This window comes from Rhodopseudomonas sp. BR0G17 (assembly GCF_010907025.1).
GTDB classification, from domain to species: domain Bacteria; phylum Pseudomonadota; class Alphaproteobacteria; order Rhizobiales; family Xanthobacteraceae; genus Rhodopseudomonas; species Rhodopseudomonas palustris_H.
Genome location: NZ_QUML01000002.1, coordinates 285,740 through 341,014 on the forward strand (window position 1 = coordinate 285,740; position 55,275 = coordinate 341,014).

Here is a 55,275-nt window from a genome sequence, read left to right on the forward strand (position 1 = left end):
GTCCTTGATGCTGATCGACACATCGGAGGCCGCTGACGACAGCGTGTAGCCGAAGGTCGCCGAGCCGCCCGTCAGCGTCGCCGTGTCGGTCTTCGCCTCGACGGTGTGGCCGATGTAGTTGACGGAATTCAGCGTGACCAAGCTGGAGAACGAATTCGCCAGCGACGTCATGCTGGAATTGATCTCCTGCTGCTGGCTGAAATTGGCATAGGAGGTGAGCTGATTGATGAAGTCGGTCGTGCTGGTCGCGTTCAGCGGATCTTGGTTCTGCAGTTCGCTGACCAGCAGGCTGAGAAAATCGCTCGAGCTCAGCGACGAAGACGCCGAACTGGTCGAACTCGTCGTGCTGGTCGTGGTGGCGGCCGTCGATACGGCGCTGGAAATCGTGGTCATGGCGCAGCCATCCTGTCTTCGCCGGATGCGGCGGAGGACTCGGGTCGTGTGGTGATCGTCGTGGTGGTGATCGCGAGGTGGTCTGCTGATCAAACGGGCGAGGCGGTCAAATCAGGCGCGCGTTCGCGGCGGCAGAACGATTTGATTGCTCGGCAGAATTTGCCTGTAGCAGGACGTGACGGAGCTGCGCCGGCACGATCAGCATCGTGCCGGGCGGCAGATGACGATACGCGCCGCTGACGAAGCGGCGCAGCATTTGGATCAGTTCAAAGACGTTGGATGAATTGGAGCGCCGGCTTCATCGCCGCGCTGGCTGATTCGGAGGCAGCTCATTGGAATGGCGCGCCAGAATCAGGCGGAGCAACAGGGCGTGCTTAGCCGTGGGGGGTCGCGGGCTCGGAAGGAGCGCGATCGTCGGCAGGCTCGGTCTTGGCGGTTATCTTGGCCGTTTCGCGCATCGCGGCCGCAACGATCCGGTCGGCGAGTCCCGCCGGGGCCCGAACCGGCGGCGCGGACAGTGCCTCTCGGACGGCACGCGCCTGGGCCAGCAGAGCGCGCGCAGCGGCGGACTCCTGCAGCAATCTCTCAGCGGCGAGACGCCGATCATCGGGCCAGCGGGATGGATCTTCCCCCAGCCGATCGATCAGGTCTTCGAGTTCCGCAACGTCCATGCTGTGCTCGCCGAGGGCTACCACCTCCCTCTTAAAGCAATTGCGTGCCGCCGGAAATCCGTTTTCGGTGGAGACGATTACGGGGATCATCGTCATCAACGCCGCGTCGTCACCGCAACATACTCCCAAGCCTCACGCAACTCGGCGATGCTCGCGATGATCCGCCGCAGGTTGGCCGCGGCATGCGGCCTGCCATAGGACCGCAGCGCCGCCAGCACCAGCGCATTGTACGTCTCGTACAGCCGCTCGGCGACGGCGCCTCCACGGCTGCAATCCAGATGATGGCTCAGGCCGCGGAGAATTGCGGTCGCCCGCACTAGGCAATCGTGCCCATGCTCAAATCGGCGCGCCTCCTGCGCCTCGATCGCCTGATGCAGCAGCGTCATGGCGCCGCCGTGCAACATCACCACGGCCTTCAGCGGAGGAACGGTTACGGCGGTGCCGCGATAAGCCTGATTGGCGCGGTGCGCCATTGCATTCTGTGTCATCAATTACTCGAACTGGCGTTGAGCAGGGCCTTGAGATAGGTCATCGTGTTGTCGGCGCTCGCGATCGCCGCCTGGTATTTGGCGTATTGGGTCTGCAGCTGCGCCTTGAACGTGGCAGCCGCGGCCGTGATGTCGTCCACCCTCTGCTGCAGCTCGCTGTCGCGGCTCTGCAGATTGGTGATCAGTGTCTGCAGCGAGCCAGTGCTGGCCGAGGCCGTCTTGGCGATCTGGTACATTTGCGTGGCAATGCCCGATGTCGACGTGACGGTGATCGACTGCGAGGTGGTGCCGGTATAGGTGAATGCCATGCCGGCGTAGATGCTGCCGGACGCGCCGATAATCGTGTTGCCGCTGATCGTGAACAGCGAACTGTCGCCACCGACCGAAGCGCTGCTCAGCGTTCCGCTGGAATCAACTGTCAGATCCAGCGTGAACGACTGGGGCGACGTTCCGGTGTTGACGACGCTGAGCTGGCTGGACGACGTGGAGGTCTGCGCCGACAACAGTTTGGTGACGCCGCTGAGATTGGTCGAGAGGATCGTCGACAGCGTGCTCGTATCGAGTTCGAGCTCGTTCTGATCGTTGAACGACAGGCCGAGGTCGCTCATCGACAACCCGCCCACCGTCGTGTTCAGCGCGGCTTCCAGCCGGGTCGTGATATCGCGCATGGTCCCGTCGCCGAACAGCACCGCGCTGTCTGATGCCGTGCCGTCTGAGTTGGTCGCCTGCTGCGCGATCACCTCGTCCCGATAGGTATTGTAATTGGTGACGAAGGTGGTCAGCGCCGATTGGATCTGGCTGGTGTCGGTGCCGATGCTGATGTTGATGGCCGAGCCGGTCGGCGTCGCCTGCAGCAAGTTGAAGGTGACGCCTGCGAGCACGTCGGTAATGTCGTTGGTGTCTCGCGTCATCGAGATGCCGTCGAGCGAGAACTTCGCCGCCTGAGCGGTTTGCAGCACGTTCGCAAACGCACCGGAGCTGTCGGTGAAGCCGAGCGAATTTAGAATGTCGGTCCCGGAACTGCTGGAATAGGTGATATCGGCCGCATCCTTGGTGCCGGTCAGCACCATTTCGTAGGCACCGGAGGACACCTGGACGATCGAGGCCTCGACGTTCGTTGTCGAGGTCTGCGCGTTGACCGCATCGACGATGTCCTGCAGCGACATCGCGCTGGTGACGGTGATGTCTGCGGTGGATCCGCCCGCAAGCCCGAGCGAAAACACGCCCGAATAGCCGAGATCGTCGGTTTGGCTGGACTGCGTCGTGCCCATCACCTTGTGGGCGGTGGCGATCTGGCTGATCGTCAGCGTATGGTCGCCGGTCGCGGCACCGTTACTGACGCTCATCGACAGCGCCGAGGAGGCGCTGACGTCGCCGGTCGACGACAGCGTTGCGGCGCGCGTGGCGAACACGTTGGTGGCTAGCGAATTGACCACCGCGGTCGCCAGCGAGGACAATCCCGACGACAGCTTGCTGAGATCGGTCTGCAGCGTCTGATAGGCCGAGATCTTCGCCTCGTTGGCGGTGATCTTGGTCGAGATCGAAGTGGCCGCGGCGAGCTTGGCGTTCACCGCCGAGGCGATCAGCGAATCCCAATCGACGCTGGTGGTGGTCGAGCTGCCCGAGGTCGTCACTGAGGCGCCAGATGACGACGTCAACGAACTCGTGCTGCTGGTCGTGGCGGTGCTCGACGTCGTGCTGCTGACCGAGGTCATGACCAAAGTCCGATCACAGGAGGAGGCCGGGCCGGCAGGTGCCGGCCCGGATCAGACGTCATCAGCCGAGCAGCTTCAGCAAATATTGTGGCATCTGGTTCGCCGCGGCTTCGGCCGACACCGCCGCCTGGGTCTTCACCTCGGCGGACGACAGCTTTGCCTGCTCGGCCGCGATATCGACGTCCTTGATGGCGGAATTCGCCGACTGCAGATTCTGCGTCTGGGTCGAGATCGAATCGGCGCTGAAATTGAACCGCGACTCCTGCGCGCCGATGCTGGCGCGAGCCGACGATACGGTGTTGATCGCGGTGTCGAGCGCGCTCAGCGCCGTGGTGGCGCCGGACAGGCTGCTAACGTCCAGCGTCGACACACCCAGCGTCGAAGCCTTCAGGTTCGACAGCGTAATGGTGATCGAGTCGCTGCTCTGCGTGCCGACCAGCACGGCGACGCCGGAGGCGAATACGCTGGTGCCGTCGAGCAGGCTCTGGCTCGAATAACGGGTGCCGCTCGCGATCGAATCGATCTGGCTCGAGAGCTGAGAGAATTCCGAATTGATGTAAGCGCGGCTGGAGTCGGTGGTGGTGCCGGAGGCCGATTCCGAAGCCAGCGACTTCATCCGGGCGAGAATGTCGCTGATGTTCGACGCGCCGCCGTCGGCGGTCTGCAGGATCGCCACCGCCTGCGAGGCGTTGGTGGCCGCCTGCTGCAGCGTGGTGACGTCGGACGAGATCCGCGTCGAGATCGCAAGGCCGGCAGCGTCGTCGGACGCCGAGGTGATGCGCGAGCCGCTCGCCAGTTTCGACAGCGAGCTGGTCTCCTGGGCGGAGTTGATGTTGAGGTAGCGGACCGCGGAGTTGGCCGCCGTGTTGGTCGAGATCGCGGGCATATCAAGGCTCCTGTGCTGAACGGCATAACCCGCCGCATCGCGGCGATGACACCTGACGACGCGGGATCGTCCCCGTCTGAGTGCTCAAACGGAGGGACCGGCCGCGATCAGGCGACCAGCGCGGACGCAGCGAAAGTTATGGTCAAAAATCGGTAAACGCCGCCCGTAGCTCGGACTCGTCGCCGCTGAGCCGCGAGCGCAACTGCTGACGCCCACGCTTGAGCAGCGACTCCACCGCAGCGATGGTGGTGTCCATCACCTCGGCGATCTCGGCGTTACTCATGTTCTCGTGGTACGAGAGAATCACCGCGATCCGCTGCTGCTCGGGCAGCCGCTGCATCGCGGCTTCGAGTAGATTGCTGAGTTCGTTGCGCTCGATCACGCGAACCGCATCCGGCTGAGTATCCGCCACCTCGGGGACCGCTTCGACGTTTTCGGTCCGCGGCTTGCGGCGCAGGTCGATGCAGCGATTACTGACGACGCGATACAGCCAGGTCGAGAACTTGGCGCGGCCGTGCTGCCAGCGCCCGCGATGCGTCCATACCTTCAGCATCGTGTCCTGCACCACGTCTTCGGCGTCGGCCGCATTGCCGAGGATCCGGAGCGCGATCGAATAGGCGCGGTCGATGTGCCGCTCGACCAGCATCCTGAAGGCCGCTTCGTCGTCGGTCGCAAGCCGGTCGAGCAGATCGGCATCCTCGTCGAACACCATCTCGGCACTGACCGGCGGACTATCGAGCACGATCTCAACCGGCTGCATGTCCGACGCTTCGTTATCAGCCGGGGCAGTCGCGGCGACTATGACTTCGGCGGGGGCCAAAACATCGAGCGCGCCATTCATCTCGCATCCTCCAACTCGCAGCCCCGGCAAAACTCCGCCAACGCGGGCTTATCGAGTTGAACGCGCCACCGCTCCAGATCAGGCGCTAGATTTTGCAATTTTTTCAGATACTTAGACGGAATAATTTGCCCACCGCCGGGCAAAATTTGCCGCCCTAGTCGCGACCACGAGCCGCAAACAGCCGCTCTGCGCAACGCGGAACGGGCCGCGCGCGGCCACGACGGCATCAGGACAGCAGGGCTGGTGGTAGGACGGAGAAGCGCAGAAAGTCGAAGTCGCCGCAGGGCGACCTTGGGGCGATCAACTCGCCGAAGAACTGTCGACGAAGGCGGCATCTCCGCCCGCAGAAATGTCCAACTCATCGATCCGACGATCACACATGTTCGAATCTGTCAGTTCTCGGTGAAAGCAATCAACTGATCGCACGACGACTTTCTGTATCGACGCGCCTGATTTGTACCATGCGTCCGTTGAACAAAGGCAAACAATTGAGTTTCGCCTTATGTCTTTTGTTTCTATCGATCACACACCACGCGTTGAGAATCGTTTCGCCTGGTCGTTCGATGTTTTCGATACATTTCTGATCCGCGCCTGCACCACGCCGACCGGTGTGTTCGAGCGGACTTATCAGCTGTCGCGTGTTTCGGATCTGTGTCCGAACATGTCTGAACATTTCGTCCAGCATCGCATCCTGGCCGAGTCGCGTGTCCGCGAGGCCGCGCGTTCGCGCGGACAGGCGACAGAGATCAGCATCGACCAGATCTACGCGCGCTTTCCCTTCCGGCTATTCGGGCTGAAGCGCGAGGATCTCGACCACCTGATCGAAGCCGAGTTCAGCGCCGAGCTCGAACTGTGCCGAATCAATCCGGACATGCTCGAGCAATATCGCGCGCGGCGCCGCACCGGGAATCGCGTCGGGTTTATCTCCGACACCTATTGGAATACGGAGCGGCTGGGCCGGCTGCTGCGCGCCTGCAGTCCGGGGCTGACGTGGGATTTCCTGTACGCGTCTTGCGACCATGGTAGCGGCAAGGCAGAAGACCTATTCGCGACCTATCTGCGCCAACAAGGTATCGACGCAAGCTCCGCATGCCATGTCGGCGACAATGAGCACGCCGACGTCCGCGGCGCGAAGCGGCACGGCATCCGATCACGGCACTATCCCCAAGCCGGGCCGCGGCTCGCAACGCGGCTGCTGCGCGAAGATGCGCTGCAGCAGCTGATGTTCAAAGGACAGCCCACGCGGCTCGACCACGGCGCACGCACGCTGCGGCGGATGGTGGCGGCGCGCAGTGCCGAGAAATCTGCGGCACATCATCTCGGTGCCACGGTGGTCGGGCCGGTGTTGACGGCATTCGACGAATTCGTGGCGACGCGCAGCGCCGACCTTACAGCCGACGGCCGCCGTGTCGCGATCGGCTTTCTCGGCCGCGACGGCTTCCTGTCGCACCGCCTGTGGCAACAGACCCGCGGCGAGCCCGCCGCCTATCTGGAGATCAATCGCCGCGTCAGCCTGATTGCCTCGGCCGATACGATCGGGCCGATCTGCGAATTGATCCGCAAGATCCCAAGGATCGACGCGGCGAAGCTGCAAGACATGCTCAAGATCTTGCCGCCGGCGCTGGCGGACTATTTTGGACGCTGCGAGGACGGAATCGCCACCGGCATCGAGCTGGCCGACGCTCTTCCAAGCTTGGTCGAGCCACACGAGATCGAAACGCTCGCGGCGGGCCTGCGCGGACGCCTGCTCGATTACATCCGGCAGCAGATTCCCGGCCTCGACGATTGCACCGATCTGTTGCTGGTCGATCTCGGCTATTCGGCCAGTGTGCAGAAGGCGCTGAGCCGCGTTTTCAAACTCGCCGGTCTGAAGCTGCGCGTCCACGGCTGCTATTTGCTCGCTCTCGGCGATGCGTGCGACGAGCTCGCCGAGGAGGACACCGTCTCCGGGCTGATCGACGATCTCGTTCTGACGCCACATCTCAATCGGACGCAGATCCGCAACGCGCCGATCTTCGAGCAGATCTGCTGCTCGGCGGAAGGTTCGGTACGCGACTATGCGAACGGTCATGTGCTCCGCGAACCAGATCCGCGGCCGGCCGCGCAGATCGAGGTGACATCCGAGATTCAAGCGGGCGCGCTGACCTACGCGTCGACGGCACGCGGGGTCGCCCGCGAGGTTGGGCTCGATCCCTATCGGGATCTTGACGTCGCTGCGCGCGCGACCGCCACCACGCTCGGCCGCCTGCTGCTGCTGCCGGACGAGGAAGAACTGGCGTTGTTCGGCTCATTTCAGCACGACGTCAATCTCGGCACCGATACGCTCGCACCCATGATCCACAGCGCCGCGATCGGCGACCAGATCGTGCTGCGGGGCCTGCCGACAACCTGTGCGCTGTCGCCGCCGCCGATGTGGATGGCGGGCAGCTTCGCCGCGCACTCTCAGTCGCATGCGTATCTGTATGCATTGTTCGGCGCCGGCCAACTTCCTGGCGAGATGGTCGGCGACCGGCCTCACGGATCGCTCCGGATCGGTCTGTTCGGTGCGGACGGCGCGGGATCGCTGCAGGAGGTGTCGGTGCTGCGGACCGGTTTCGGCGGCCTGCGCCTGCGCATTCCGCTTTCTGGCGCGATGCGGATCGCCATGATCGCCGTGCCGCTGGGCCGGCTCGCGCGTGAGGGCCTGATCGACGGGGTGATGATCCAGCGCGGCGGCACCGCCGCCGAGGCGATGCGCGCCGAAGCGTTCATACCGGTCGCAGCCAACCGCCTCAGCGCGGCCGGTCTGACCCGCAACGGAAGGCACTACCTCGCCCCAGACGACGACGGCTGCCTGCTGATCCCCGTCGAGCCGGCGAACGGCATCACCATCTACACCGTCGCAGTGACCCCGCTCGGCTGTTAGCGGATCCGGCGTCGGCCGCGCCTGATCCGGCGACCTGCTGCGTTGAAGTCATAACCATGCCTTCAACGAGCGCGCCATGATGCCGACCTCCCCCTCCGCCAAGCTCACCGAACTGCTGCAAACAACCGGGCTGCGGCTCGGGACGTCGCAGCGGCGACGGCTGGGCTGGCTGGCGGATCGCGCAGGTCCCGCACAGGTGCAACGTCCGGGCGAAGCGCCGGACCCCGACGCCGCGTTGGTGATCGTGACCGAGCCGATGAGCGGCGCCGGCGCCGAGCTGTTCTGCAGCGCGCTGCCGCGAGATTGCGTGGTGGTGCTGCCGTTCGGGGAAAATCCCGACTTCGATTTCCTCAAGTCCAAACTGACTGAGTTCGGCACCGTCGGCCCGTGCGGTGCCGACGGCCCGCATGAAATGTGGTGGGGCGGAGCGGGCGACGCCGAGACGCTCGCGGCCGATGCGGCCCAGACAGCCCGGCCTAGGATCGTGTCCTGCTATCAGCACGGCTGCGACGATCTGATCTGGCCGCTGCAGCAGGCCGCTCAGTCGCTCGGCCTCGCCGCGCATATCAGCCCGCTGATGAGCGAATGCGACGACCGTCTGCTCGCTTACGAGAAGGCCGAATTCATCCTGCAGGCCTGGGAGCAGTTTCCCGAACCGCTGCTCTATATCGAGGCCGGCGCGTTGTTACAGGCGCCGCCGCTCCTGCCGGCGCAGCTCGAATGCGACGTTGCCCTGCACCGATGGAATCGCTGGGAGCTCTCGGCCCGGACCTTGTATTTCGGACGTTCAGAGGCCGCGAAAGCGCTGCTACTCGGCTGGCAGCGACTGGCAAAAGCCCACCCCACCATCTGGGACGGCTATCTGCTCGACCAGGCTTGGAGCCTCGCGCTGTCGCGCAGCGCGCTCGACACGGTGTGGCTGCCGCGCAGCTATCACACGCTGCACGGCGATCCGGCGCAGCCCTCTGCGACGATCGTTCACGACCTGCCCGGCACCTCGGCCGATCTCGGCCCCGATCCCGGCTTCGCATCGCTGGTGCGTACCGCACGCCGCGCCGGCCGCACCGGCGGACGTGACGCACTGGTGGTGATGACGTCACATCAAGCCTCCGGCGACGGCGTTGCGGTGATCCTGCGGGACATCGCGGCCGCGGACAGCCGGGTGGTGGCCACGACGGTCGAGACCACGACGAGCGCCTTCGCAGCCGACAATGGCGGATTCGGTCGGCTCGAACTGATGCTGTGCGCCTGGCGGGATGAGGTCGACTTCGCACGTGAAGCGGCAACGTCGGCGCGGCTGCGCGTCGCGGAGATCGTGCCCGGCCAGCCGATCCCGCACGACTTCTTCGCCAAGCTCGATCGGCAAGACGCCGGTCCCGCTTCCCTGATCGCCCGCGGTCGCTAGGTCGCCTTCACCTCCAGGAGCTCGTCATGCTGAAAAACCTGATCCTGTTCGCCGCCAATGCCGAACACCGGCCGGCGCTCGCCGCGCTGCTGCGCGAGCACAATCCCGGACTGACCGTCAGTGATGATCTCGAACTCTGCGATCTGGAGCAGCTCGAACCGGAGGAATTGCAGGAGTCGCGACTGATCTGTTTCGGCGGCCCGCTGACGCTGCAGAGCGATGTGGTGAAGCAGATCGGCCACGGCGCCTATCAGTTTTACTACGCGCCGCTGCAATACCCGGGGCTGGCGCCGACCACCGCCCAGGAAGCGAAAGATGACGGCCCGTGCGTTTCGGTGATCGCGCAATCGATCGGCGACGCCGCGCCGTTCGATCAGATCCTCGACATCGAGACCGTCACGCTGCCGGCGAACATCGAGGCCCCACAGCGCGATCTGATTGCCTTCACCCGCCTCGCCCGGATGTTCTGGCGCCTATCGCACGCCATCGCTTGCGAAAGCATGCCCGCCGAACCGCTCAGCACCCGTCTCAACTGAGACCTATCCTGACGTTCGGACGCAGCTCGGCGCGCTAGGCCGGCACGACCCGCGCTGCGCTGGACCGCGCGAGCGCGATTGCACTGCGTGTCGCCGCCTGAACGAATATCGAGTTCGGAAAAATTCGAAATGGCGCGCCCGAAAGGATTCGAACCTCTGACCCCCAGATTCGTAGTCTGGTGCTCTATCCAGCTGAGCTACGGGCGCGTCTGCCGCGGGCTCGCTGGGCGTTAAGGCCTGGAGCCGCTGGCGTTCCGCAGCGGCGAAGCGCTGCGAAGGCCGCCATAGCTAGCGGCTCCGGTTCGGATTGGCAAGCGCCCCGGCTGCTCTTTTCTTACGGATTGACGACGCTGCGGCCGTCCTGGGGATTCTCGGTGGCACAGCCCGCCTGTAACCATGTCGACGCGCGCCCGTGCGGCCGGCGACCGGCTTCGAAAAATCTTTAGCTGCAAGAAGTTAGGCGCGTGCGCGTTCGCTGCGCAGGCTGTGCAGATCGACCGGGCGGTCGGGGATCGAGATCCGGAAGGTGGCGCCGATCGTGCCTTCCACCAGCTTGATCTCGCCGCCATGGGCCCGCACCAGCTCGGCCGCGATGGCGAGGCCGAGGCCCGAACCGCCGGCGCGAACCGAGCCGTGGAACGCCTCGAACAGGTGATCGCGCGCCTTCTGCGGCACACCGGGGCCGGTATCCGACACTTCGAGCACCGTCACCGAGCCTTCCCGGCGGCCGGTGATGCGGATCTGCTGCAGGTTGGCGTCGTTGCGCGGCTGGCCTTCCAGCGCCTGGGCGGCGTTGCGCACCAGATTGAGCAGCACGCGGAACAGCTGGTCCGGGTCGGCATCGATGGTCAGGCCGCGCTCGATCGCGCTGACCCAGGTGACCGACGCATCGTCGGCGAGGCCCGCGGTTTCGCGGACGTCGTTGACCAGCGGCTCGATCAGGATGCTGCGGCGGTCCGGCGCCGCTTCCTGGGCGCGGCCGTACGACAGCGTCGACTGGCAGAACGCGATCGCACGCTCCAGCGAGCGCACCAGTTTCGGCGCAAACCGCTGCACCCGCGGGTCAGGCACGCTGGAGAGCTGATCGGACAGGAGCTGCGACGACGCCAGCAGGTTGCGCAGATCGTGGTTGATCTTCGACACCGCCAAGCCGAGCGCAGCGAGACGACTCTTCTGATGCAGCATCGACACCAGGTCGCGCTGCATGTCCGATAACTCGCGCTCAGCAAGACCGATTTCGTCGCCGCGCGGGCCGGGCACCACGATCGAGGCCGGGCTTTCCGGATCGCGGCGGAAATTGACCATGTTGGCGGTCAGGCGCCGCATCGGCCGCACGAACAGGAAATGCAGCGCCAGATAGATCAGCGCCGTGGTCAGGCTGGTGATGGTCAGCGACACCAGCAGCAGATTGCTGGAGAACCGGTACATCGCGTTGCGCAGCGGCGCGGCGTCGATCACCACTTCGATGAATTCGGCATTGCCCTCGGCCGGGCCGACCACGCGGATCGTCGGGTTTCCGCTTTCCAGCATCACCACGAAGGAATCCAGGATCGCGCCCCACGGCGTGACGTTGCGCATGTCGACGACGTGGTCGATCTTGGTCGGCAGGTTCGAGCTGGCGAGCAGTCGGCGCTGCTGGCCCATCTTGATCGCCACCGCCCGCGCTTCGATCGAGTCGAGAATCTGCTGCGCGAGGGAATCGGGCACCCGCCCGGACGGCGACGCATCCAGCACCAGCGCCGCGGTGTTGGCGGCGGCGAGGCGGTCGTTCAGCCGGTTCAGCCGATAGTTGGCGATCGACGGCACGTAGATCAGGATTTCGGCGATCAGAACCAGCGGAATCGTCAACAGCAGCAGCTTGCCGGACAGCCCAATTTTAGGCTCCAGGCCGCGCCGCCACGCGTGCGTCTCCGGCTGTTTGTCCGCTGCCTGCACCGATTGTCGCCCTCGGCCCGCTCCTCACCGCCCTGTCGGGCCGGAATCGTGACAATATTTAATGTCAAGATGCTCCTTTGCCAGAAGCAGGTCAAATTACCGTTTCCTCATTCGTGAAGATGAGCGCGCGGTTTCGACACGTCCAAAGCAGTGCGGGGTGCAATTGACGAGAACAGGACGCTCCCGTATAAGCCGCGCCAACTGTCCGCGATGGCCCGGCTCTGCCCGGGGCGGTTCATTATTGGGCTGCATCCGGCTCATTCGTGAGCCGACATCTTCGGGCTTACCCACCACTTATGAATAACTGACCCGGCGACGGAGAACGACCCGTGAAGCGGACTTATCAACCCAGCAAACTGGTGCGCAAGCGCCGTCACGGCTTTCGTGCCCGTCTCGCCACCACCGGTGGCCGCAAGGTGCTGGCGGCGCGCCGCGCCCGCGGACGCAAGCGTCTGAGCGCCTGATCGGGCTTGCCCGGGACCTGTTGATGGAGCGGTTACGGCAGCGGGCGGATTTCATCGCCGTTGCCGGCGGGCTGCGGATCAACGGACCTGCCTTCGTGCTGCAGAGCCTGCGCCGCGAAGACCAGGGCCCGATCCGGGTTGGCTTTACCGTCACCAAGAAAATCGGCACCGCGACCGAACGCAATCGAATTCGACGCAGACTGCGCGAATTGGTGAAGCGGACGGATCGCGGTTTTCTGCTGCCGCACAGCGACTATGTGCTGGTCGGACGCCGTGCGGCGCTGAGCCGCGACTTTGCCGTCATGCTCGGCGATCTGCGCACCGCGCTCGAGCGGGTGGCGCGGCGCTCTCCCAAACCCGCGTGAGTGACGAGACCCGACGATGTCCGACAATCGCAACACCATCCTCGCCGTCGTTCTGTCGGGCCTCGTGCTGCTCGGCTGGCAATACTTCTTCAACATCCCGCAGATGGAAAAGCAGCGCGCCGCCCAGCAGGCGCAGCAGCAGGCCGCCAAGCAGCAGGCAGAAACCCAGACGCCGGGTGCCGCGCAGCCGAGCACGACGCCGGCTTCGCCCGGTGCGCCGGGCGCCGCTCCGGCCAGCCCGCAGCCGGCCGCCGCCCCGACCGTCAGCCGCGAAGCCGCACTCGCTGCCGGGCCGCGCATCAAGGTCGAAACGCCCCGTCTGTCCGGTTCGATCGCGCTGAAGGGCGCCCGGATCGATGATCTGTCGCTGACGCAATATCGCGAGACGGTCGATCCGAAGTCGCCGCCGATCGAGCTGTTCTCGCCGTCGGGCAGCGCCCGTCCGTATTATGCCGAGTTCGGCTGGGTCGGCGCCGCCGGCGCCAGCGTCAAGCTGCCGGACCACAACACGGTGTGGGAGCAGGAAGGCACCGGCGCCCTGACCCCGGCCACTCCGATCACGCTGAAATGGGACAACGGTGAGGGCCTCACCTTCCGCCGCCAGATCACCGTCGACGACCGTTTTCTGTTCACCGTCAAGGACGACGTCACCAACACCGGTGGCGCTCCGGTGACGCTGTATCCGTTCGCGCTGATCTCGCGCCACGGCACCCCGCATGTCGAAGGCTATTACATCCTGCACGAAGGCCTGATCGGCTATCTCGGCGACCAGGGCCTGCAGGAATACAGCTACAGCAAGATCGACGAAGCCAAGTCGGTCGGCTTCAAGGCGACCAACGGCTGGCTCGGCATCACCGACAAGTACTGGGCCTCGGCGCTGCTGCCCGACACCAGCGCTCAACTCCAGGCGCGGTTCTCGGCCAACAAGGTCGGCAACGTCACCACCTACCAGACCGACTATCTCGAAGACGCCCGCACCGTTCCGATCGGCGGCACCGTCACCGCGAACGCCCGGCTGTTCGCCGGCGCCAAAGAAGCGCGGGTGGTCGGCATCAACTTCCCGTTCGCCGGTCTTGGCGGCTACGACCGCCAGCTCGGACTGAACCACTTCGACCTGCTGATCGACTGGGGCTGGTTCTACTTCATCACCAAGCCGATGTTCCTGGCGCTGGACTTCTTCTTCCACCTGGTCGGGAATTTCGGCGTCGCCATTCTGCTGGTGACGGTGCTGGTCAAGCTGCTGTTCCTGCCGCTCGCCAACAAGTCCTACGCCTCGATGGCGAAGATGAAGGCGATCCAGCCGCAGCTTGCCGCGCTCAAGGAGCGCCACCCCGACGACAAGGTGAAGCAGCAGCAGGAAATGATGGAGATCTACCGCAAGGAGAAGATCAATCCGGTCGCCGGATGTCTTCCGATCCTGCTGCAGATCCCGGTGTTCTTCTCGCTGTACAAGGTGCTGTTCGTCACCATCGAAATGCGGCACGCGCCGTTCTTCGGCTGGATTCACGACCTGTCGGCCCCGGATCCGACCAACATCTTCAACCTGTTCGGCCTGATCCCCTACGATCCGACCGCGATCCCGGTGCTCGGTCACTATCCCGTGCTCGGCGCCTGGCCGCTGGTGATGGGCTTCACGATGTGGTTCCAGATGAAGCTGAACCCGCAGCCGCCGGATCCGACCCAGCAGATGATCTTCGCCTGGATGCCGGTGATCTTCACCTTCATGCTGGCGCACTTCCCGGCCGGTCTGGTGATCTACTGGGCCTGGAACAACACTCTGTCGGTGGCGCAGCAGGCCTTCATCATGCAGCGCAACGGCGTGAAGGTAGAGCTCTTGGACAATCTGAGATCGACCTTCAGCAAGAAAAAGAAGACGACCTGACCTTCACGTCATTCCGGGGCACCCGCCCCGGAATGACGACCCTGCCGGGCGCACATTTGCGCCGCTCCTGGACTCTCGCCGCATGACCGACGCCATCGATCCCGACTTGATCGAACGCGGCCGCAAGATGTTTGCCGGCGACTGGCATTTCATCTGGGCGTCGCCGTCGATCGAAACGCTGCCCCCGATGGGCAGTGTCGAGGTCGCCTTCGCGGGCCGCTCCAATGTCGGCAAGTCGAGCCTGATCAACGCGCTCACCGGCCGCAACGCACTGGCCCGAACCTCCCACACCCCGGGCCGGACTCAGGAGCTGATCTTCTTCGAAGGCCCGCCGAATGCCGGGCTGCGGCTGGTCGACATGCCGGGCTACGGCTACGCCGCCGCCTCGAAGGCCAAGGTCGCGTCCTGGACCTCGCTGATCCACCACTTCCTGCAGGGCCGCGCCACGCTGGCGCGGGTCTATGTGCTGATCGACGGCCGCCACGGGCTGAAGGACGTCGACCTCGACATCCTGAAGACGCTCGATAAGGCCGCGGTCAGCTACCAGATCGTGCTGACCAAGGCCGATCAGGTCAAAGCCGCCGAGCTTGCCGAGCGGGTGACCGCAACCCTCGCGGCGCTGGCGAAGCACCCTGCGGCGTTCCCGGAAGTGCTCACCACCTCCTCGCGCACCGGCGCCGGAATGCCGGAGCTGCGGGCGGCGATGATCCGCCTGCTCGACGAGCGGCGGTGATGAACGCCCTGCTCCGCCTGCCGATCGTGATCGCCGGGCTGTACGGCGCTGCCGGTGTCGCCCTGGCGGCGGCGAGCGCGCATCTGCCGGATGCCAGCCGGCTCGGTCCGGCCTCTTCGATGCTGCTGTTTCATGCCTGCGCGATTTCGGCGGCCGTGCTGCTGGTCGAGCGCGGCATCGCCCACCGGATTGCCGGGCTGGCGGCGACGTTCGGCTTTGTGCTCGGCACCGCGCTGTTCGCCGGAGCGCTGACGCTGCTGCAGTTCACCGGCCACGGCCTGTTTCCGATGGCGGCGCCGACTGGTGGCTCGGTGTTGATCGGAAGCTGGCTCCTGCTCGCGGTCGCCGCGCTGTGGCCACGACGCTAGCGCGAGCCCGGGCGGCGGATTCCGCCCCTAGGATCGGCCGCGCCGAAGTGCTAGCGATCTGTCCCGCCGCAACGGCCCCGGAATAGCTTCGTTCAGATCGTCCCTTCAGCTCGAAAGACCGCTTCATGACCGACGTGCCCGTCATCAGCCCGCTCGATCAGGCCCGGATTCTGTCCGAAGCGCTGCCGCACATGCAGCGCTACGACGAAGAAACCATCGTCATCAAATACGGCGGTCACGCCATGGGCGCCGAGGACACCGCCAAGGCATTCGCGCGCGACATCGTGCTGCTCGAGCAGACCGCGGTGAACCCGGTGGTGGTGCATGGCGGCGGCCCGCAGATCGCGCAGATGCTCAAGCGCCTCGGCATCAAGTCGGAATTCGCTGCGGGGCTGCGCATCACCGATGCCGCCACCATCGAGATCGTCGAGATGGTGCTGGCCGGCTCGATCAACAAGCAGCTCGTTGGCTACATCAACGAGGCGGGCGGCAAGGCCGTCGGCTTGTGCGGCAAGGACGGCAACATGGTGTCGGCCACCAAGGCCACGCGGACCATGGTCGATCCGGATTCGCGGATCGAAGAGGTGATCGACCTCGGTTTCGTCGGCGAGCCGGAAAAGGTCGACCTGACCCTGCTCAATCAGCTGATCGGCCACGAGTTGATCCCGGTGCTGGCGCCGCTTGCGACCTCCGCGTCGGGCCAGACCTTCAACGTCAACGCCGACACCTTTGCCGGTGCGGTTGCCGGTGCGCTGCGGGCCAAGCGCCTGCTGCTGCTGACCGACGTGCCGGGCGTGCTCGACCAGAACAAGAAGCTGATCCCCGAACTGTCGATCAAGGATGCCCGCAAGCTGATCGCGGACGGCACCATCTCGGGCGGCATGATCCCCAAGGTCGAGACCTGCATCTACGCACTCGAACAGGGCGTCGAAGGCGTCGTCATCCTCGACGGCAAGGTCCCGCACGCGGTGCTGCTCGAACTGTTCACCAACCAGGGCACCGGCACGCTGATCCACAAGTGATGCGGGGCGCGCGCTTTAATGGCGTTATGCCCGGCCACGCGTTCGAGCCTCATCCTGAGGAGCCCGACGCGCCCCGCAGGGCGGCGTGGGGCGTCTCGAAGGATGGCCGCGGGTCCGCATGGTTCGAGACGGCGCGCAGAGCGCGCCTCCTCACCATGAGGTCGTGCAGGTGGCAGGCGATCTTCGCGGCTGGCTTTTTCGCCTTGATTGGTAGCACGACCGCACACGCCGACCTCAAGCTCTGCAACCGCATGAGCTACGTGGTCGAGACGGCGATCGGAGTCGATTCCAACGGCACCACTGCGTCGCGCGGTTGGCTGCGGATCGATCCGGCGCAATGCCGGGTCGTGGTGCAAGGCGCGCTCAATGCCGACCGCATCATGCTGAATGCCCGCGCGCTGCCGGTGTACGGCGTGTCGCCGTTGCCGCAGAACGGCACTGACCGGCTATGCATCGCCGAGGACAATTTCGTCATCGCCGCCGCGCGGCAATGCCGCGGCGGCCAGACGCTCGCCGCCTTCACCGAGATCAAGCCGACCGACACCGAGGACGGCAACAAGATCGCGTATCTGGCGGAAGACTCCGGCTACGACGACGAACAGGCCAAGCTCGCCGCGATCCAGCGGCTGCTGGTGATCGCCGGCTACGACGCCTCGCCGATCGATGGCGTCGACGGCCCGAAGACACAGGCCGCGCTGTCCGCCTTCCTCAAGAGCCGCGGCCTAAAGCCCGAGATCGTCGATGCGCCGGATTTCTTCGACGTGATGATCAAGGCAGTGCAGCAGCCGTCCGGCAGCGGGCTGACCTGGTGCAACGACACCAAGTACAAGATCATGGCGGCAGTCGGCGAAGACGACGGCAAGACCATCACCAGCCGCGGCTGGTACGGCGTCGCGCCCGGCCAATGCCTGCGTCCCGACCTCAGCGCTCAGCCGAAGCGGGTGTTCAGCTTCGCCGAAGCGGTCGACGGCAGCGGCCGGCCGGTCACCATCAAGGGCCGAGCGCTGAACTGGGGCGGTGGCATGACGCTGTGCACGCGGGACAGCAAGTTCGAGATCGGCGAGCAAGGCGATTGCGCAGCGCGCGGCCTCGCCGCCACCGGCTTCGCGGCCGTCGATCTGAGTAGCGGTAAGACATTGAGGTTGTCCGCCCCATGATGCAGCTCGGCAAACGCGGCTTCGATCACGTCGAGACCTGGGTGTTCGATCTCGACAACACGCTGTACCCGCATCACCTCAACCTATGGCAGCAGGTCGATGCGCGGATTCGCGACTTCGTCGCCAACTGGCTGAAGGTTTCGCCGGAAGAGGCCTTCCGTATCCAGAAGGATTACTACAAGCGCCACGGCACCACGATGCGCGGGATGATGACCGAGCACGGCGTCCACGCCGACGACTACCTGGCTTACGTCCACGCCATCGACCATTCGCCGCTGCAGCCGAATCCGGCGATGGGCGATGCGATCGAGCGACTGCCGGGCCGCAAGCTGATCCTGACTAACGGCTCGACCTCCCATGCCGGCAAGGTGCTGGAGCGGCTCGGCATCGGCCATCATTTTGAGGCGGTGTTCGACATCATTGCGGCCGACCTCGAGCCGAAGCCGGCGCCGCAGACCTACCGCCGTTTTCTCGACCGCCATGGTGTCGACCCGGCCCGCGCCGCGATGTTCGAAGACCTCGCCCGCAACCTCACCGTGCCGCACCAGCTCGGCATGACCACCGTGCTGGTGGTGCCTGACGATAGCCAGGACGTGGTCCGCGAAGACTGGGAGCTCGAAGGCCGCGACGCCGCCCACGTCGATCACGTGACCGATGATTTGACCGGATTCCTGGGAAAGCTGAGTTCGCTGTAGGCCGGGGCGCCTCCACAGCCTCAATCGTCATCGCCGCCGGATGCAAGGCGGCCAGGTATTGCAGAGCGCTTGCGATCTTCCGTCCAATGCCCTGGGATACTGGATCGCCCGGACAAGCCGGGCGACGACGTGGAAGAGAGATGACGTGGCATCGCCACATCCCCCACCGTCATCGCCCGCGCAGGCGGGCGATCCAGTATTCCAGAGCGCCGGTCAGGGCGGACCGGCGATCTCCGGGTACAGATCATTCCAATCCGGATTGTGCTGTTCGATCAGTCTGACCTTCCAGTCGCGCGGCCATTTCTTCAACCGCTTCTCGCGCCGGATGGCATTCTCGACATCGTCGAACACTTCGAAATACACCAGCCGATCGACGCCGTAGCGCAGCGTGAAACCCTCGACCTCTTTGGATTTGTGCTCGGCTATGCGACGAACGAGGTCATTGGTGACGCCGACGTAGATCGTCCCGCCGATTCGACTGGCCAAGATGTAGACGTAAAACTGACGCAACATCGGAGACCTCCCAGACGGCCCGATGCTCTGGGATACTAGATCGCCCGGACAAGCCGGGCGATGGCTTGGGGGTCGCGGCGGCGCCTTGACTCCGACCCGGCGAATCCGGACAACACTCCGCAAAACTCTCCCTGAAATCAGCCTCCCAAGGACCCGTCGATGCCGCTCACCGCCCTGGAATCTACCATCAACGCCGCTTTCGACGCGCGCGACACCGTTACCGCGGCAACGCAGGGCGAGATTCGTCAGGCCGTCGAGGATGCGCTCGATCTGCTCGACCAGGGCAAGGTGCGGGTAGCGCAGCGCGAGGCCTCCGGCACCTGGACGGTCAATCAGTGGCTGAAGAAGGCAGTGCTGCTGTCGTTCCGGCTCAACGATATGGGCGTGATCGCCGGCGGCCCGGGCGGTGCAAACTGGTGGGACAAGGTGCCGTCGAAGTTCGAAGGCTGGGGTGAGAACCGCTTCCGCGAAGCCGGCTTCCGCGCCGTGCCGGGGGCGATCGTGCGCCGCTCCGCCTTTATCGCCAAGAACGCGGTACTGATGCCGTCCTTCGTCAATCTCGGCGCTTACGTCGATGAAAGCACCATGGTCGACACCTGGGCGACGGTCGGCTCCTGCGCCCAGATCGGCAAGCGCGTGCACATCTCCGGCGGCGCCGGCATTGGCGGCGTGCTCGAGCCGCTGCAGGCCGGCCCGGTGATTATCGAGGACGACTGCTTTATCGGCGCCCGTTCCGAAGTCGCCGAGGGCGTGATCGTGCGCAAGGGTGCGGTGCTGGCGATGGGGGTTTTCCTCGGTGCCTCGACCAAGATCGTCGACCGCGAGACCGGCGAAATCTTCGTCGGCGAAGTGCCGGAATATGCCGTGCTGGTGCCCGGTACCCTGCCCGGCAAGCCGATGAAGAACGGCGCCCCCGGCCCGGCCACCGCCTGTGCGGTGATCGTCAAGCGCGTCGACGAGCGCACCCGTTCCAAGACCTCGATCAACGAATTGCTGCGGGACTGAAACCTGTAGGAGGCGCGGATGGACTGGACCACGCTGTTCTTCAGCTTTCGAGGTCGGATCAATCGCGCCAAATACTGGCTGGTCGGACTGATCTACGTCGCCGCCTGGATGGTGTTCACCGTGCTGGCCATCGCCTGGCTCGGCGGCGTCGATCCCGAGCAGCTGTTCCGCTTCGCTGGCGGTGCGCTCCTGATCTGGTTGATCGCGATCGCGCTCGGCCTTGCCGGCACTTGGTCGGGCCTGGCCACCGGCATCAAACGGCTGCACGACCGCGACAAGAGCGGCTGGTGGATCCTGCTGTTCTGGTTCGGCCCGAGCCTGCTTGGCGGCTCCAACCAGACCATGGAAGACAGCCCCGTCAGCCTGGTGCTGGCACTGATCGGGCTCGGCATCGCGATCTGGGGCTTCGTCGAACTCGGCTGCCTGCGCGGCACCCGCGGTCCTAACCAATACGGCCCCGATCCTCTGGAGCCGCAAGGCACGCTGACCTGATGACCTCGACTCCGACTGCGCTTTCGATCGCCCAGAACCTGCTGCGCTGCCCCTCGGTAACTCCGGCGGACGCCGGCGCACTCGATGTTTTGGAGACGCTGCTCAAGGGCGCAGGCTTCGCCGTGCATCGCGTCACCTTCTCGGAGCCGGGCACCGCCGACATCGACAATCTGTATGCGCGGATCGGCGACGGCGCGCCGCATCTTTGCTTTGCCGGCCACACCGATGTGGTGCCGCCAGGTGAAGCCAGCGCCTGGACTCACGGCGCATTCACCGGCGACGTTGCGGACGGTCTGCTGTACGGCCGCGGTGCGGTCGACATGAAGGGCGGCATCGCCTGCGCGGTGGCGGCGACGCTGGACTATCTGGCGGCGACCGGCGGCAAGCCAAAGGGCTCGATCTCGTTCCTGATCACCGGCGACGAGGAAGACGTCGCCGTCAACGGCACCGTCAAGCTGCTGCAATGGGCCGCCGAGCGCGGCGAGCGATTCGATCACTGCATCGTCGGCGAGCCGAGCAATGTCGAGGCGATCGGCGATACCATCAAGATCGGCCGGCGCGGCTCGCAATCCGGCGTGCTGATCGTCGATGGCGTCCAGGGCCACGTCGCCTATCCGCATCGCGCCGCCAATCCGGTGCCGGATATCGCCAGGCTGATTACCGCGCTGAACGACGAGCCGCTCGATGCTGGCTCGGCGCAATTCCAGCCATCGAACCTGGAATTCACCTCTGTCGATGTCGGGAACACCGCCACTAACGTGATCCCGGCACAGGCGCGCGCCAAGTTCAACATCCGCTTCAACGATCACCACACCCAGGAGACGCTGAAGGCGCTGGTCGAACAGCGGCTGGCGGTCGCGTGCGGCAATCGCATCCGCGCCCGGATCGAGTGGCTGCCGTCGAATGCCGACGTGTTCGTCACCAAGCCCGGCGCCTTCACCGATCTGGTCGGCGCCGCGATCGCCGAAGTGACCGGCCGCACGCCCGATCTCAACACCGGCGGCGGCACCTCCGACGCGCGCTTCATCGCCAAATACTGCCCGGTGGTCGAATTCGGGCTGGTCGGCCAGACCATGCACCAGATCGACGAACGCACGCCGGTCAGCGACCTCGACAAGCTGACCGCCATCTACCGCGGCGTGCTGGAGAGATATTTCAAGTAACAACGACCTCTCTTTTGTCATTCCGGGGCGCGAGCACAGCTCGCGAACCCGGAATCCCGAGATTCAGGGCACCGTTACGTTCGCAACAACATCGGGATTCCGGGTTCGCGCTTTTCACGCGCGCCCCGGAATGACGACCATGTGGCTTAGTAATCCACCTGCATCAGATACAACCCCTCCGGCGGCGCAACCGGGCCGCAGGCAGCACGCTTCCGCGCAGCGAGCGCCGCGGCGAGGTCGTCTGCGGTCCAGCGGCCTTCGCCGACCCAGACCAGCGAACCGACCATCGAGCGGACCTGGCTGTGCAGGTAGGAGCGGGCATTGGTAACGATATCGACCGCATCGCCATTGCGGATCACGTCGAGCACGTCGAGCGTCTTCTCGGGCGACGCCGCCTGACACTCGGTGTCGCGGAAGGTGGTGAAGTCGTGCTTGCCGATCAGCACCTGCGCGGCGCGGTGCATCGCATCGGTATCGAGCGGCTTCGGCACTCGCCACAGTTTGCCGATGTCGAGCGCCAGGTTGGAGCGGCGGTTGGCGATGCGATAGCGATAGTGCCGCCGCACGGCCGAGAACCGCGCTTCGAATGTGTCCGGCACAATTTCGGCCGCCAGCACAGCAACCGGGTTGGGACGCAGATGGGCGTTCAGCGCGTCGCGGAGCTTGTCGGCTCGGAACGGCTTCGGAATATCGACATGCGCGACTTGCCCCAGCGCATGGACACCGGCATCGGTACGACCAGCGCCATGCACCCGCACGGCCTCGCCGCAGGTCGCCAGTGCCGCGGTTTCCAGCGCGCCCTGCACCGACGGCAGCGCCGGCTGCAACTGCCAGCCACAAAACGGCGCGCCGTCATATTCGATGGTGAGTTTGTAGCGGGGCATGCGACTCATCTTTTGGGCGCGGCGTGGCCCCGAATTCTGTCGTCATCGCCCGGCTTGACCGGGCGACCCAGTATTGCAGAGCGTCAGTAACAGATCGCGAATGCTCTAGGATACTGGGCCATCCGCTTTCGCGGGTGGTGACGGCCGAAGGTGGGGTGGCGCTCAGGCTCCGCCTCAGCCAACCACCCGCACACCCTTCGCGATCGGCGTGCCGCGCAGAAATTCTTCAGCGGTCATCGGCTGCTTGCCGGCGCGCTGCAGCTGCGACACTCGGATCGCGCCGTCAGCGCAAGCAATCGTGAGATCATCGCCGATCACTTCGCCCGGCGTGCCACGCCCCTCGGCGAGCGCGCAGCGTAGCACCTTGATCCGAACCGGCTGACCTTCGATCGGCAATTCGCACCACGCACCCGGAAACGGCGACAGGCCGTGGATGTGGCGCAGCACCGCGCGCGCCGACTTGGCGAAGTCGATCTTGGCTTCGGCTTTGTCGATCTTGGCCGCGTAAGTGACGCCGTCTTCGCCTTGTTTGGTGAGTTGCAGCCCGCCGCGCTCCAGCGCCGCGATCGCCCGCACCATCAGATCGGCACCGAGCCGGGCGAGCTGATCGTGCACGTCGGTGACCGTCATGGCGTCGGTAATGGCGATCCGCTCGGCCATCGCGACATCGCCGGTGTCTAGCCCGGCGTCCATTTTCATCACCATCACGCCGGTCTCGGCGTCGCCGGCCATGATGGCACGATTGAGCGGTGCGGCGCCGCGCCAGCGCGGCAGCAGCGAACCGTGCAAGTTGTAGCAACCGAGCTCGGGCGCATCGAGAATCGCCTGAGGCAGGATCATGCCATAAGCGACGACGACGGCCGCATCCGCCTCGTGGGCGCGGAAGTTCGCCAGCGCCTCATCGGTGCGCAGCGTCTTGGGCGTCAGCACGGGCGCCTGCAGCCGATGCGCGGCGAGCGCCACCGGCGTCTCCTGCAGCTTCATGCCCCGACCGGCCGGCTTCGGCTCGCGCGTATAAACCGCAGCGATGTCGTGGCCATGGGCCGCCAGCGCCAGCAGCGTCGGTACCGCGAACTCGGGCGTTCCCATGAAGACGAGGCGAAGCGGCATAGCGTCAGAGTCCCGGACAGGTCTGGGCGACGGAGGGCCGAGCGTCTGCACGCGCCGGCCGATCACCTGCGCGAGCGCTCAGACGTATTTGATGCCGCGCTTGGCAGCCTTCTCGAACTTGCGGATCACCATCGCTCGCTTCAGCTTCGACAGGTGATCGACGAACAGCACACCGTTGAGATGGTCGATCTCGTGCTGGATGCAGGTCGCGAACAGACCGTCGGCGTCCTCTTCCTTCACGTTACCGTCGAGGTCGGTGTAGCGGATCCGGACCGTCTTCGGCCGTTCGACCTCGGCGTAGTATTCCGGGATCGACAGGCAGCCCTCCTCGTAGACGTTCATGTCCGACGAGGCGCCGATGATCTCCGGATTGATGAAGGCGCGCGGATCGCTTTTGCCGTCGCCTTCCTTGCGGACGATATCCATCGTGATCAGCCGCACCGGCTCGGCGATCTGGATCGCCGCCAGCCCGATTCCGGGGGCCTCGTACATGCTCTCGAACATGTCGTCGGCGAGCTTGCGGATCTCGGTCGTCACCTCGGTGACGGGCTTGGAGATCTCGCGCAGCCGTTTGTCGGGCAGAATGATGATTTCGCGTAGGGCCATGGCGGCGATTTAAGCGGCGCCGACGTTGCGGTCAATCCGGGACCGACCGGAGCTTCTGCCACTTTCGGCGCGACCTGCCTTAAAGGTCTGTTCAGCGTCATGTTCTATCTTCGTTCTTGATGGCTGTGCAATCTGCTACACCGGCGGCGATGGACCAGATTCTGTTCAGGCTCGGCGAAGTGCCGGTCAGCCTCGGCATGGCCGCCGTAGCTTTCGCCGCGCTCGCGCTGGCCCTGCTCGCGATCATCGCCGTCCTTGTGGCCCGCGGCAGCGCCGCGCGGCGGACCGCGGAGATCGACCAACGGCTGGCGGTGTTGATGCGGGCCCAGCACGAGGCCAACGGCCGGGTCGATGCAATGGGCCGGGCGCTTGCCGGCCGTCAGGCCGAGATGGCGCGGGCGATGAGCGAACGGCTCGACAGCGTCACCCACCGGTTCGGCCAGTCGCTGACCCAATCGACCCGCTACACCATGCAGAGCCTGCAAGCGCTGCACGAGCGGCTCGGCATCATCGACCGCGCCCATGACAACCTCACCGAACTGACCGACCAGGTGACGACCCTGCGCGACGTGCTCGCCAACAAGCAGGCACGCGGCGCGTTCGGCCAGGCGCGGATGGAAACGATCGTGCAAGATGGGCTGCCGAAGGGCTCGTTCGCGTTCCAATACACGCTGTCGACCGGCAAGCGGCCGGACTGCGTGGTGCTGCTGCCGGATCAGCGGCCACTGTGCATCGACGCCAAGTTTCCGCTGGAAGCGGTGACGGCGCTACGCGAGGCGACCACCGAAGAAGCCAAGAAGGCCGCCGCGCAGCGGCTGCGCACCGACGTGATGCGCCATGTCGACGACATCGCGTCCAAATACCTGATCCCGGGCGAGACCCAGGACACCGCGTTGATGTTCGTGCCGTCGGAGTCGGTCTATGCGGAGATCCACGACGGTTTCGACGACGTGATCCAGAAGGCCTACCGAGCCCGCGTCGTGCTGGTGTCGCCGTCGCTGCTGATGCTGGCGATCCAGGTGATGCAGCAGATCCTCAAAGACGCACGGATGCGCGACGCCGCCGACCAGATACGCACCGAGGTGCTCAGCCTCGGCGACGATCTGGCGCGCTTGCGCGAGCGCGTCACCAAGCTGCAGACCCATTTCGGTCAAGTCACCGACGACGTCCGCCAGATCCTGATCTCCGCCGACAAGATCGAGCGCCGCGCCGCTCGGATCGAGGAGCTCGACTTCAGCGACTCGGCCGCCGCCCCTTCAGCGGCTCCCACACCCGAAGCGCCCCTTGCCCCGGACCGCGCCGATCTGTTCGCCTCGCGCGCCTTCAAGATTGACGAAGTCGCGCCGAGCTGAGGCAGCGCCACGCAACCCGCCGTCATCGCCCGCAAAAGCGGGCGCCCCAGTATCCCAGAGCCTTCGTGGCTCAGCGGCGACATGGTCCAGCATGGCCTCGTGCTTCAGACAAATCACGGTGAGTACTGGTTCGCCCGGACAAGCCGGGCGATGACGGACTTTGATGCCCGGCTTCCGTCGAATCTGCTACCAACCACACATGAATGCTCCCGATCCCGCGTCGAATCCCGAGGCGCCGTCGCAAGTAGCCGTCACCAAGCCGAGCTGGCGCGAGGCGATGGCGGTGTATTTGCAGCCGCGAGTGTTGGTGGTGCTGTTTCTCGGCTTCTCCTCCGGCCTGCCGTTGGCGCTGTCCGGTTCGACGCTGCTGGTGTGGATGCGCGAATCCGGCGTCGATCTCGGCACTATCGGGCTGTTCGCGCTGGTCGGCACACCCTACACGCTGAAATTCATCTGGGCTCCGCTGGTCGACGCGCTGCACGTGCCGCTGCTCACCCGGACGTTCGGCCGGCGCCGCGGCTGGCTGGTGTTCGCCCAGCTGTTGCTGATCGCCGCCATCCTGGTGCTGGCATTCGCGGACCCGGCGAAGTCGCCGCTCTACGTCGCGATCGGTGCGCTGCTGGTTGCCACCACCTCGGCCACCCAGGACATCGTGGTCGATGCCTTCAGGGTGGAAAGCCTGCCGGAACAAGAACAGGCCGCCGGCATGGCCGCCTATGTGGCGGCGTATCGCATCGGCATGCTGGTCTCGACCGCCGGCGCGCTGTTCCTGGTCAGCGCCTACGAATCCACCGGGCGGACCCGGCTGGAGTCCTGGATGTGGGGCTATGTGACGATGGCCGCGATGGTGCTGATCGGCACCGTCACAGCGCTGCTCGCCACCGAGCCGGAGCAATCGGCGCGGGCCGAAGCTGCAACCAGCGGCGAGAGCGCGTTCCGCCGCGTCACCCAGGCGGCGATCGGCGCATTCTCCGAATTCCTCGGCCGCAAGGATGCATTCGCGGCACTGGCTTTCGTGGTGCTGTTCAAATTCACCGACGCGTTCTCCGGCACCATGACGGCGCCGTTCGTGATCGACCTCGGCTTCACCCGCAACGACTATGCGGCGATCGTCAAAGGCGTCGGACTCGCCGCAACGCTGATCGGCGGCTTTGCCGGCGGCTTCGTGGCGCGGCGTTATTCACTCGCCGCCAGCCTGTGGATCGGCGGCCTGCTGCAGGCTGTCGCCAACCTGTCGTTCTCGTGGCTCGCCGTGGTCGGTGTCGATCAATGGGCGCTGGCGCTGGCGATCAGCGCCGAGAACTTCACCAGCGCGATCGGCACGGTGATCTTCGTCGCGTATCTGTCGGCGCTGTGCAAGAACCCGCTGCACACCGCCACCCAATACGCCCTGCTGACCGCGCTCGCTGCGGTCGGGCGGACCTATCTGTCGTCGGGGGCCGGCTATGTGGCCAAGGCCACCGGGTGGCCGGCGTTCTTTGCGATCTGTGTCGCGGTCGCGATCCCGAGCCTGTTGCTGCTGGCGTGGCTGCAGCGCCGCGGCCATTTCGCGGCGCTCGGACCGGTGAAGGTCTGACGGATCGTCCCGCCGATTACTTCAGCAGGCTCCACTTGGTCACCACGGCTTCGCTCATCTGACCGGGCTCGTTGGCGCAACTGACCGACTCGATCTTCAGCGCAACCTGCTTGCCGCGGTGCGTCTTCAGTTGCGACGCCTGGGCATCGTCGGCCGGCACGATCTGGAAGGTCTCCGGCCCGTTCTCGAGATTGCACAGGCCTGCCGGCGCCGGCAGCCGGCGCGGCTCGCTGACGAGCTGATACACCGGACCGTTCTTGCCCTTGGCCCGGGTCTTCAGCGCATTGAGCTCACCGCTGAGCACATCGCCGACGCGAAGCGCGGTCGGCTTCGGCAGCGCCGCCTGCGTCCCGCCCTGCTGCGCATCTTGCGCGGACACCCCGGAGGCAACGAGCGTCAGGGCGAGCGCGGCAATCGTCGGGAGCGTGAAGCGTGGCTGAGTCATCAGGTCCAATCCGGTTGGGTCAGAACAAAGTGCGCTGTCGCATCGCCGCCGACAGCGTTCCTTCGTCGAGATAGTCGAGTTCGCCACCGACCGGCACGCCGTGGGCGAGCCGGGTCACCTTAACGTTGGCGTCCTGCAAGAGGTCGGTGACGTAATGTGCGGTGGTCTGGCCATCGACGGTGGCGTTGAGCGCCAGAATGATCTCGGCGACGCCGGGATCATGCGCACGCTTCACCAACGCATCGATCGTCAGATCCTCGGGGCCGACGCCGTCGAGCGGCGAGAGCGTGGCCCCCAGAACGTGGTACCGGCCGTTTGTGGCAGAGGCGCGTTCGAGCGCCCACAAATCCGCAACGTCGGCCACCACCACGATGATCGAGGAATCGCGGCGGGGATCGGTGCAAACCGTGCACGGGTTCTGCGAGTCGATGTTGCCGCAGGTGCTGCAGACTTCGATCTTGTCGATCGCGACCTGCAAGGCCGAGGCGAGCGGCGCCATCAGCGCGTCGCGCTTCTTGATCAGATGCAGCGCGGCGCGCCGCGCCGAGCGCGGTCCCAATCCGGGCAGCCGCGCCAGCAACTGGATCAGACGTTCGATCTCGGGGCCTGCGGCACCGGCCATCGGGACTCCGTCTCCGTGGGTTGATAAGACGCGACGACGCAACGCTTCGCCACTCTCATTGCCGAGACGGGCGTCTAAGGCGCGAATCGAAAGGCGAGAAAGACTAGCCCAGGCCGAGCCCGGGCGGCAGGCCGAGGCCGCCGGTCAGCGCCTGCATCTTCTCCTGCATCGCGGCTTCCGCCTTGCGATGGGCGTCGCCATGCGCCGCCACCAGCAGATCTTCGAGCACTTCGCGCTCGTCGGGCTTGATCAGCGACGGATCGATCGAGATGCCACGTACCTCCATCTTGGCGCTCATCCGTACCTTGACGAGGCCGCCGCCCGACAGGCCCTCGACCTCGATCTGGTCGAGCTCGGCCTGCATCGCCTTCATCTTCGACTGCAGCTGGGCAGCCTGTTTCATCATGCCGAGAAAGTCAGCCATGATCGGATTCCTTTCAGATCGCTAATCGTCGTCGTCAATTCGCTCGGAGGGATCGTCCATATCAGACTCGATCTCCACCGGCTCGGGGGCGAGGCGCCGCACGGTCAGCTTGGCGCCGGGAAATCGCGCCAACACTTCCTGGACGCGCGGATCGTTCTCCGCCGCACGCTCGCGTTCGTTCTGCTGCGCCTCGTTCTGCTTGCGCAGCGTCGGCTGGCCGGGCTCGTTGGACACGATCACGGTCCAGCGCCGACCGGTCCATTGCTCGAGCTTGCGGCCGAGATCGTTGATCAGGCTGCGCGATGCGCTGGGCTCCAGCGCCAGTTCGAGCCGTCCGTCCTCGATCCGCACCAGCCGCACGTCGGCTTCGAGCGCCAGACGGGTCATCACGTCGCGCTTCTCGGAAGCCAGTGCGACGAGCTGCGGAAACGTCGTGATCTTCAGCGCCGATGATTCGGGCTCTGGAGCCGGCGCGCTGACCGGCGAGCGCGCCGTGCTGTCGAGGCCGCCGCGCAACATGGTCGGCGCGGGCGCGGCACTCATGGTCGGTGCGCTGCGTGGCATCGCCGCGCTGGGAGCGGACAGAGCTGGGGCTGACGCCAACGCAGCGGACGCACCGCCGCGACCGCCGCTGCCACCACCGCCGGAGATCGCGGGCGCATCACCGCCACCGCTCTGCTCCAACATCCGCAATGCTTCATCGGGCGTCGGTAGATCGGCCGCATAGGCGATCCGCACCAGCACCATCTCGGCCGCCGCGGCCGGACGGGTCGCGCCCTGCACCTCGGCGATGCCCTTGAGCAGCATCTGCCACATCCGCGACAGCACCCGCATCGACAGCTTGGTGGCGAACTCACGCCCGCGCACCCGCTCGGTCTCGCCGAACGCGACATTGTCGGCGATCGCCGGCACGATCTTCACGCGGGTGACGAAATTGACGAACTCGGCGAGATCGGAAAGCACCACCACCGGGTCAGCGCCGGTGTCGTACTGGTCGCGGAATTCGGCGAACGCGGCGGCGATATCCCCGCGCGCCAGTGCATCGAACAGTTCGATCACGCGGGTGCGGTCGGCGAGGCCAAGCATCTGCCGCACCGCGTCGGCGCGCACCAGGCCGGCCGCGTGTGCGATCGCCTGGTCGAACAGCGACAGCGAATCGCGCACCGAGCCTTCGGCCGCACGGGCGATGATGCCGAGCGCTTCCGGCTCGACCTCGACGCCTTCCTTCTGGGCGATATTCGACAGGTGATTCATCAGCACGTCGGCTTCGACCCGGCGCAGGTCGAAGCGCTGGCAGCGCGACAACACCGTCACCGGCACCTTGCGGATCTCGGTGGTGGCGAACACGAATTTGGCGTGCTCCGGCGGCTCCTCCAGCGTCTTCAGGAAGGCGTTGAACGCCGCCGTCGACAGCATGTGGACTTCGTCGATGATGTAGACTTTGTAGCGCGCGCTCGCCGGCGCATAGCGCACGCTGTCGTTGATCTGGCGGACATCGTCGACACCGGTGTGCGAGGCGGCGTCCATCTCCAGCACATCCATGTGCCGGCTTTCCATGATCGCCTTGCAGTGCACGCCGTGCACCGGCATGTGGATGGTCGGTCCCTTCACCGAACCGTCCGGCAATTCGTAGTTCAGCGCCCGGGCTAGGATACGCGCGGTGGTGGTCTTGCCGACACCACGGACGCCGGTGAGAATCCAGGCTTGCGGAATCCGGCCCGTATCGAACGCGTTGGAGACGGTGCGAACCACCGCTTCCTGGCCGATCAGATCATCGAAGCTGTTGGGGCGATATTTCCGCGCCAGCACCCGATAGGCGCCGGCCGGCGCGCTCGCGCTGCCCGGCTGCTCGGGAGCAGCGGACGGCGTCGCGGAAAGGCCAGAGTCACTCATCGGTCGGTCCGCAATGCTGCGTTGGTGGGGCCGGATTGCGGAAGGGAGCGGGGCGGTCGCGACGGGGCAGGATCATGCGGCTGGCCCGGAACACCCCTTACACCGGACCGGCATCCGCCGGTCCTGATCCACCTTCGTCCGGCCGTGGCGCCCCGAATGCCAGGGCAGCACGGCCGAAAAATGAGGTAGGAGACTGACGAGCGACCCGATCCAGACCTCGTTAGGGCTGCTTCCTTCCGGACCTGACCCGGTTGGCGAGAGGCTCGTCCACCGCCAATCTCCCGGTCCCTATTTGGCGCCAAACCGACCCGAATGCAAGTCGCTGGTCCCGCCCTTGGACCTTCGACTAGGTGGCGCTTCCGCCGGTCCGGACGGCTTGGTATGACTGCGAGGCGGCCTCGCGGCCGTCCCCGCCACAGACAAGAGCCCACGCTCCGCTAACGGGCCGATGGAACCGCAATGTCCCCCTCCGACTGGTCGCTGAGCTCCCGGCTCGAACAAGACACCATCAATATCGGCGATCTGCCGCTCAGCCGCGTGCTGGTGATCAAGGACGCGCATTACCCCTGGCTGCTGCTGGTGCCGCGCCGGCCCGACGTCAGCGAGATCATCGACCTCGACGAGGTGGCCCAGGCGCAGTTGATGACCGAGATCGCCCGCGTGAGCCGGGCGCTCAAGGAGGTCACCAAATGCGACAAGCTCAATGTCGCAGCGCTCGGCAATCTGGTGCCACAGCTTCACATCCACATCATCGCGCGGCGCTCCAGCGACGTGGCTTGGCCGCGGCCGGTGTGGGGCGTGATGCCGCCGCTGGCGCACGATCCCGAAGAGGTGCAGCAGTTCATCAATCTGCTCCGCCGCAAGATCTGGCTGAGCTGAGCCGATGAGTACGCCCTTCCCGCTCGGCCAGCCCGCTTTCGTCACCCACGTCCTCGACCGCGCCGCGCATCTGCGCGGCAACGACGCCAAGCTGATGGCGATGGAGGAACGTGGCGACACCCGCGCCTTCGTGGTGCATCGCGATTCGCTGTTGGTGAAGCACGAACCCGATGGCCCACGGGCCGAGCTGACGATCAAAGAGGCGCTGGCACTCGGCGCCAATCCCGGCACGATCTTCCTCGGCTTGCGCAACGGCGCTGCCGTGTTCGGGATGGGGATCGGCGCCCCGGCTGCGGACAAGCTCGCCGGCCGGCCCGACGCCGGCCTCGTCGAGCTGCGCGGCCTTGCCATGCAGGGCGTGTTGCCGGTCGAGCAGCTCTCGGCGATCGCAATGGCGAAGTCGCTGGTGAACTGGCATCAGCGCCACGGCTATTGCGCCAATTGCGGCACTCGAACCGCGATGGCGCAGGGCGGCTGGAAGCGCGACTGCCCGTCCTGCAAGGCCGAGCACTTTCCGCGCACCGATCCGGTGGTGATCATGCTGGTGACGCATGGCGACCGCTGCCTGCTCGGCCGGCAGAAGCAATTCCCGGCCGGGATGTATTCGTGCCTCGCCGGCTTCGTCGAGGCGGCCGAGACCATCGAAGACGCGGTGCGCCGCGAGATCGTCGAGGAGTCCGGCATCCTGTGCACCGACGTGCGTTACTACATGACGCAGCCGTGGCCGTATCCGTCGTCGCTGATGATCGCCTGCACGGCGACCGCCACCACCGACGACATCACCGTCGATCGGACGGAACTTGAAGACGCGCGGTGGTTTTCCCGTGACGAGGCGGCGCAGATGCTGAAGCGCGAACATCCGGACGGACTGTTCGGGCCGCACCCGTTCGCGATCGCGCACCATCTGCTCGGCCGCTGGCTGGAGGGACAATCATGAGCGAGACTGCCAAACGCGCGCCGCGCGTGCTGTGCATCGGCATTCCGGTGCGTGACCTCACGTTCCGAATCGAGGCGGTGCCCGGCCGTGGCAACAAGGTGCCGGCGAGCTCGTTCGGCGAGATCTGCGGCGGCAATGCGCTCAATGCCGCGATCGGGATCGGGCGGCTCGGCGGCCGGGCGGAAATGTGCGGCCCGATGGGCCACGCCGACGAAGCCGCGGCCCGCTTCATCTTCGACAAGCTGGCCGAGGAAGGCATTGGCTCCAGCGGCCTCATTCACATGCCGGGCCTGGTAACGCCGATCTCGGCGGTGCTGGTCGATCCGACCGGCGAACGCACCATCGTGACGTTCCGTGACCCCGGCCTATGGAAGGTCGCGCTGCCCGATGCCGACACGCTGCTGAAGGATTGCGACGCCATCCTCACCGAAAGCCGCTGCTCCAGCTTCGTCACGCCGCTGTGCGCCGAAGCGACGCGGCGCGGCATTCCGGTGGTCGTCGATGTCGACAACGCGATGTCGATGAACGACGGACTGCTGACCGCCGCCTCGCATCTGATCTGCTCGGCGGAAGCGCTGCACGGCACCGCGGGCATCGACGACGATGCCGAGGCACTGAAGAAGCTGGCGACACTGACTCATGCCTTCGTGGCAGTGACCCGCGGCCCGAAGGGCACACTGTGGCTCGACGACAAGCACGAGTTTCGCGAGACGCCGGCGTTCCCGGTGCATTCGGTCGACACCCTCGGCGCTGGCGATATTTTCCACGGCGGCTTCACCGTGGCATTCGGTGAGGGCCAGGACATCGCCCACGCGCTGCGATTTGCCTCTGCGGCCGCGGCATTGAAATGCACCCGTCCGGGGGGCGCGTTCGCGTGCCCGAGCCGCGCGGAGGTCGACGAACTGCTGGCAAAATCGCCGGTCGGCGCGCTGTAAGTCATTCAGACTCGAATGATGGGTTAGGGCGGAGGCGACTAACCCATCATTCTGTTCGATCATTTGTTGCGATAGGTTACGCGTAGCGCGAGCCTATCGTTCAGCCGGTCCTCGCGATGGACTTCATCGTGCCGGCTCCCAACCGGGCGACGCCAGTTCGAAGCCGGCGAAGTCGAAACCCGGCGCCACGGTGCAGCCGACCAGCGTCCATTCCCCGGTCGACGTTGCCGCCTGCCAAGCGCGCGGCGGCACGATGACTTGCGGCAGATGCCCGGCGCCGAGATCGGGGCCGAGCGTGGTGGCGCGGCGGCCGTCGTCATCGGCAACCTCCAGCATCAGGGCTGCGCCCGCGTAGTAGTGCCAGACTTCGACCGCGTCGATCCGGTGCCAGTGCGAACGCTCGCCTGCACGGAGCAGGAAGTGGATCGCGGTCGAGTAGCTGCGGCCGCTCGGGTCGCAGCGAGGATCGCGAAACGTTTCGCGATAATGGCCGCCTTCCGGGTGCGGCTGCAGACCGAGCCGCGCGATCACTTCGGCGGCGCTGAGAGTCACCGCGCTCACCCGTTGTTCTTGCGCTCGCGGATCTCGCCGAACACGTCGGCGGCGGGCGCGCCGGACAGGCCCACGGCGGCGGCGACCGACGGCACATCGGCACGCAGGAACACGTTGGCCTGCTTCTCCTCGCCGAGCGTCACCGGAATTGTCGGCTTGCCTTCGGCGCGCAGTGCTTCGACGTGCTTGGCACGGGCCTGGAGCGCCGCGTTGTCGGGCTCGATGCCGAGCGCGAATTTGACGTTGGAGGCGGTGTATTCGTGGCCGCAATACAGCTTGAAGTCGTCCGGCAGCGCCCGCAGCTTCAGCAGCGACTCCCACATCATCGGATAGGTGCCTTCGAACACGCGACCGCACCCGATTGAGAACAGCGTGTCGGCCGCGAACAGCGCGCGGTCATCGTCGAACACATAAGAAATGTGATCGAGGGTGTGGCCGGGGGTTTCCAGCACGCGCGCAGTGAGATCTCCGATGCGGACGAAATCACCTTCCTGCAGGCGGACATCGACGTCAGCGATCTTGGCGTTGGCGTCGTGCGGCGCATAGACGCGGCACTGATACTTCTTCTTCAGCTCGGCGATTCCGCCGACGTGATCGCCGTGATGATGGGTGACCAGGATGTCGGTCAGCTTCCAGCCTGCTTTGTCGAGTGCAGCGATCAGCGGGGCAGCTTCCGGCGCGTCGATCGATGCGGTCGCTCCGGTGGCCGGATCGTGGACCAGATAGCCGAAATTGTCGGTGAGACACGGAACGATACGGATGTCGGCGGGCATGAGATCTCCGGAACTTGAAGGCGGCAGGAGCGTGCCCGGCGCCGTTTCTGTCGCCGGCGTCACGCAGTGTCGAATCCTAACATGGGGGCAGACCGGGACGAAATGAAGCGGTCACAGCCTCGTAAACCAAGCAGGGTGCGGCTTTGCCGGACGGTACGACGCCGTGGTAAATGGTGGGCATGACCATGGACGTCGTGGATCTGCGGGAGTTCTACAGCAGCCGTCTCGGCATCGTCGCACGGCGGCTGATCAACCGCGGCATCCAGTCGCGATGGCCGGATGCGCGTGGCGATCGCGTGCTCGGCCTCGGCTATCCGACGCCTTATCTCGGCCTGTTCCGAGACAGATGCGAGCGCTGCATCGCCTTCATGCCGGCGGCTCAGGGCGTGTTGAAATGGCCGACCGCGCGATCGACGCTGTCGTCGCTGGTCGACGAGCACGCGCTGCCGCTGCCGGATGCGGCGGTCGACCGTATCCTGCTGGTGCATGCGCTGGAGATGTCGGACGACCCCGAGCGGCTGCTGCGCGAGGTATGGCGGGTGATGGCGCCGGCCGGACGGCTGTTGGCAATCGTCCCGAATCGCCGCGGCGTCTGGGCACGCCTCGACAACACCCCGTTCGGCCACGGCCGTCCCTATTCGCGCTCGCAGATCGCCGATCTCTTACGACGAACCTGGTTCACCCCCACCGCCTGGAGCGAAGCGCTGTTCGTGCCGCCGCTGGGGCACGGCTGGCTGTTGCGATCGGCCCCAGCGTGGGAGCGGATCGGCGCATCGACCTCGCTGCCCTTCGCCGGCGTGCATGTGGTGGAAGCCACCAAGCAGGTGGTGCGGGCACAGCCGGTGAAGCGCGAGCGCATCCGACTGATTCCATCGCTGGAGCCTTCTCTGGTGCCCTCACCGACCCCGCTGCAGGGCGACGAGCCGAACGCGCCGCCGCTGCTGCGCTGAAACGACATGCGCTGAAACGAAAAAGGCCGCACCAACCGGCGCGGCCTTATCTGATCCTGGGATCAATCGAATCAAACGCAGCGATTAATCGCCGGCGCCGGCATCCTCACCCGACGGAGCCGGGGCGACGGCCTGTGCGGCGGCCGGCTCGCCGCGCGGACGACGCCGACGACGCGGCGGGAAGCGCTCACCGCCCCCGTTGCTCTCGAACGCGTTCGGGCCGAGCTGCGGCTGCGGGCCGGTGATGAAGGACGGCAGGCGATCGACGCCCTCGGCCGCCGGCTGCGGCTGCTCGCGCGGCACGAACTGCGGCTGCGGGCGATGCTCGCGCGGCTGCGGCTGTTCACGCGGCTGATAAGGCTGCGGCTGCTCGCGCTGCTGGTACGGCTGGGGCTGCTGTACAGGGACGAGGCCCGGCTCGGCGCCGAAATTGGAGAAATCGCCCTCGCTGTCGTCGTCGTTGTCGAGGGTGTCGTTGTCGATTCGCGGCTGCGGCTGATTCTGCCGGAACTGCTCCTGGGCAGCCGCGATCAGACGAAAGTAGTGCTCGGCGTGCTGGTAATAGTTCTCTGCCGCCACCGGGTCACCCGAAGAGCGGGCATCGCGGGCGAGCTGAACGTATTTCTCGGCGATGTGCGAAGCGGTACCACGGATCTTGATATCGGGGCCGTTCGATTCAAACACCCGGGTCATCGGGTTTTGGCCGCGCCGATTGTTATTATTGCCGCCGTTATTCCGGTTACGCAGCCGCTTATTGTTCTGCCCGTTTCTCATGTCCTACCTTCTTACCGAACCTCTTTTTGCAAGGCATGGCTGCGCCTGACGCAGGTCGCACTACGCCTCTCCGAACAGCCCTTCAGTCTCTGGTCGCTTAGTGCCGTATGTCGCGTTCAACAAAGACGCGTTCCCCAACTCCGGCGGGCGGTCGTGCTGCGCCAGCCGGACCAAATCAACGAGCCTGTGCAACGAGGCTCAGCTTCTCGCGCGTGAGTTCTTCAAGCGTGAATCGTTTAGGCTTTCGTTCGCTTCGCGGTCGAAAGCTGCGCGGCTGCCCCAGCCTATCGCGCTTGATCGAAACCGCAGTATGGAACCCTTCGGTCAGGGGCTCTCGTAGAGAAGAACATGCCCCACACCGCACCGCGGGGCCAGCCGCTCTGACCGATATCTGGAGCGGAACGTAGTCGCTCTCGGTCGATATTCCAAGCGGTTTTTTGCAATTTGTTCCGATATCAGGGGCCCGCCAGCCGCCCGGTCACCGCCCGGAAAATCCCTGACAAATCAGGCCGGAAGGGGTCAGAGACGGTTAACCCCGAGGCCTGCATCAGGGCGCTTACATCGCGTTCCTGACCTTGTCCGATTTCAACCACCAACGCGCCTCGTGGTTGCAACAGGCGGACCGATTCGGGGATGATTTTCCGGTAGGCATCGAGCCCGTCGGCTCCGCCGTCGAGCGCCCGGCGCGGATCATGCTCCCGCACCTCGCGATCAAGCCCCGCAATCTCGTTAGCTGGAATATAGGGCGGGTTGGAGACGATCAGGTCGAACCGCCCTTGCAGCGCCGAGGCGTAGTCGCAGGCGACGAAGCCGGCGCGATCAGCAAGTCCAAGACGCTGCGCATTCCGTCGTGCGGTGCCTAGAGCGTCGAAGCTGATATCGGTGGCAACGCCGATGGCATCCGGCCGCTCGTGTAGTAGCGCGAGCAGGATCGCGCCGCTCCCGGTCCCGATGTCGAGTATCCGCGGCGCAGGTAAGTCTCGCTCCTGCAGGATCGCAAGCGCGGCCTCCACGATTGTCTCAGTATCGGGGCGGGGCACCAGCGTGTCGGCGGAGAGTTCGAACGGCAGCCCCCAGAACTCCCGCATGCCGAGGATCCGCGCCACCGGCTCGCCGCCGAGCCGCCGCGCCGCAAGCGACTGCAGCCGCTCGTTCTCCTCAGCAGTCAGAATACGCTCGGCCTGAACCAGCAGTCCGGTGAGATCGAGCCCGGTGACCTCGCCGACCAGCAGCCGGGCGTCGAGTGCGGCCGACTCGATCGCCGCATCCTGGAATTGCCTGGCGAGACGACGACGCGCGGACGCGATCGTCGGAGCGTCGCTCACGCCGCGTTGCCCTGCTCGGCGAGCTGCGCCGCCTGGTACTCGGTGGTTAGCGCATCGATCAGTTCACCCAAGCCTTCGCCGGCCATCACTTGCGGTAGCTTGTACAGCGTTAGATTGATGCGATGGTCTGTGACGCGCCCTTGCGGGAAGTTGTAGGTGCGGATCCGCTCCGAGCGGTCGCCGGAGCCGACCTTGGCCTTGCGCTCGGCGGAGCGTTCGGCATCGACCCGCTGCCGCTCGGCATCGTAGATCCGCGAGCGCAGGATGTTCATCGCCGAGGCGCGGTTCTTATGCTGCGAGCGGCTGTCCTGCATCATCACCACGATGCCGGTCGGCAGATGGGTGATACGGATCGCCGACTCGGTCTTGTTGACGTGCTGACCACCGGCACCCTGCGCCCGCATCGTCTCGATCCGCAGGTCTTCCTGCTTGATATCGACGTCGACGTCCTCGACCTCGGGCAGCACCGCGACGGTCGCGGCCGAGGTGTGGATGCGCCCCTGGGTTTCGGTGTCGGGCACGCGCTGGACACGGTGCACGCCGGATTCGAATTTCAGCTTGGCGAAGGCGCCGCGGCCCTTCACTTCGGCGATGATTTCCTTGAAACCACCGACGGTGCCTTCGCTCGCGGAAATTACTTCGACGCTCCAGCCCTGCAGTGCGGCGAATTTCTCGTACATCCGGAACAGGTCGCCGGCGAACAACGAGGCCTCGTCGCCGCCGGTGCCGGCGCGGATTTCCAGCATCACGTTGCGCTCGTCCATCGCGTCCTTCGGCAACAGCGCGATGCGGATCTGCTGGATCAGTTCGTCGCGGTGAGCGTCGAGCGCATCGCGCTCGGCTTCGGCCATCGCCCGCATCTCCGGCTCGGTAGCCGGATCTTCGAGCAGCTCGTCCATCTCACCGAGTTCGTCGCGGACCTGGCGATAGCTCTTCACCGCCTCGACCAGCGAATTGAGCTCCGACAATTCGCGGGTGATGCGGACGTAGTCCTCGGCGCCGACCTGGGCCATCAGCTGCGCTTCGAGCGCGGCATGATGCGCGAGGAGGACGTCGAGCTTGGCTTCGGGCAGTGTGGACATGAACGATCTCGGATGAACGCGAAAAAACGACAAGCGGCGGCGGGCAGCCGCGTCGCTACAAGGCGAGCTGATGCGCTTCGGCGAATTCGATCAGCTTGTCGCGAATCGAGACGCTGCCGGCCGGCGCGTCGAGCAGCGGTCCGATCATCGCCTCAGCCTTGGCGAGGTCGAGGCCGAGGATCATCGCCTTCACCGGACCGTGCGCCAGTGCCGACACCGACAGCGAGCGGTAGCCGATCGCGATCAGCGCCAGCGCCGCCAGCGGTTGCGACGCCATCTCGCCGCACAGCGACAGCGACCGCTTCGCCGCCCGGGCTTTGCGGACGATGTCGCGCAGCGCCCGCAGGATCGGCGCCGACAGCGTGTCGAACCGCTCCGACACTTTCGAGTTGCCGCGATCGACCGCGAACAAGAACTGGAACAGGTCGTTGGAGCCGACCGAGACGAAGTCGGCGCGCTTGAACAGCTCGTCGAGCTGATACAACAGCGCCGGCACTTCCAGCATGGTGCCGACGTCGACGCGCTCCGGCAAAGTGTGGCCGTGCTGGCGCAGATAGGTCAGTTCGCGCTCGATGATGCTCTTGGCGGCATCGAACTCGGCCACCTCCGAGATCATCGGGAACATCACCCGCAGATAACGACCGGCGGCGGCGCGCAGCATCGCCCGGATCTGGCTGCGCAGCAGGCCGGGCCGGTCGAGTCCGAGCCGGATCGCGCGCCAGCCCAGCGCCGGATTTTCCTCGACCACCGTCTCCATGTAGGGCAGCGCCTTGTCGCCGCCGATGTCGAGGGTGCGGAAGGTCACCGGCTTGGTGCCGGCGGCGTCGAGCACGGCGCGATACAGCGCGAGCTGATCGGACGAGCGCGGCAGGCTCTGGCCGACCATGAACTGCAGCTCGGTGCGGAACAGGCCGATGCCCGACGAGCCGGTGTCTTCGATGTGCGGCAGATCGATGGTCAGGCCCGCGTTGATCATCAGATCGATCGGCTGGCCGTCCTTGGTGGCGCACGGCAGATCGCGCAGCGCCGAATACTGCGCCTGCCGCCGGGCGCGGAAGCGCACCCGCTCCGCATAGGCGGCTTCGATTTCGGCCGACGGGCGGACATAGATCGAGCCAGAGGTGGCATCGACGATGATCGCGTCGCCCGGATCGGCGATGCCCGGCGCGTTCGGCACCTCGCCGATCGCCGCAATGCCGAGGGCGCGCGCCACGATCGAGACGTGCGAGTTGGCAGTGCCTTCTTCCAGAACCAGACCGCGCAGCCGCTTGCGGTCGTAATCGAGCAGCGCCGCCGGGCCCATCGACCGCGCGATCAGGATGGCGTTGTCGGGCAATTGCTCGCGCGACGGCGCGTGGTCCTGCCCGACGAGCTGGCGCATCAGACGGTGGCCGAGGTCTTCCAGATCATGCAGCCGGTCGCGCAAGTAAGGATCGGTCGAGCGCAGCATCCGCGCCCGGGTGTCCGACTGCACGCGTTCGACGGCTGCTTCGGCGGTGAGGCCGGTGGCGACCGCCTCGTGCAGCTTGTGCGACCAGCCATGGTCGTTGGCGAACATCCGGTAGGCTTCGAGCACGTCGCGATGCTCGCCGCCCTCGGCGAAATCCCCCCGCTCCAGCATCCGGTCGAGATCGGAGCGCAGCTTGGCGAGCGCCGCGTCGAGCCGCTTGATTTCCTTCGGCAGGTCTTCGGCGATGTAATTGGTGATGACGACGCGCGGCTCGTGCAGCACCACATGGCCGAGCGCGATGCCGTCCGACAGCACCGCGCCGGTCTTGTGGATCGAGTGCCGCGCCGCCGGCTCCGCACCGGGCTGGGCCAGCGCCGACAATTCGCCGGAGGCGATCATCTCGGCCAGCACCATCGCGGTGGTCTGCAGCGCCTCGACCTCTTCCTCGACATAGGTGCGCTTGGCGCGGTTCTGCACCACCAGCACGCCGAGGGTGTTGCCCGCGCGCAGGATCGGCACGCCGAGGAACGAGTGGTAGATTTCTTCGCCGGTTTCCGGGCGGAACGAGAACGCCGGATGGCTCTGCGCATCCGACAGGTTCAGCGGGGTCGCTTCGGAGGCGACGAGACCAACCAGACCTTCGTGGGCGTTCAGCACGGTCTGGTGCACCGCCTCGCGGTTCAGACCTTCGGTGGCGTACAGCTCGAGGGTGTTGTCGATCCGCAGCACATAGACCGAGCACACTTCGGCGACCATGTTGGCCGCGATCAGCACCACGATCTTGTCGAGGCGTTCCTGCGCGGAGACTTGCTCCGCCATGGTTTCGCGGAGCCGTCTCAGCAAGACGCGGGGGCCACCCGACGTGCTCCGCATGTGCCGCAATCTCCTCTGCGAGCCTTGCCTGCCCGCGCGACGCCGCGCCAGCAGAAAAGCTCCAAAAACAATCCTCGTCCGGCGTTCTCCCGGCCCCGCGCGTGTGTCCACAGCGCGTGTCCGAACTCGAACACGAACCCGCAGCTGGTTCGGTTGCGGACACCGCCGCCGAACCTTCGCAACGCAACAAAACCGGCTTAGCCAGCCGACCTGTCAGCGCGCCGCGCCGCTCAGGCCGTATAGCGAATTGACGCTTGATTTGCCAAGCAAAACGCCTGCCAGCGGACGCAACATCGGGCCCGGCGGCTCTCTCAAATCACCGAAAAATTGTTCTAAACTTGATCCAGACCATAGAGCGTATGCAGCGTCCGCACCGCCAGCTCGGTGTAGGCGGCGTCGATCAGCACCGAGAACTTGATCTCGGAGGTGGTGATGGCGCGGATGTTGATGTTGCGGGCCGCGAGCGCAGCGAACGCCTGGGCCGCGACGCCGGCATGGCTGCGCATGCCCGAGCCGATCACCGACACCTTGGCGACGTCGGTCTCGCTGTCGAAGCGGGCGTAACCGATCTTGTCCTGCGCCGAGGTGATGGTCTGCTTGGCACGGGCGAAGTCGGCGGCCGGCACCGTGAAGGTCAGATCGGTGGTCTTGCCGTCCTCGGAGACGTTCTGGACGATCATGTCGACGTTGATATTGGCGTCGGCCAGGGGACCGAAGATCGACGCCGCCACGCCCGGCTTGTCCTCGATCCGGCGCACAGAGATCTGCGCCTCGTCCTTGGAAAAGGCGATGCCGGTGACGACGTGGTTCTCCATGGAATTCTCCTCGCTGCTGATCAGCGTGCCCGGCGGCGTGCCGTGCGGATCGATATCTTCGGGCTTGTCGAAACTGGAGCGGACGAAGATCGGCATGTTGTGGACCATGCCGAGCTCGACCGAGCGGACCTGCAGCACCTTGGCGCCGAGCGAGGCCAATTCCAGCATCTCTTCGAACGACACCTTGTCGAGCCGGCGCGCCTTCGGCACCACCCGCGGGTCGGTTGTGTAGACGCCGTCGACGTCGGTGTAGATGTCGCAGCGGTCCGCCTTCAGCGCCGCCGCGATTGCCACCGCCGAGGTGTCGGAGCCGCCGCGGCCGAGCGTGGTGATCCGGCCGGTTTCGGCATGGATGCCCTGGAAACCGGCGATCACCGCCACTTCCTTGCGCTCGGAAAAGCGCTTGATGATTTCGCTGCCGTCGATCCCGACGATCCGCGCCGAAGCGTGGGCGTCGCTGGTCAAGATCGGGATCTGCCAGCCCTGCCAGGACCGCGCCTGAATGCCGAGCGACTGCAGGGCAATCGCAAGAAGACCTGACGTCACCTGCTCGCCGGACGCCACCACCGCGTCGTATTCACGCGCGTCGTGCAACGGCGAGGCTTCGGTGCACCAGGCCACCAGCTCGTTGGTCTTGCCGGACATCGCCGACACCACCACGGCGACCTCATGGCCAGCGTCGACCTCGCGTTTGACATGGCGCGCGACGTTCTGGATGCGCTCGATATTGGCGACGGACGTGCCGCCGAATTTCATCACCAGCCGGCCCATGACGAATAGTGCAATCCTTGGAGACAACGAGTATTGATGGCGCGGAATCCGCCAGGCGGGAGCCGCGTGGCGCGTATACACAGCGTCGCGGTTTCGGGCAAGCAAGGGCATTGCGGCCGCGGAACAGGCGCAACCCGCTCCGGCCGCGTGCCGGGCGACAGGTACGGACATTGAGGAGCATCGCGCACCCCATGGCACTGCAACCCGAGTCCCCCGGCCAGCCGGCCTCGACCGTCGATCCGGCCGAGATCGCGAAATTCTCCAAATTGTCGGCCGAGTGGTGGGACCCCACGGGGCGGATGGCGCCGCTGCACCGGATTAACCCGCTGCGGATCAGCTTCATCCGCGATGCCGCCTGCCGGAAATTCGAGCGCAATGCCAAGAGCCTGAGCTGCCTAGAGGGCTTGCGGATGCTGGACATCGGCTGCGGCGCCGGCCTGTTGTGCGAGCCGTTCACCCGGCTGGGCGCCCAGGTGATCGGAATCGACCCCTCCGCCACCAATATCGCGGCCGCCAAGCTGCACGCCGACAAGTCGCATCTGGCGATCGACTACCGCAACGTCATGGTCGAGGAAATCGACCCGCGTGAACGGTTCGACATCGTGCTGGCGATGGAAGTGATCGAGCACGTCACCGACGTCGGCGCGTTCCTGTCGCGCTGCGCCGCGCTGATGAAGCCGACCGGCATCATGGTGGTGGCAACGCTCAACCGGAACTGGAAGAGCTTTGCGCTCGCCATCGTCGGCGCCGAATATGTGATGCGCTGGCTGCCGCGCGGCACCCATCAGTGGGACAAGTTTGTTACCCCCGCCGAACTCGAGAAGCACCTCAACCGGCTGAAGCTCACCGTCACCGAGCAGTCCGGCCTGGTGTTCAATCCGCTCGCCGACCGCTGGAAGCTGTCGCCCGACATGGACGTGAACTACATGATGGTGGCCGAAGCGGCGCCGTAGTTCTGGACGACCGCGCGCTGCCCCCTCCGGCGCGCGAAAGTCCTCGCAATGCAGGCATGATCCGGGTCCGGTTGACCGCTGCGGACCGGATCGCCGAGGCTGCAGCGTCCCTCCTGCCGCCAACGCCATGTTCACCGTCGCTTCGCTCTGGATCCCCTTCACGCTCGTCGCTGCGCTCGGCCAGGTCGCGCGCAACGCGATGCAGCGCTCGCTGACCGGGCCGCTCGGCACCTGGGGCGCCACCAATATCCGGTTCCTGTTCGGCTTCCCGTTCTCGCTGCTGTTCTTTGCCGGCGTGATCTGGGCGACCGGCGACGCGATACCGTGGCCCGGCCTCGATTTCTGGCCATGGCTGCTGCTCGGCGCGCTGTCGCAGATCGCAGCCACCGGCATGATGCTGGCCGCAATGAACGAGCGCTCGTTCGTGGTCACCACCGCATATCTGAAGACCGAAGCGATCCAGACCGCGATTTTCGGCTTCGTGTTTCTCGGCGATCACCTGAACCTGTGGAAGGTGGTGGCGATCCTGATCGCGACGGTCGGCGTCGTGGTTACGGCGCTGCGACCGGGCGCGGCCCGCGGCCTCGTCAGCCTGCGGCCGACCTTGCTCGGGCTGAGCGCCGCCGCCGCCTTTGCGCTGTCGGCGGTCGGGTTTCGCGGCGCGATCATCGTGGTGCCGGACGTGACTTTCGTCACCGCCGCGACCTTCACCCTGGTGTTCGGCCTCGGGGTGCAGACGCTGGTGCTGACCATCTACCTGCTGGCGCGGGCGCCGCAGGTGCTGCGCGACATCCTGCGGCTGTGGCGGCCGTCGATGCTGGCCGGCTTCGTCGGCGCCGCGGCCTCGCAGTTCTGGTTCCTGGCATTTGCGCTCACCGCCGCCGCCAATGTCCGCACCCTGGCGCTGATCGAGGTGCTGTTCGCGCAAGCCGTGGCCTACTACTCGTTCAAGCAGCCGGTGGCGCTACGGGAGATTCTCGGCATCATCCTGATCGTGCTCGGCGTCGGGCTGCTGGTCGCGGTGTGATTACTTCAGCGCGATGATTACGGCGCCGGCGGCGATCAGCGCGATCCCGATCCACTCGGTGCCGGACGGCCGCTCCCCGAGAAACAGCACGCTGAACAGCACCACCAGCACCACGCTGAGCTTGTCGATCGGCGCCACCAGGCTGGCCGGGCCGAGCTTGAGCGCCCGGAAGTAGCACAGCCATGACGCGCCGGTGCACAGCCCTGACAGGATCAGGAACGTCCAGGTCTTGGCGCTGATCGGCCCATCCGCGACGAGCTTGCCGGTCGCTGCCAGCAGCCCGCCGAGCGCCACCAGCACCACCACGGTACGGATGAAAGTGGCGAGATCCGAGTTGATGTCGGCCACGCCGACCTTAGCGAAGATCGCCGTCAACGCCGCAAACACCGCCGACAGCACCGCCCAGAATTGCCAGGAGAGCAGGGTATCGGGGTTCACAGCGGCGTCTCCAGCGAACTACTTGGCGTCCAAGTCTCTCATTCGTCGTTCCGGGGCGCGCGAAGCGCGAGCCAGAATGCAAAAGAGAACATTCGGCTCGCTAAAGCCTAGACATCAATTCCGGTCGTCCGGCAGCACCGGCAGCGGCGCCACCTCGATGCCTTCGTCGATCAGCGCCTTGGCCTCGGCCGGCGAAGCCTCGCCGTAGATCGGGCGGTGTTCGATATCGCCGTAATGCATCGCGCGCGCCTGCTCGGGGAAGCGCTCGCCGACATTGTCGGCGGTCTTGACGATGTGGTCGCGCAACTCCTTCAGCTTGGCGCGCAGCTCGCGCTCCTGCGCCATCAACAACGGCGTCGGCGCATCAGCAGAAGTCGTCTCGGCCGGAAGATTGCTCGCGGCGGGTTCGGCGGCGGCCGGCTCAGGCGCGCGGCCGCGACCTTTCTTGCCGACGATCTGCGGCGCCATGATCGCCTTTTCGACCTTGACCGAATCGCATTGCGGGCAGCTCACCAGCTTGCGCCGAACCTGGGACTCATAGGCCGACGAGCTCTGAAACCAGCTCTCGAACACGTGGCCTTTGTCGCAGCGCAGGCTGTAGCGGATCATGACTGCCGGACCAGATGCAGGTGGCCGGGGCCGGCGTTCGCGTCGGCGACGGTGAAGCGCCGGCCGTGCTGCAGCGACGGAATCTTGCCGCGTGCTTTGGTCACCTCGGCCGGATCGATCCGCGTCATGATGAAGCCGGGCTCGATGCCGCCTTCGGCCAGCACCTTGCCCCACGGATCGATGATCAGCGAGTGGCCGAACGTCTCGCGCTTGTTCTCGTGCAAACCGCCTTGCGCCGCGGCAAAGACGAAGCAGCCGTTCTCGATGGCGCGGGCGCGCAGCAGCACGTGCCAATGCGCCTCCCCGGTCGGCTTGGTGAACGCCGCCGGCACCGCCAGGAACGATGCGCCGGATTCGGCCAGCGCGCGGTACAACGCTGGGAAACGCACGTCGTAGCAGATCGTCAGGCCGATCCGGCCCCAGGGCAGGTCCGAGATCACCGCGGTCTCGCCGGGCTGGTAGTTCGCCGACTCCCGGTAACTCTCGCCATTGCCGAGATCGATGTCGAACATATGGATCTTGTCATAGCTTGCCAGGATCGCACCGTCCGGGCCGATCAGGAACGAGCGGTTGACCGCACGCTCCGGCGAGGCCCGCAGCGCCAGCGAGCCGATGTGCAGATGGATGTTCAGTTCGCGCGCCAGGTCGCGATACGCCTTCAGCGAGAGATCGTCGTCCTGCTCGGCAAGCTGGGCGAACAGCGCTTCGCGGTTGAGCTGCATCATGTTGCTCACCTCGGGGGTGAGCACGTAGTCGGCGCCGGCCTTCACCGCCTCGCGGATCAGCCGGATGCCCTGCTCGAGATTGGGCTCGGGGGTGAGGCCGCTGCGCATCTGCACCAGGGCGGCATTGAACGGCACCGCGTCGGTCATGACGCCGCCTTCTCGCCGGCGAGCAGCGCGTCGAGCTTGCCCTCACGGTCGAGCGCATAGAGGTCATCACAGCCGCCGACGTGAAGGTCGCCGATGAAGATCTGCGGATAGGTGGCGCCGGGGCCGGCGCGCTCGTCCATCTTCACCCGGAAGCCCGGATCGACCGCAACGTCATACTCGGTGAAGGCCGCCTTCTTGCGGTTGAGGAGCGACTTGGCGGCGCTGCAATAGCCGCAGCCGGGGCGGGTGAAGATCTCGATCGCTGCGGGCATTCAGGCTCCGTTGGGTTGCCGAGGATGGGCGCAAGGAGCGGATTATATGGGGGATTTCAGCGTATCGACAACCCGCGCGAAGACCAGCACGTCGACCGAGGCCGCCCTCGCCCGGAGCAGCGCGCGGGCGCAAGCGTCAACGGTGGCACCGGAGGTGAGCACATCGTCGACCAGCACGATCCGCCGCCCCTGGATCTCGGGCTTGCGATGCTTCGGAACCTTGAAGGCGCCCTGCACATTGGCGGCGCGCTCGCTGCGCGACAGCCCGATCTGGTGCGCGGTCGGCCGAACCCGCTGCAGCGCCTCGACGGCGACCGGGAGCTTGGCCTGCCGGCCGATCACCTGCGCCAGCGCGCCGGACTGATTGTAGCGACGCGAGAAACCGCGGCGCCAATGCAGCGGCACCGGCACCAGCAGATCGGCGTCGGACAGCAGCGGCTGCCCGGCGCGGGCCATCCATCGTCCCATGGTCGGCGCCAGATCGGTGCGGTCATGGAACTTCAAGCCATGGACCAGCGCCTTGGCGACTTCGTCGTAACGGACGGCGGCGCGGGCACGACTATAGGCCGGCGGAGCGGCGATCGCCTGCATCGACAGCATGCCGGGGCCGGGATCATAGACGAACGGGATGCCCAGCTTTTCGCAATACGGCGGGGCAATGAAGGACAGCTGCGACCAGCACTGCGCACAGACGCCCTCGCCTGCGACTGGCTCGCGGCAAGCGACGCACAGCGTCGGCAGCGCCAGATCGAGCGCCGCCTGCGCCGCACGAGTCCAGATCCGCCGCAAACTGCTGGCAGCGGCTGCAAAGCCGCCCAGCCCCCGCACGCCAGCCCGATTGATGGCGCCCACACGCATGACGCGAGGCTAACGCCACCCACGCAACCGTCAAGCGGCAGAACCTTGTAGTGCCGGGCCGGAAAAAAGCGCACAACACCGCCAGTCCTTCTCCGGGAGATCGCCGTGTCCGAGCCCACCGACAAGCCTGCCGACGTCACCTATCTGGATATTCCGACCGCGCCGCATGTGTATTTCGACATCGCCCCGGCGCACGGGGTGATCGCCAATGGCGTCGAGGTCGAGCTTGCGGCACGCACCCTGAACCCGCTCGCCGACGGGACGGTCGAGGTGAAGTTCGTCACCACCGCCCGGCTGCGCTGCAGCCAGGCCGGCGCGCAGCATTTGCGCAACGCACTGGATGCGGTGCTGAAAATGTTCGAGGCCTCACAGCAGAGCCCGGCCGCGGCCTCCAAGCTGAACTGATCGCAGCGCGAACGATTTGACCTGCGATGTCTGATTCCACGCCGATCCTGTTCGATCGCCGGCTGCTCGCGGCGCGGCTGCAGCGTGCCGCCGCGCTCGGCCCGGTGCCTTTCCTACTCGACCGCGTCGCCGACGAGATGGACGAGCGGCTGCACGCCGTGCTGCGCGACTTCACCAACGTCGCCGACCTCTGGACGCCCGGCTGGCTGAAGCTGCAGCGATTTCCCACGCTCGCGCATCTGGCAGTCGACCCGTCCGGCACCGAAGCCCTGCCGTTCGCGCCGGGATCGCTCGACCTGGTGGTCTCGGCGCTGGCGCTGCAATTCGCCAACGACCTGCCCGGGGTGCTGGCGCAGCTCCGCCGCGCGCTCAAGCCGGACGGCCTGCTGCTCGCGGCGCTGACCGGCGGCGATACGCTGACCGAACTGCGCCAGGCCTTCGCGGCCGCCGAGGCCGAGATCGAAGGCGGGGTGTCGCCGCGCGTCGCGCCGGCCGCAGACCTGCGCGACCTCGGCGCACTCTTACAACGCGCCGGCTTCGCACTGCCGGTGACCGACGTCGACCGCGTCGTGGTGCGCTACGACCACGCCTTCGCGTTGATGCAAGATCTGCGGCGGATGGGTGCCACCAACGTGCTGATCGAGCGCCGCCGGACGCCGCTGCGCCGCGCCACGCTGGGACGGATGGCCCAGATCTACGCCGACCGCTTCAGCGACCCCGACGGCCGCATCCGCGCCACCTTCGAGATCGTCTGGCTGTCCGGCTGGTCCCCGCACGAAAGCCAACAGCAGCCGCTGAAGCCGGGCTCGGCGAAGGTGAGTTTGGAAGAGGCGGTGAAGGGCAGTCAGCCGAAGTAGTTCCACCGTCATTGCGAGGAGCGCCGCGACGAAGCAATCCAGCTCCGTGCACTGTGCTGGATTGCTTCGCTTCGCTCGCAATGACGAGAGCCGGCGGCTTACATCAGCAATTCGATCAGCGGCGGGATCAGCGGCAGGTCCGCCGGCGGCATCGGGTAGTCGCGGAGTTTATTGGCCCGAACCCAGGCGAGCTCCTGGCCCTCGCGCGGCATCGCCAGGCCTTCCCAGCGCCGGCAGACATACAGCGGCATCAGCAGGTGAAAGTCCTCGTAGGCGTGGCTGGCGAAGGTCAGCGGCGCCAGGCAGGCTTCCTTCACGGTGATGCCGAGCTCCTCGTCGAGCTCGCGGATCAGCGCCGCCTCCGGCCGCTCGCCGGGATCGAGCTTGCCGCCGGGAAACTCCCACAGACCGCCGAGCTGCTTGTGCTTCGGCCGCTGCGCGATCAGCACGCGATTATCGGCATCGATCAGCGCGACGGCGACGACGAGGAGGAGGTTCATGCGGCGCCCCCGATGCAGGGCACATCGCCCGCAACACCACCGCCGTCATGCCCCGCGAAGGCGGGGCACCCAGTATCCCAGAGCGCCGCGGGTAAGTAACGAGCGGCACGGCGTACTGGATCGCCCGCCTGCGCGGGCGATGACGGCCTACAAAGAAATAGGGCCGTGCTACTCACAACCAAACTCACGACCGATAGTCGCCGTTGATCGCGACGTATTCCTTGGTGAGGTCGCAGGTCAGGACGCGGTCGCGGCCTTTGCCGAGGCCGAGGGCGACCTTGATCTGAATGACCGGCTTCTTCATCTCGGCCGAGACTTCCTTCTCGTTGTAGGACGGATCACGCGCGCCGGCTTTCGCCACACGGATGCCGTTGAACGAGATCGACAGCTTGTCGCGATCGGCCGGCTCGCCGGCCTTGCCGACTGCCATCACCACCCGACCCCAATTGGCGTCTTCGCCGGCGATCGCGGTCTTCACCAGCGGCGAATTGGCGATCGACAGCGCGATCTTGCGGGCCGAGACCTTGGTCTTGGCGCCTTCGACGATGATCTCGACCAGCTTGCGGGCGCCTTCACCGTCGCGCGCCACCTGTTCGGCGAGATCGGCCAGCACAGCGTTGAACGCCTTGACGAACGCCTTCAGCCGCGGGTCCGAGGCGCGCGAAATCTTCGGCGCGCCATTCTCGGCGGCCGCACCGGTGGCGAAAGCCAGCAGCGTATCGGAGGTCGAGGTATCGCCGTCGATCGTCACCGCGTTGAAGGTGTCGGTGACGCCGGCCTTGAGCAGCGCCTGCAGGCAGGACGCCGACAGCGGCGCATCGGTGAAGATGAACGACAGCATCGTCGCCATGTCGGGCGCGATCATGCCGGCGCCCTTGGCCATGCCGTTGATCGTCACCTTGGCCTTGCCGAGCTTGACGGTGGCGGTCGCCACCTTCGGGAAGGTGTCGGTGGTCATGATCGCCTTGGCGGCGTCCATCCAGCCGTCGGGGCCGGCGTCGAGCGCCATCGCGTCGAGCACGCCGTCGAACTTAGTGGCGTCGAGCGGCTCGCCGATCACGCCGGTCGAGGCCAGGAACACTTCAGCCGGCTTGCAGCCGATCGCCTTAGCGGCAAGCTGCGCGGTCAGCGCGGTCGCCTTTTTGCCGGTCTTGCCGGTGAAGGCGTTGGCGTTGCCGGAATTGACCACCAGCGCCCGGGCGCCGCCGCCCTTCAGCCTATCGCGGCACCATTCGACCGGCGCGGAGGCGCATTTTGAGGTGGTGAACACGCCGGCGACCGTGGTGCCCTTCTCCATCTCGACCAGCAGCACGTCGGTGCGGCCCTTGTAGCGGATGCCGGCCGCGGCAGTCGCGAGGCGCACGCCGGCGATCATCGGCATGGCGGGGACATCGGTGGGGGCGAGCGGGGAGACTTTGCTGGACATCGTGCGCTTTCGGCAGGTTGTACCCCCGCCGGCGCGGGAGCGGCGTTCCCCTCTCTCACAAGCTCGCGACGATGAGAAGGAGAATTCGCGAAAACTGACGAAAATCCCATCGTCACAATCCGTTGCGGGCGCCTATGCTGGCTGGGCCGAGCTCGCCTCCGCAGTTACCCTCGGGCGGAATTCCGTGACAGCAGCGTTGCCGTCCGATATCCGGAAATAGCCATGGACAAAGTCGTTTCACCTGCCCGCCCCGCCGCCGACGAGCGCTTCGACAGCGCCCGGGTCGCCGCCGAGATCGCCACGCTCGCCGAGAAGCACGCCGGCAACGACGGCATGTTCCGCACCGCGCTGGCGATGCTGATGAAGGCCGAGCTGGCCAAAGCCCGCTCCGAAGCCGAGGCGCAATTGCTGCGCGACCGTCATGGCCGGCGCTGCGCCGAGCGGCTGTGCTACGTCCAGGACGCGATTATCCGGCTGCTATTCAACGCCGCAACTGAATACCTCTACAATACCCCGACGCCGTCGAGTTCTGAGCGGATGACGGTGGTGGCGACCGGCGGCTACGGCCGCGGCCTGATGGCGCCGGAGAGCGACATCGATCTGCTGTTCATCCTGCCCTACAAGCAGACCGCCTGGGGCGAGCAGGTCGCCGAAGTCATCCTGTACTGCCTGTGGGACATCGGCCTGAAGGTCGGCCACGCCACCCGCTCGGTCGACGAGTGCATCCGCCAGGCGCGCGCCGACATGACGATCCGCACCGCCATACTGGAGACGCGATTTCTGGCCGGCGACGAGGCGCTATATGCCGAGCTGGTCGAGCGTTTCGACAAGGACGTGGTCGAGGGCACCGCGGCCGAATTCGTCGCCGCCAAGCTCGCCGAGCGCGAGGAGCGCCACCGCCGCTCCGGCCAGTCGCGCTATTTGGTCGAGCCCAACGTCAAGGACGGCAAGGGCGGCCTGCGCGATCTGCACACGCTGTTCTGGATCGCCAAATACGTCTACCGGGTGCGCGAGCCCAGCGAACTGTCCGAACGCGGCGTGTTCGATCCGGCCGAGCTCCGGACCTTCCGCCGCTGCGAAGACTTCCTGTGGTCGGTCCGCTGCAACATTCACTTCGTGACCAAGCGCGCCGAAGACCGGCTGTCGTTCGATCTGCAGCGCGAGATCGGCGTGCGGCTCGGCTACACCTCGCATCCGGGGATGCAGGACGTCGAGCGCTTCATGAAGCACTACTTCCTGATCGCCAAGGAAGTCGGCAACCTCACCGCAATCCTGTGCGCCAAGCTGGAGGATCAGCAGGCCAAGGCAGCGCCGGCGCTGACCCGGATGATGGCGCGGCTGCGGCCTGCCGCCAAGCGCCGCCGGGTGCCGGAGAGCGACGACTTCGTCATCGACAACAACCGTATCAATCTGGCGGTGCCGGACGTGTTCAAGCACGATCCGGTCAATCTGATCCGGATCTTCCGGCTGGCGCAGAAGAACAATCTCGCGTTCCACCCGGACGCGATGCGCACGGTGACGCGGTCGCTGTCGCTGATCACCCCGCAGCTGCGCGACAATCCCGAAGCCAACCAGCTGTTCGTCGAGATCCTGACCTCCGACAACGCCGAGCCGGTACTGCGGCGGATGAACGAGACCGGCGTGCTCGGGCGTTTCATCCGCGCCTTTGGCCGCATCGTGTCGATGATGCAGTTCAACATGTATCACAGCTACACTGTGGACGAGCATCTGATCCGCTGCGTCGGCAATCTGCAGGAGATCGAGCGCGGCGGGAACGATGAGTTCGCGCTGTCGTCCGAACTGATGCGCAAGATCCGACCGGATCATCGCGCCGTGCTTTACGTCGCCGTGCTACTGCACGACATCGCCAAGGGCCAGCCCGAGGATCACTCCACCGCGGGCGCCAAGGTGGCGCGGCGGCTGTGCCCGCGGTTCGGCTTCAGCGCCGCCGACACCGAACTGGTGGCGTGGCTGATCGAGCAGCATCTGGTGATGTCCACGGTGGCGCAGTCGCGCGACCTGTCGGACCGCAAGACCATCGAGAACTTCGCCGCGGTGGTCGAGACCGTCGAGCAGATGAAGATGCTCACCATCCTGACCACCGCCGACATCCGCGGCGTCGGTCCTGGGGTGTGGAACGGTTGGAAAGCGCAGCTGATCCGGACCTTGTACTACGAGACCGAGCCGGTGCTGACCGGCGGCTTCTCGGAAGTGAACCGCGCGGAGCGCATCCGCGCCGCACAGGCCGAATTCCGCGCCGCCTTCACCGAATGGCCGGAGGCCGACCTCAACGCCTATGTGGCGCGGCACTATCCGGCCTACTGGCTCAAGGTCGATCTGCAGCGCAAGATCCGCCACGCTCGCTTCCTGCGCGCCTCCGAACAGGCCGGCCACAAGCTGGCGATCAATGTCGGCTTCGACGAAGCCCGCGCCGTCACCGAGCTGACGATCCTGGCGGTCGACCATCCGTGGCTGCTGTCGGTGATCGCCGGTGCCTGCGCCAGCGCCGGCGCCAACATCGTCGACGCCCAGATCTACACCACCACCGACGGCCGCGCGCTCGACACCATCTCGATCAGCCGCGAATACGACCGCGACGAGGACGAGGGCCGCCGCGCCACCCGTATCGGCGAGACCATCGAAGAGGTGCTGGAAGGCAAGCTGCGGCTGCCCGAAGCGGTCGCCCGCCGCGCGACCAGCGGCAGCAAGGCCAAGCTGCGCGCCTTCGTGGTCGAGCCCGAGGTCGAGATCAACAACAACTGGTCGGACCGCTACACCGTGATCGAGGTCAGCGGCCTCGACCGCCCCGGCCTGCTGTACCAGCTCACCACGGCCATCTCGAAGCTCAACCTCAACATCGCCTCGGCGCATGTCGCCACTTTCGGCGAGCGCGCCCGCGACGTGTTCTACGTGACCGATCTGTTAGGTGCCCAGATCACCGCCCCGACCCGCCAGGCGGCGATCAAGCGGGCGCTGGTGCATCTGCTCGCCAACGGCGATGCCGCCGAAAAGCCGGCGGCCTAACCGCGTCGGGCGCCTTGATCACGCCCGCTTCGCACGTATCTGATCAGGCGTCCTATCCGGGCGCTGGTGCCCCTTTCACGGGAACCGATGGCGACCGCGGTCGGTTCTGGTTCCGCAACGCCCCCACGGCGGCCGTTTTCCGCCCCTTCACATGAGTTCGCCCATGCGCAAAATCGTCGTCCGCTCGCTTGCCGTCCTCGGCGTCGTCGCGGTTCCTGTTGTGTCCGCGCTCGCCCTGCAGCGCGAGCAGACCGCCCCGGCCGACCTCGACCTGATCGGCGGCGTCATCCAGCTGGTGCAGCGCGCCTACGTCCATCCGATCCCCTCGGACGAACTGACCAAGGATGCCCTGAAGGGCATGCTGAACCGGCTCGATCCGCACTCGGACTACATGGACGAGAAGGAATTCAAGGACATGCAGACCGACATGTCGGGCCAGTTCGGCGGCCTCGGCATGCAGATCACCGCCCAGGGCGGGATTCCGCGGATCGTGTCGCCGATCGACGGCACCCCGGCGGCGCGCGCCAAGCTCGAGCCGGGTGACCTGATTATCAAGGTCGGCGCCGCCACCACCCAGGGCATGAGCCTGCGCAACGTCGTCGACATGCTGCGCGGCGTGCCGGGCACCAAGGTCACCATCACCATCATGCGCGGCAAGGACGAGCCGTTCGACGTCACGCTGACCCGCGAAATCATCAAGGTCGCGTCGGTGAAGTCGGAGATGAAGCCGGACGGCGTCGGCTATATCCGCATCAGCCAGTTCGGCGGCGACACTGCCGACGGCTTCACCGCTGCACTCGCCAAGCTGAAGAGCGACGCCAAAAACGATGGTCTCAAGGGCCTGGTGATTGACCTGCGCAACGACCCGGGCGGACTGCTCAACGCTGCGGTCTCGGTTGCCGGCGATCTGCTCGACGGCGGCACTGTGGTGTCGATCCGCGGCCGCCAGGCCGATGATCAGCGGGTGTTCTCGGCTCCGTCGAAGGGCGACAAGCTGCCGGGCGTACCGATCGTGGTGCTGATCAACGGCGCCTCGGCCTCGGCATCGGAGATCGTTGCCGGCGCCTTACAGGACCGCAAGCGCGCCACCGTGATGGGCACCACCAGCTTCGGCAAGGGTTCGGTGCAGACCGTGATCCCGATCAAGGGCCACGGCGCGGTGCGGCTGACCACGGCGCTTTACTACACGCCGGCCGGCCGCTCGATTCAGGACGAAGGCATCGTGCCGGACGTGATCGAAGAGGCGCCGAAGGATCAACAGATCAGCGGTGGCCCGCTGATCCGCGAGAGCGCGCTGCACGGCGCGATCGCCAATCCGGGCAAACTCAGTAAGTCGGACGCTACGCCCGCACCGACCACGCCGAAGATCGGC

The 55,275-nt window shown here is 66.0% G+C and carries 56 protein-coding genes, 1 tRNA gene and 1 other RNA gene (2 of these 58 only partly in view); 26 read left to right on the top strand and 32 right to left on the bottom strand.

Annotation, left to right across the window (positions count from 1 at the left end; genetic code table 11):
- The 7 genes from DY467_RS03380 to DY467_RS03410 form a co-directional block, all read right to left on the bottom strand.
- A protein-coding gene (locus tag DY467_RS03380; protein ID WP_107354133.1) for a flagellar hook assembly protein FlgD crosses the window boundary here: on the bottom strand, window positions 1-393 show its 5' portion. Its footprint begins 276 nt before the window's first position; only the first 393 of its 669 coding nucleotides appear in the window; its start codon is at window positions 391-393; its stop codon lies off the left edge, out of view.
- A 106-nt stretch (window positions 394-499) separates the two neighbouring features.
- Complete coding sequence (locus DY467_RS03385) at window positions 500-649, bottom strand: hypothetical protein (protein WP_164634037.1); 150 nt, start codon at window positions 647-649, stop codon at window positions 500-502.
- 118 nt (window positions 650-767) lie between these two features.
- Entirely contained in the window at window positions 768-1,064 is a 297-nt protein-coding gene (locus DY467_RS03390; RefSeq protein ID WP_164634084.1) for a hypothetical protein, read from the bottom strand.
- Between the two features lie 95 nt (window positions 1,065-1,159).
- Window positions 1,160-1,552, bottom strand: a complete 393-nt coding sequence (locus tag DY467_RS03395) for a flagellar export chaperone FliS (RefSeq protein ID WP_107342836.1) — start codon at window positions 1,550-1,552, stop codon at window positions 1,160-1,162.
- The gene (gene fliD, locus DY467_RS03400; protein ID WP_164634038.1) at window positions 1,552-3,267 is read right to left on the bottom strand and encodes a flagellar filament capping protein FliD; all 1,716 of its coding nucleotides are present in this window, start codon (window positions 3,265-3,267) and stop codon (window positions 1,552-1,554) included. The genes DY467_RS03395 and fliD overlap by 1 nt, the downstream gene beginning before the upstream one ends.
- A 61-nt stretch (window positions 3,268-3,328) precedes the next feature.
- Window positions 3,329-4,153, bottom strand: a complete 825-nt coding sequence (locus DY467_RS03405) for a flagellin (protein ID WP_011156207.1) — start codon at window positions 4,151-4,153, stop codon at window positions 3,329-3,331.
- A gap of 142 nt (window positions 4,154-4,295) precedes the next feature.
- A complete protein-coding gene (locus tag DY467_RS03410) occupies window positions 4,296-4,994 on the bottom strand; it encodes an RNA polymerase sigma factor (protein WP_164634039.1) in 699 nt (232 codons plus the stop codon).
- Window positions 4,995-5,655: 661 nt separating this feature from the next.
- Here DY467_RS03410 and DY467_RS03415 point away from each other — a divergent pair.
- The 3 genes from DY467_RS03415 to DY467_RS03425 all read left to right on the top strand — a co-directional run bounded on the left by DY467_RS03415 (window position 5,656) and on the right by DY467_RS03425 (window position 9,840).
- On the top strand, window positions 5,656-7,899 hold the full coding sequence (locus DY467_RS03415) for a hypothetical protein (RefSeq protein ID WP_246701442.1): 2,244 nt from the start codon (window positions 5,656-5,658) through the stop codon (window positions 7,897-7,899).
- Window positions 7,900-7,975: 76 nt separating this feature from the next.
- Complete coding sequence (locus DY467_RS03420; protein WP_164634041.1) at window positions 7,976-9,304, top strand: hypothetical protein; 1,329 nt, start codon at window positions 7,976-7,978, stop codon at window positions 9,302-9,304.
- A gap of 26 nt (window positions 9,305-9,330) precedes the next feature.
- The gene (locus DY467_RS03425) at window positions 9,331-9,840 is read left to right on the top strand and encodes a hypothetical protein (RefSeq protein ID WP_164634042.1); all 510 of its coding nucleotides are present in this window, start codon (window positions 9,331-9,333) and stop codon (window positions 9,838-9,840) included.
- 130 nt (window positions 9,841-9,970) lie between these two features.
- On the opposite strand, the gene DY467_RS03430 is transcribed toward DY467_RS03425, so the two are convergent.
- Both DY467_RS03430 and DY467_RS03435 read right to left on the bottom strand, forming a co-directional pair.
- Window positions 9,971-10,047: transfer RNA gene (locus tag DY467_RS03430), tRNA-Arg, on the bottom strand.
- Window positions 10,048-10,296: 249 nt separating this feature from the next.
- Window positions 10,297-11,775, bottom strand: coding sequence for an ATP-binding protein (locus tag DY467_RS03435; RefSeq protein WP_164571401.1), 1,479 nt, complete (start codon window positions 11,773-11,775; stop codon window positions 10,297-10,299).
- Window positions 11,776-12,104: 329 nt separating this feature from the next.
- Between DY467_RS03435 and rpmH the strand changes: the two genes are divergently transcribed.
- The 8 genes from rpmH to DY467_RS03475 all read left to right on the top strand — a co-directional run bounded on the left by rpmH (window position 12,105) and on the right by DY467_RS03475 (window position 18,461).
- Window positions 12,105-12,239 (top strand): 50S ribosomal protein L34, encoded by a 135-nt coding sequence (gene rpmH, locus DY467_RS03440; protein ID WP_006609582.1) that lies wholly within the window; start codon window positions 12,105-12,107, stop codon window positions 12,237-12,239.
- Between the two features lie 23 nt (window positions 12,240-12,262).
- The gene (gene rnpA / locus DY467_RS03445) at window positions 12,263-12,604 is read left to right on the top strand and encodes a ribonuclease P protein component (RefSeq protein WP_011156201.1); all 342 of its coding nucleotides are present in this window, start codon (window positions 12,263-12,265) and stop codon (window positions 12,602-12,604) included.
- A gap of 16 nt (window positions 12,605-12,620) precedes the next feature.
- Window positions 12,621-14,486 (top strand): membrane protein insertase YidC, encoded by a 1,866-nt coding sequence (gene yidC, locus DY467_RS03450; RefSeq protein ID WP_164634043.1) that lies wholly within the window; start codon window positions 12,621-12,623, stop codon window positions 14,484-14,486.
- An 82-nt stretch (window positions 14,487-14,568) separates the two neighbouring features.
- A complete protein-coding gene (gene yihA, locus DY467_RS03455) occupies window positions 14,569-15,219 on the top strand; it encodes a ribosome biogenesis GTP-binding protein YihA/YsxC (RefSeq protein ID WP_107342828.1) in 651 nt (216 codons plus the stop codon).
- Window positions 15,219-15,587, top strand: a complete 369-nt coding sequence (locus tag DY467_RS03460) for a DUF423 domain-containing protein (protein ID WP_107354125.1) — start codon at window positions 15,219-15,221, stop codon at window positions 15,585-15,587. Before yihA ends, DY467_RS03460 begins: the two co-directional genes overlap by 1 nt.
- 125 nt (window positions 15,588-15,712) lie before the next feature.
- Window positions 15,713-16,609, top strand: a complete 897-nt coding sequence (gene argB, locus DY467_RS03465; protein WP_107342826.1) for an acetylglutamate kinase — start codon at window positions 15,713-15,715, stop codon at window positions 16,607-16,609.
- Window positions 16,610-16,764: 155 nt separating this feature from the next.
- Window positions 16,765-17,766, top strand: coding sequence for a DUF1036 domain-containing protein (locus DY467_RS03470; protein WP_246701443.1), 1,002 nt, complete (start codon window positions 16,765-16,767; stop codon window positions 17,764-17,766).
- Window positions 17,763-18,461 (top strand): pyrimidine 5'-nucleotidase, encoded by a 699-nt coding sequence (locus DY467_RS03475; RefSeq protein WP_164634045.1) that lies wholly within the window; start codon window positions 17,763-17,765, stop codon window positions 18,459-18,461. The genes DY467_RS03470 and DY467_RS03475 overlap by 4 nt, the downstream gene beginning before the upstream one ends.
- A gap of 213 nt (window positions 18,462-18,674) precedes the next feature.
- Here DY467_RS03475 and DY467_RS03480 read toward each other — a convergent pair whose 3' ends face one another.
- A complete protein-coding gene (locus tag DY467_RS03480) occupies window positions 18,675-18,974 on the bottom strand; it encodes a GIY-YIG nuclease family protein (protein ID WP_164634046.1) in 300 nt (99 codons plus the stop codon).
- A gap of 159 nt (window positions 18,975-19,133) precedes the next feature.
- Between DY467_RS03480 and dapD the strand changes: the two genes are divergently transcribed.
- From dapD to dapE, 3 genes are read left to right on the top strand one after another with little or no spacing between them, the layout of a single operon-like run.
- Window positions 19,134-19,979 (top strand): 2,3,4,5-tetrahydropyridine-2,6-dicarboxylate N-succinyltransferase, encoded by an 846-nt coding sequence (dapD, locus tag DY467_RS03485; RefSeq protein ID WP_164634047.1) that lies wholly within the window; start codon window positions 19,134-19,136, stop codon window positions 19,977-19,979.
- A gap of 18 nt (window positions 19,980-19,997) precedes the next feature.
- Window positions 19,998-20,471, top strand: coding sequence for a DUF805 domain-containing protein (locus DY467_RS03490; RefSeq protein ID WP_107354121.1), 474 nt, complete (start codon window positions 19,998-20,000; stop codon window positions 20,469-20,471).
- Entirely contained in the window at window positions 20,471-21,634 is a 1,164-nt protein-coding gene (gene dapE, locus DY467_RS03495; RefSeq protein WP_164634048.1) for a succinyl-diaminopimelate desuccinylase, read from the top strand. Before DY467_RS03490 ends, dapE begins: the two co-directional genes overlap by 1 nt.
- 146 nt (window positions 21,635-21,780) lie before the next feature.
- Here dapE and truA read toward each other — a convergent pair whose 3' ends face one another.
- The 3 genes from truA to def form a co-directional block, all read right to left on the bottom strand.
- Window positions 21,781-22,518: a tRNA pseudouridine(38-40) synthase TruA gene (truA, locus tag DY467_RS03500; RefSeq protein ID WP_164634049.1), complete on the bottom strand. Its 738-nt coding sequence runs from the start codon at window positions 22,516-22,518 to the stop codon at window positions 21,781-21,783.
- Window positions 22,519-22,692: 174 nt separating this feature from the next.
- Complete coding sequence (fmt, locus tag DY467_RS03505) at window positions 22,693-23,628, bottom strand: methionyl-tRNA formyltransferase (protein WP_164634050.1); 936 nt, start codon at window positions 23,626-23,628, stop codon at window positions 22,693-22,695.
- Between the two features lie 78 nt (window positions 23,629-23,706).
- Window positions 23,707-24,234, bottom strand: a complete 528-nt coding sequence (def, locus tag DY467_RS03510) for a peptide deformylase (protein WP_107342818.1) — start codon at window positions 24,232-24,234, stop codon at window positions 23,707-23,709.
- A gap of 149 nt (window positions 24,235-24,383) precedes the next feature.
- On the opposite strand from def, the gene DY467_RS03515 reads away from it, so the two are divergent.
- Window positions 24,384-25,586: a DNA recombination protein RmuC gene (locus DY467_RS03515; RefSeq protein ID WP_164634051.1), complete on the top strand. Its 1,203-nt coding sequence runs from the start codon at window positions 24,384-24,386 to the stop codon at window positions 25,584-25,586.
- Between the two features lie 199 nt (window positions 25,587-25,785).
- The gene (locus tag DY467_RS03520; protein ID WP_164634052.1) at window positions 25,786-27,162 is read left to right on the top strand and encodes an AmpG family muropeptide MFS transporter; all 1,377 of its coding nucleotides are present in this window, start codon (window positions 25,786-25,788) and stop codon (window positions 27,160-27,162) included.
- 16 nt (window positions 27,163-27,178) lie between these two features.
- Here the strand turns inward: DY467_RS03520 and DY467_RS03525 are convergent, their stop codons facing one another.
- From DY467_RS03525 to ffs, 5 genes are all read right to left on the bottom strand, one after another.
- Complete coding sequence (locus tag DY467_RS03525) at window positions 27,179-27,607, bottom strand: hypothetical protein (RefSeq protein WP_164634053.1); 429 nt, start codon at window positions 27,605-27,607, stop codon at window positions 27,179-27,181.
- A gap of 19 nt (window positions 27,608-27,626) precedes the next feature.
- Entirely contained in the window at window positions 27,627-28,229 is a 603-nt protein-coding gene (gene recR / locus DY467_RS03530) for a recombination mediator RecR (protein WP_011156185.1), read from the bottom strand.
- A 103-nt stretch (window positions 28,230-28,332) separates the two neighbouring features.
- Window positions 28,333-28,653, bottom strand: coding sequence for a YbaB/EbfC family nucleoid-associated protein (locus tag DY467_RS03535; protein WP_164634054.1), 321 nt, complete (start codon window positions 28,651-28,653; stop codon window positions 28,333-28,335).
- 21 nt (window positions 28,654-28,674) lie between these two features.
- Complete coding sequence (locus tag DY467_RS03540) at window positions 28,675-30,546, bottom strand: DNA polymerase III subunit gamma/tau (RefSeq protein ID WP_164634055.1); 1,872 nt, start codon at window positions 30,544-30,546, stop codon at window positions 28,675-28,677.
- Window positions 30,547-30,731: 185 nt separating this feature from the next.
- Window positions 30,732-30,828: signal recognition particle sRNA small type (gene ffs, locus DY467_RS03545), an RNA gene on the bottom strand.
- A gap of 177 nt (window positions 30,829-31,005) precedes the next feature.
- Here ffs and DY467_RS03550 point away from each other — a divergent pair.
- The 3 genes from DY467_RS03550 to DY467_RS03560 are packed head-to-tail and all read left to right on the top strand — an operon-like array spanning window position 31,006 to window position 33,297.
- Window positions 31,006-31,425, top strand: a complete 420-nt coding sequence (locus tag DY467_RS03550; RefSeq protein ID WP_107342812.1) for an HIT domain-containing protein — start codon at window positions 31,006-31,008, stop codon at window positions 31,423-31,425.
- Window positions 31,426-31,429: 4 nt separating this feature from the next.
- Window positions 31,430-32,362 carry an NAD(+) diphosphatase gene (gene nudC, locus DY467_RS03555; protein ID WP_164634056.1) on the top strand — a complete coding sequence of 311 codons (933 nt, stop codon included), beginning with the start codon at window positions 31,430-31,432 and terminating at the stop codon, window positions 32,360-32,362.
- Window positions 32,359-33,297: a sugar kinase gene (locus tag DY467_RS03560; RefSeq protein ID WP_107342810.1), complete on the top strand. Its 939-nt coding sequence runs from the start codon at window positions 32,359-32,361 to the stop codon at window positions 33,295-33,297. Before nudC ends, DY467_RS03560 begins: the two co-directional genes overlap by 4 nt.
- Window positions 33,298-33,420: 123 nt before the next feature.
- On the opposite strand, the gene DY467_RS03565 is transcribed toward DY467_RS03560, so the two are convergent.
- Entirely contained in the window at window positions 33,421-33,858 is a 438-nt protein-coding gene (locus DY467_RS03565; RefSeq protein ID WP_164634057.1) for a cupin domain-containing protein, read from the bottom strand.
- Window positions 33,855-34,622 (bottom strand): hydroxyacylglutathione hydrolase, encoded by a 768-nt coding sequence (gene gloB, locus DY467_RS03570; RefSeq protein ID WP_164634058.1) that lies wholly within the window; start codon window positions 34,620-34,622, stop codon window positions 33,855-33,857. The genes DY467_RS03565 and gloB overlap by 4 nt, the downstream gene beginning before the upstream one ends.
- A gap of 179 nt (window positions 34,623-34,801) precedes the next feature.
- On the opposite strand from gloB, the gene DY467_RS03575 reads away from it, so the two are divergent.
- A complete protein-coding gene (locus tag DY467_RS03575; protein WP_205501979.1) occupies window positions 34,802-35,572 on the top strand; it encodes a class I SAM-dependent methyltransferase in 771 nt (256 codons plus the stop codon).
- Between the two features lie 84 nt (window positions 35,573-35,656).
- Here DY467_RS03575 and DY467_RS03580 read toward each other — a convergent pair whose 3' ends face one another.
- From DY467_RS03580 to DY467_RS03600, 5 genes are all read right to left on the bottom strand, one after another.
- Window positions 35,657-36,346 (bottom strand): DUF4167 domain-containing protein, encoded by a 690-nt coding sequence (locus tag DY467_RS03580; RefSeq protein ID WP_107342807.1) that lies wholly within the window; start codon window positions 36,344-36,346, stop codon window positions 35,657-35,659.
- Window positions 36,347-36,801: 455 nt separating this feature from the next.
- Entirely contained in the window at window positions 36,802-37,671 is an 870-nt protein-coding gene (prmC, locus tag DY467_RS03585; protein ID WP_164634060.1) for a peptide chain release factor N(5)-glutamine methyltransferase, read from the bottom strand.
- Window positions 37,668-38,753: a peptide chain release factor 1 gene (prfA, locus tag DY467_RS03590; RefSeq protein ID WP_164634061.1), complete on the bottom strand. Its 1,086-nt coding sequence runs from the start codon at window positions 38,751-38,753 to the stop codon at window positions 37,668-37,670. The genes prmC and prfA overlap by 4 nt, the downstream gene beginning before the upstream one ends.
- A 55-nt stretch (window positions 38,754-38,808) precedes the next feature.
- Window positions 38,809-41,076, bottom strand: coding sequence for a phosphoenolpyruvate--protein phosphotransferase (gene ptsP / locus DY467_RS03595; protein ID WP_107342804.1), 2,268 nt, complete (start codon window positions 41,074-41,076; stop codon window positions 38,809-38,811).
- 332 nt (window positions 41,077-41,408) lie between these two features.
- A complete protein-coding gene (locus tag DY467_RS03600) occupies window positions 41,409-42,662 on the bottom strand; it encodes an aspartate kinase (protein WP_107342803.1) in 1,254 nt (417 codons plus the stop codon).
- A gap of 191 nt (window positions 42,663-42,853) precedes the next feature.
- Here DY467_RS03600 and ubiG point away from each other — a divergent pair, with 191 nt between their 5' ends.
- Together ubiG and DY467_RS03610 are read left to right on the top strand one after the other, a co-directional pair.
- The gene (ubiG, locus tag DY467_RS03605) at window positions 42,854-43,615 is read left to right on the top strand and encodes a bifunctional 2-polyprenyl-6-hydroxyphenol methylase/3-demethylubiquinol 3-O-methyltransferase UbiG (protein ID WP_164634062.1); all 762 of its coding nucleotides are present in this window, start codon (window positions 42,854-42,856) and stop codon (window positions 43,613-43,615) included.
- 127 nt (window positions 43,616-43,742) lie between these two features.
- On the top strand, window positions 43,743-44,642 hold the full coding sequence (locus tag DY467_RS03610) for an EamA family transporter (protein WP_107342802.1): 900 nt from the start codon (window positions 43,743-43,745) through the stop codon (window positions 44,640-44,642).
- Here the strand turns inward: DY467_RS03610 and DY467_RS03615 are convergent, their stop codons facing one another.
- The 5 genes from DY467_RS03615 to DY467_RS03635 form a co-directional block, all read right to left on the bottom strand.
- Window positions 44,643-45,080 (bottom strand): EamA family transporter, encoded by a 438-nt coding sequence (locus DY467_RS03615; RefSeq protein WP_164634063.1) that lies wholly within the window; start codon window positions 45,078-45,080, stop codon window positions 44,643-44,645.
- Window positions 45,081-45,194: 114 nt separating this feature from the next.
- Window positions 45,195-45,689: a DUF1178 family protein gene (locus DY467_RS03620; RefSeq protein WP_164634064.1), complete on the bottom strand. Its 495-nt coding sequence runs from the start codon at window positions 45,687-45,689 to the stop codon at window positions 45,195-45,197.
- Window positions 45,686-46,561, bottom strand: coding sequence for a carbon-nitrogen hydrolase family protein (locus DY467_RS03625; protein ID WP_164634065.1), 876 nt, complete (start codon window positions 46,559-46,561; stop codon window positions 45,686-45,688). Before DY467_RS03625 ends, DY467_RS03620 begins: the two co-directional genes overlap by 4 nt.
- Window positions 46,558-46,833 carry a glutaredoxin 3 gene (gene grxC, locus DY467_RS03630; protein WP_107342798.1) on the bottom strand — a complete coding sequence of 92 codons (276 nt, stop codon included), beginning with the start codon at window positions 46,831-46,833 and terminating at the stop codon, window positions 46,558-46,560. The genes DY467_RS03625 and grxC overlap by 4 nt, the downstream gene beginning before the upstream one ends.
- 42 nt (window positions 46,834-46,875) lie before the next feature.
- Window positions 46,876-47,691 carry a ComF family protein gene (locus DY467_RS03635; protein WP_164634066.1) on the bottom strand — a complete coding sequence of 272 codons (816 nt, stop codon included), beginning with the start codon at window positions 47,689-47,691 and terminating at the stop codon, window positions 46,876-46,878.
- Between the two features lie 105 nt (window positions 47,692-47,796).
- Between DY467_RS03635 and DY467_RS03640 the strand changes: the two genes are divergently transcribed.
- Both DY467_RS03640 and DY467_RS03645 read left to right on the top strand, forming a co-directional pair.
- Entirely contained in the window at window positions 47,797-48,096 is a 300-nt protein-coding gene (locus DY467_RS03640; RefSeq protein ID WP_107342796.1) for a hypothetical protein, read from the top strand.
- Window positions 48,097-48,122: 26 nt separating this feature from the next.
- Window positions 48,123-48,953: a methyltransferase domain-containing protein gene (locus tag DY467_RS03645; protein ID WP_164634067.1), complete on the top strand. Its 831-nt coding sequence runs from the start codon at window positions 48,123-48,125 to the stop codon at window positions 48,951-48,953.
- 98 nt (window positions 48,954-49,051) lie between these two features.
- On the opposite strand, the gene DY467_RS03650 is transcribed toward DY467_RS03645, so the two are convergent.
- Both DY467_RS03650 and argJ read right to left on the bottom strand, forming a co-directional pair.
- Window positions 49,052-49,453: a (deoxy)nucleoside triphosphate pyrophosphohydrolase gene (locus tag DY467_RS03650; RefSeq protein WP_011156162.1), complete on the bottom strand. Its 402-nt coding sequence runs from the start codon at window positions 49,451-49,453 to the stop codon at window positions 49,052-49,054.
- Window positions 49,454-49,637: 184 nt separating this feature from the next.
- Window positions 49,638-50,879, bottom strand: coding sequence for a bifunctional glutamate N-acetyltransferase/amino-acid acetyltransferase ArgJ (gene argJ / locus DY467_RS03655; RefSeq protein ID WP_164634068.1), 1,242 nt, complete (start codon window positions 50,877-50,879; stop codon window positions 49,638-49,640).
- A 222-nt stretch (window positions 50,880-51,101) separates the two neighbouring features.
- Between argJ and DY467_RS03660 the strand changes: the two genes are divergently transcribed.
- Entirely contained in the window at window positions 51,102-53,903 is a 2,802-nt protein-coding gene (locus tag DY467_RS03660; protein ID WP_164634069.1) for a [protein-PII] uridylyltransferase, read from the top strand.
- A gap of 163 nt (window positions 53,904-54,066) precedes the next feature.
- Window positions 54,067-55,275 carry the 5' portion of a S41 family peptidase gene (locus DY467_RS03665; RefSeq protein ID WP_107342791.1) on the top strand. Its footprint extends 132 nt past the window's final position, so only the first 1,209 of its 1,341 coding nucleotides appear in the window; it begins with the start codon at window positions 54,067-54,069; its stop codon lies off the right edge, out of view.

What these genes read in the sequence shown, in the direction of transcription:
- rnpA (WP_011156201.1), top strand. Translation starts at nt 12,263, where the DNA reads ATGGAGCGGTTACGGCAGCGGGCGGATTTCATCGCCGTTGCCGGCGGG.
- DY467_RS03550 (WP_107342812.1), top strand. Translation starts at nt 31,006, where the DNA reads ATGTCCCCCTCCGACTGGTCGCTGAGCTCCCGGCTCGAACAAGACACC.
- DY467_RS03625 (WP_164634065.1), bottom strand. Translation starts at nt 46,561, where the DNA reads ATGACCGACGCGGTGCCGTTCAATGCCGCCCTGGTGCAGATGCGCAGC.
- DY467_RS03410 (WP_164634039.1), bottom strand. Translation starts at nt 4,994, where the DNA reads ATGAATGGCGCGCTCGATGTTTTGGCCCCCGCCGAAGTCATAGTCGCC.
- DY467_RS03415 (WP_246701442.1), top strand. Translation starts at nt 5,656, where the DNA reads ATGTCTGAACATTTCGTCCAGCATCGCATCCTGGCCGAGTCGCGTGTC.
- fmt (WP_164634050.1), bottom strand. Translation starts at nt 23,628, where the DNA reads ATGCCGCTTCGCCTCGTCTTCATGGGAACGCCCGAGTTCGCGGTACCG.
- ubiG (WP_164634062.1), top strand. Translation starts at nt 42,854, where the DNA reads ATGGCACTGCAACCCGAGTCCCCCGGCCAGCCGGCCTCGACCGTCGAT.
- yihA (WP_107342828.1), top strand. Translation starts at nt 14,569, where the DNA reads ATGACCGACGCCATCGATCCCGACTTGATCGAACGCGGCCGCAAGATG.
- DY467_RS03575 (WP_205501979.1), top strand. Translation starts at nt 34,802, where the DNA reads ATGACCATGGACGTCGTGGATCTGCGGGAGTTCTACAGCAGCCGTCTC.
- DY467_RS03395 (WP_107342836.1), bottom strand. Translation starts at nt 1,552, where the DNA reads ATGACACAGAATGCAATGGCGCACCGCGCCAATCAGGCTTATCGCGGC.
- DY467_RS03525 (WP_164634053.1), bottom strand. Translation starts at nt 27,607, where the DNA reads ATGACTCAGCCACGCTTCACGCTCCCGACGATTGCCGCGCTCGCCCTG.
- DY467_RS03560 (WP_107342810.1), top strand. Translation starts at nt 32,359, where the DNA reads ATGAGCGAGACTGCCAAACGCGCGCCGCGCGTGCTGTGCATCGGCATT.
- DY467_RS03490 (WP_107354121.1), top strand. Translation starts at nt 19,998, where the DNA reads ATGGACTGGACCACGCTGTTCTTCAGCTTTCGAGGTCGGATCAATCGC.
- ptsP (WP_107342804.1), bottom strand. Translation starts at nt 41,076, where the DNA reads ATGCGGAGCACGTCGGGTGGCCCCCGCGTCTTGCTGAGACGGCTCCGC.
- argJ (WP_164634068.1), bottom strand. Translation starts at nt 50,879, where the DNA reads ATGTCCAGCAAAGTCTCCCCGCTCGCCCCCACCGATGTCCCCGCCATG.
- gloB (WP_164634058.1), bottom strand. Translation starts at nt 34,622, where the DNA reads ATGCCCGCCGACATCCGTATCGTTCCGTGTCTCACCGACAATTTCGGC.
- def (WP_107342818.1), bottom strand. Translation starts at nt 24,234, where the DNA reads ATGGCCCTACGCGAAATCATCATTCTGCCCGACAAACGGCTGCGCGAG.
- DY467_RS03580 (WP_107342807.1), bottom strand. Translation starts at nt 36,346, where the DNA reads ATGAGAAACGGGCAGAACAATAAGCGGCTGCGTAACCGGAATAACGGC.
- DY467_RS03635 (WP_164634066.1), bottom strand. Translation starts at nt 47,691, where the DNA reads ATGCGTGTGGGCGCCATCAATCGGGCTGGCGTGCGGGGGCTGGGCGGC.
- dapD (WP_164634047.1), top strand. Translation starts at nt 19,134, where the DNA reads ATGCCGCTCACCGCCCTGGAATCTACCATCAACGCCGCTTTCGACGCG.
- DY467_RS03540 (WP_164634055.1), bottom strand. Translation starts at nt 30,546, where the DNA reads ATGAGTGACTCTGGCCTTTCCGCGACGCCGTCCGCTGCTCCCGAGCAG.
- grxC (WP_107342798.1), bottom strand. Translation starts at nt 46,833, where the DNA reads ATGCCCGCAGCGATCGAGATCTTCACCCGCCCCGGCTGCGGCTATTGC.
- DY467_RS03600 (WP_107342803.1), bottom strand. Translation starts at nt 42,662, where the DNA reads ATGGGCCGGCTGGTGATGAAATTCGGCGGCACGTCCGTCGCCAATATC.
- truA (WP_164634049.1), bottom strand. Translation starts at nt 22,518, where the DNA reads ATGCCCCGCTACAAACTCACCATCGAATATGACGGCGCGCCGTTTTGT.
- recR (WP_011156185.1), bottom strand. Translation starts at nt 28,229, where the DNA reads ATGGCCGGTGCCGCAGGCCCCGAGATCGAACGTCTGATCCAGTTGCTG.
- argB (WP_107342826.1), top strand. Translation starts at nt 15,713, where the DNA reads ATGACCGACGTGCCCGTCATCAGCCCGCTCGATCAGGCCCGGATTCTG.
- DY467_RS03660 (WP_164634069.1), top strand. Translation starts at nt 51,102, where the DNA reads ATGGACAAAGTCGTTTCACCTGCCCGCCCCGCCGCCGACGAGCGCTTC.
- DY467_RS03650 (WP_011156162.1), bottom strand. Translation starts at nt 49,453, where the DNA reads ATGAACCTCCTCCTCGTCGTCGCCGTCGCGCTGATCGATGCCGATAAT.
- DY467_RS03645 (WP_164634067.1), top strand. Translation starts at nt 48,123, where the DNA reads ATGTCTGATTCCACGCCGATCCTGTTCGATCGCCGGCTGCTCGCGGCG.
- nudC (WP_164634056.1), top strand. Translation starts at nt 31,430, where the DNA reads ATGAGTACGCCCTTCCCGCTCGGCCAGCCCGCTTTCGTCACCCACGTC.
- DY467_RS03515 (WP_164634051.1), top strand. Translation starts at nt 24,384, where the DNA reads ATGGACCAGATTCTGTTCAGGCTCGGCGAAGTGCCGGTCAGCCTCGGC.
- fliD (WP_164634038.1), bottom strand. Translation starts at nt 3,267, where the DNA reads ATGACCTCGGTCAGCAGCACGACGTCGAGCACCGCCACGACCAGCAGC.
- DY467_RS03480 (WP_164634046.1), bottom strand. Translation starts at nt 18,974, where the DNA reads ATGTTGCGTCAGTTTTACGTCTACATCTTGGCCAGTCGAATCGGCGGG.
- DY467_RS03470 (WP_246701443.1), top strand. Translation starts at nt 16,765, where the DNA reads ATGAGGTCGTGCAGGTGGCAGGCGATCTTCGCGGCTGGCTTTTTCGCC.
- DY467_RS03520 (WP_164634052.1), top strand. Translation starts at nt 25,786, where the DNA reads ATGAATGCTCCCGATCCCGCGTCGAATCCCGAGGCGCCGTCGCAAGTA.
- DY467_RS03420 (WP_164634041.1), top strand. Translation starts at nt 7,976, where the DNA reads ATGATGCCGACCTCCCCCTCCGCCAAGCTCACCGAACTGCTGCAAACA.
- yidC (WP_164634043.1), top strand. Translation starts at nt 12,621, where the DNA reads ATGTCCGACAATCGCAACACCATCCTCGCCGTCGTTCTGTCGGGCCTC.
- DY467_RS03535 (WP_164634054.1), bottom strand. Translation starts at nt 28,653, where the DNA reads ATGGCTGACTTTCTCGGCATGATGAAACAGGCTGCCCAGCTGCAGTCG.
- DY467_RS03610 (WP_107342802.1), top strand. Translation starts at nt 43,743, where the DNA reads ATGTTCACCGTCGCTTCGCTCTGGATCCCCTTCACGCTCGTCGCTGCG.
- DY467_RS03620 (WP_164634064.1), bottom strand. Translation starts at nt 45,689, where the DNA reads ATGATCCGCTACAGCCTGCGCTGCGACAAAGGCCACGTGTTCGAGAGC.
- DY467_RS03405 (WP_011156207.1), bottom strand. Translation starts at nt 4,153, where the DNA reads ATGCCCGCGATCTCGACCAACACGGCGGCCAACTCCGCGGTCCGCTAC.
- DY467_RS03425 (WP_164634042.1), top strand. Translation starts at nt 9,331, where the DNA reads ATGCTGAAAAACCTGATCCTGTTCGCCGCCAATGCCGAACACCGGCCG.
- DY467_RS03460 (WP_107354125.1), top strand. Translation starts at nt 15,219, where the DNA reads ATGAACGCCCTGCTCCGCCTGCCGATCGTGATCGCCGGGCTGTACGGC.
- prfA (WP_164634061.1), bottom strand. Translation starts at nt 38,753, where the DNA reads ATGTCCACACTGCCCGAAGCCAAGCTCGACGTCCTCCTCGCGCATCAT.
- DY467_RS03475 (WP_164634045.1), top strand. Translation starts at nt 17,763, where the DNA reads ATGATGCAGCTCGGCAAACGCGGCTTCGATCACGTCGAGACCTGGGTG.
- DY467_RS03385 (WP_164634037.1), bottom strand. Translation starts at nt 649, where the DNA reads ATGCTGCGCCGCTTCGTCAGCGGCGCGTATCGTCATCTGCCGCCCGGC.
- DY467_RS03390 (WP_164634084.1), bottom strand. Translation starts at nt 1,064, where the DNA reads ATGGACGTTGCGGAACTCGAAGACCTGATCGATCGGCTGGGGGAAGAT.
- dapE (WP_164634048.1), top strand. Translation starts at nt 20,471, where the DNA reads ATGACCTCGACTCCGACTGCGCTTTCGATCGCCCAGAACCTGCTGCGC.